Raw genomic sequence first — 49939 nt, forward strand, 5'->3', positions numbered from 1 at the left:
GCGCCAACGACCCCCCCCCCCCCCGGCGCGCCGCGCCGGCCGGCCCCCCGCCCCCGGAGGGCCCCTGTGCTGTCCGGGGACCCGATGGGGTTGCGCGCGGCCGGTTCCCGTGCTCTCGCGGGTACTCTGCCGACATGCAGTCCTTCGAGGGTGTCATCTACCTGGCCCTGTACTACGGGGCCCTGGCGCTGACCGCGTACGCCCTCGTGGACGCGCTGATCCGGCCCGCCACCGGCTTCGTGGCGGCCGGCAAGCTCACCAAGCCGGCGTGGGCGGCGATCACCGCCCTGGCGACCCTCGTCGTCTTCTGGCAGGGCCCGATGAGCTTCCTCGGGCTGCCGGCGATCATCGCCGCCGTCGTCTACCTCGTCGACGTCCGCCCCGCGGTGCGGGGCCTGCGCCGGGGTGGCACCAGCTGGTGACCGGTCGTCAGTAGCCGCGGTCCGCGGGCATGACGACCCACAGCACCAGGTAGGCCACGAACTGCGGCCCGGGCAGGATGCAGGACAGCACGAACGCCAGGCGCAGGCCGCTGGTCGACAGGCCGTAGCGACGGGCGATCCCCGAGCAGACCCCGGCGACCACCTTGTGCTGGGTGTCGCGGCGGAGCGGGGGACGGACAGGCGAGGTCATGTCCCCGACCCTACGGTCGGACGGCGCCGCGGCGCACGGTCCGGACGGCGGCGCCTCAGCGGCTGAACACCCCCTCCGGCGGCTCGGGTGACGCGACGGCGTCGACGTCGTGGACCGGCTGCGCCCGGCCGGCGAACCGGTCGAGCTCGGCGCCCTCGACCACCCGGCCGGGCATCGGGTCGGCGGCACACCGGCGCACCAGGCCGGCGATCGGCAGCTCGGCGTCGGAGGCGACCGCGACCAGGTTGCCGAAGCGCCGTCCCTTGAGCGTCCCGGGCTCGGCGAGCAGGCAGACGTGCGTGAAGACGGCGCGCAGGGTGGCCACCTGGGCGCGGGCGAAGCGCAGCGGCGGGCCGTCGGCGACGTTGGCGGCGTACGTCCCGCCGGGACGCAGCACCCGGGCCGCCTCCTGCGCGTACTCGACGCTGGTCAGGTGGGCGGGGGTCCGCGCTCCGGCGAAGACGTCGCTGAGGACGACGTCCGCACTCCGCGGGGGCAGCGCCGCCAGGCCGGCGCGGGCGTCGGCGGCCCGCACGCGGACCCGGGCGCCGCGCGGCAGCGGCAGGTGCGCCCGGACCAGCGCCGTCAGCCGCTCGTCGACCTCCACGACCCGCTGACGGGAGCCGGGGCGGGTCACCGCCACGTAGCGCGGCAGGGTGAGCGCCCCGCCGCCCAGGTGGACGACGTCCAGCGCCCGGCCCTCCTCGGCGGCCAGGTCCAGCACGTGACCCATCCGGCGCACGTACTCGAACTCCAGGTGGGCGGGGTCGTCGAGGTCGACGTGCGACTGCGGCGTCCCCTCGACCAGGAGCACCCAGGAGCCGTCCCGGTCGGCGTCGCCGAGCAGCTCCGCCGTGCCGCCGTCCACCGGCGTCGGGCCCGGCGGGACGACCGGCTCGGATCGGGAGGAGCGGGGCACGCCGGTCATCGTGCCCGTCGCGCGCGTACCTCCCGCCGTCGCCCTGCCGGCGCCCCTCCGTGAGCGGTCGACTCCGCAGGATCACACCGCGCTGCTCGGGGCGTCGCGAGGGTGACCGGTACGTCACGGCAGGTCAGCACGGCGACCCGGGGAACGGCTCCCGGGCTGCGGTCCGTCTCCGGCGAGCGGACCGGGCGGCGGCACTGGGCGAGCCCGGGGCGGCAGGGCCAGTGTCTGCGGGGCCAGGACGTTCCCGGCGGCCACCGACGTCCGCCGGACCGGAACCGAGGAGGACGCGCATGACCGGTGGGGGGACACGGAGGAGGACGGCGTCGCGAGCGGTCGCCGTGGGCACGGGCGGCCTGCTCGTCGCGCTCGCACTGCCCGCCCAGGCCGCCGTCGCCGACTCGGGACGGCCGTGCGAGGAGCGGGACAACGCCACGTACCAGCAGCTGCTCGACTGCGTGACGCTCGAGGGCGTCCGGGCGCACCAGGAGCGCTTCCAGGAGATCGCCGACCAGGAGCAGAAGTCCGACTACCCCGGCAGCCGGGCGGCCGGCACCCCCGGCTACGCGGCGAGCGTCGAGTACGTCGCCGAGCGGCTGGAGGAGGCTGGGTACGAGGTCTCGTTCTCCCCGGTCGAGTTCGACTACAACTTCCCCGCCGTCCTCCGCCAGCTCACCCCCGTGGCCGGGGAGTATGAGACCGGCGTCTTCACCGGCAGCGGCTCGGGGACCGTGCAGGGCACGGTGGTCCCGGTCGACGTCAGCCTCGCGCCACCGCGGGCCTCGACCAGCGGCTGCGAGGCCACGGACTTCGCCGGCACCGACTGGAGCGGCGGCGCCGACATCGCCCTGGTCCAGCGCGGCACCTGCACCTTCGGCCTCAAGGCGCGCAACGCCCAGGACGCGGGCGCCGAGGCGGTCGTGGTGTTCAACCAGGGGGACGCCCCGGACCGCGAGGCCCTCCTCGTCGCCACCGCGGCCTTCCTGGACCTGGAGTCCACCCAGCCGTCGGAGCTGACCATCCCCGTGGTGGGCGCGAGCTTCGCCCAGGGGGAGGCGCTGGCGCAGGCCGGGGCCACCGCGTTCGTCGAGGTGCTGCCCTCGGAGCGCCGGACCGACCAGAGCGTCATCGCCGAGCTGCCGGGCAGGAACCGGGACAACGTGGTCATGGCCGGCGCCCACCTCGACAGCGTCACCGACGGGCCGGGCATCAACGACAACGGCTCCGGGTCGGCCGCGCTGCTCGAGACGGCGTTGATGATGGCCAACACCGAGCACGAGAACACCCTGCGCTTCGGCTGGTGGGCCGCCGAGGAGCTCGGGCTGCTCGGGTCGGCCGCCTACGTCGCGAGCCTGTCCCCGGAGGAGCGGGACCGCATCGCCCTCTACACGAACTACGACATGGTCGGGTCGCCCAACCACGTGCAGATGGTCTACGACGCCGACCAGTCGACGTTCCAGGCGCCGGTGCCGGTGCCCGCCGGATCGGCCGCCGTCGAGGACGTCTACGAGCGCTACTACACGCTCATCGGGGAGCCCTACGACGACACCGAGTTCTCCGGGCGCAGCGACTACGAGGCGTTCATCCTCAACGACATCCCGTCCAGCGGTCTGTTCACCGGGGCCGAGGTCGTCAAGACCGAGGCGCAGGCGGCCATCTGGGGCGGGACGGCGGGGGAGGCGTTCGACCCCTGCTACCACGCCGACTGCGACACCTACGGCAACGTCAACGAGCACGCGCTCGACGTGAACAGCGACCTCATCGCCTTCGCGATGCTGACGTTCGCCGCCTCCACCGAGTCGGTGAACGGCGTTCCCGGCCGGCCGGTGCCGGGTGAGTTCCCGGCACTGCCGGAGCCCGCCGGCCCGCGCGGGACCTTCGCCACCGCGGCCGGCGGCGGCGCGGAGCACGCCGCGGCGTGAGGGGCTGACCCGCCGGGGGCGTTCCCGCGGGAACGCCCCTGACCAGCCGGGGGCGTTCCCGCCGGGGACGCCCCCGGCGCACGTCCGGGGTCAGCCGGGCGCCACCGCCGACCAGCGCACCGTCAGCTCGCCGAGCCGCCAGCGGCGCGAGGAGCCGACGAACGGCCACCCGTCGTCGGCGAGGGCCGAGACGGCCGCGGTCCACCGCTGCCGCGGCCCGAACGTGGACAGCCCGGCGGCCGCGGCCCAGGCGGCGTCGAAGGCGCGCAGGAAGCCGTGCACCGGCCGGCCGGGGACGTTGTGGTGGATCAGCGCCTTCGGCAGCCGCTCGGCGAGGTCCGAGGGCCGGTCCAGGTCCGCGACCCGCGCCGACAGCGTGAGCGTGAGCGGGCCGTCGGCGTCGAGGGCCACCCAGGCCGCGCGGCGTCCCCACTCGTCGCAGGTGCCCTCGACGAGCAGCCCGCCCGGGCCCAGCGCGGCGCACATCGTCTCCCAGGCCCGGGCCGCCGACGCCTCGTCGTACTGGCGCAGCACGTTGAACGCCCGCACCAGCACCGGCCGCAGCCCGGCCAGCTCGAAGCCGCCCACCCGGAAGTCGACCCGCGGCGGGTCCCGGTCGGCGGCGACCGCGGCGACCCGGGCCGGGTCGATCTCCAGCCCCACCACCTCGAGCCCGGGCACCTCCGGCCCCAGCCGGTCGGCCAGCTCCAGCGTGGTGACCGCCGAGGCGCCGTAGCCCAGGTCCACGACCAGCGGCCGGGCGGCGTCGCGCAGCCGCGGCACCTGGGTGGCCAGCAGCCAGCGGTCGGCGCGGCGCAGCCGGTTGGCGTTCGTGGTGCCGCGGGTCGGCAGCCCCAGGGCCCGCGCGCGGCCCGCCGCCAGCCGCGGGCCGGCCTTCCTCGGGGCGAGGGACGCGCGGCGTTTGTGGTCGCTGCCTCCTGCCTCGCTCACCGACGCCGAGCCTAGTCGCGGTTAGCGTGGGGCCGTGCACGTCCGACGGAACGCCCGCCTCGCGGAGCTGACGACGCTGGCGGTGGGCGGTCCCGCGGACCGGCTGGTCGAGGTCACCGACGCCGGGGAGCTGGTGGCCGCCGTCCGGGAGGCCGACGAGGCCGGCCGTCCGCTGCTGCTGCTCGGCGGCGGCTCGAACATCGTGGCCCCCGACGAGGGCTGGCCCGGCGACGTGGTCGCCGTCCGCAGCCGCGGGGTGCGGCGCGACGGCGGGCAGCTGGTCGTGCAGGCCGGCGAGCCGTGGGACGACCTGGTGGCCTACACCGTGGAGCAGGGGCTGGCCGGCATGGAGGCCATGTCGGGCATCCCGGGGTCGACCGGCGCGACGCCGGTGCAGAACGTCGGCGCCTACGGCCAGGAGGTCGCCCAGGTCGTCACCGACGTCCGCGTGTACGACCGGGCGGAGAAGGCCGAGCGCACGCTGACCCCGGCCGAGTGCGGCTTCGCCTACCGCGACAGCCGGCTCAAGCGCGAGCCCGGGCGCTTCGTCGTCCTCGAGGTCGGGTTCCGGCTGACGCCGGGGGAGCTGTCCCGGCCGGTCGGCTACGCGGAGCTGGCCCGCACGCTCGGCGTCGAGCTGGGGACGCCGGCCCCGCTGGCCGACGTCCGCGCCGCGGTGCTGCAGCTGCGCCGGGGGAAGGGCATGGTCTGGGACCCGGCCGACCCCGACAGCCGCAGTGCCGGGTCGTTCTTCACCAACCCGATCGTCCCGGCCACCGGGGCCGTCGAGGGCTGCCCGAGCTGGCCGGCCGGCGACGGGGCGGTCAAGCTCAGCGCCGCCTGGCTGGTCCAGCACGCCGGCTTCGGCCGCGGCTTCCGCGAGGGCCGGGTCGGGACGTCGTCCCGGCACAGCCTGGCCCTGACCACGGCCGACGGCGCGACCGCCGCCGAGCTGCTGGCCTTCGCCGACCGGGTGGTCGCGACCGTGCGCGAGCGCTTCGGCGTGGTGCTGGAGCGCGAGCCCACCGCCGTCCGCCCGTAGCTCCGCCACCCGTGCGAGATCGGCGATCTCGCACGGATGAGGCACCGCAGCCGTGCGAGATCGCCGATCTCGGCGGGGAGGTGAGGGGTCCCCCTACTCCCGGTGGACCTTGTGCTGGGCGGCCTGGGCGCGGGGGCGGACGACGAGCAGGTCGACGTTCACGTGGTGCGGGCGGGTGAGCGCCCAGGCGATGCAGTCGGCGACGTCCTCGGCGACCAGCGGCTCGCGCACCCCGCGGTACACGGCGTCGGCCGCGTCCGCCGAGCCCAGCCGGTTGAGCGAGAACTCGTCGGTGCGGACCATCCCCGGCGCGATCTCCACGACCCGCACCGGCTGGTCGTAGAGCTCCAGCCGCAGCGTCCCGGCCAGCGTGTGCACCGCGTGCTTGGCCGCCGTGTAGGACGCCCCGCCCTCGTAGGAGACCAGCCCCGCGGTCGAGCCCACGAACAGCAGGTCGCCGGCGCCGGAGGCCACCAGCTTCGGCAGCAGCGCCTTGGTCAGGCGCACGGTGCCGAGCACGTTGACCTCGTAGGTCCGCTCCCACGAGTCGAGGTCGGCGTCGGCCACCGGTCGGGCGTCGAAGGCGCCGCCGGCGTTGTTGACCAGCACGTCCACGCGGTCCAGCGCACCGGCGAACGCCTCGACCGACGACGGGTCGGTGAGGTCCAGCGGCAGCGCCCGGCCGCCGATCGTGGCCGCCAGCTCGGTCAGCCGGTCCATCCGTCGCGCGCCCAGGACGACGTCGAAGCCCTCAGCCGCCAGTCGCCGCGCGGTCGCCGCCCCGATGCCGCTGGAGGCGCCGGTGACGACGGCGGTGCGGCCCGCACCGGGCGGACCGGCAGGCCCGGAGGGAGACTGTGAGGGGACTGACATGGGGACCATCCTCGCGCTGTTGCAGGATGGAGAGTCGAGCGGGTGCACTCGGGCGCCCGGAGCCGAGGCGGGAGGTCCGACGTGGCCGCTCGCCGACGTCCCTGGTCGGCCGTGCCCCGGCGGGTGGCGACGCTGTCGGTGCACACCAGCCCGCTGGACCAGCCCGGCGCCGGTGACGCCGGGGGCATGAACGTCTACGTCGTCGAGGTGTCCCGCCGCCTGGCCGCCCGCGGCATCGAGGTCGACGTCTTCACCCGGGCCACCTCGAGCGACCTGCCGCCGGTGGTGGAGATGAGCCCCGGCGTCACGGTCCGGCACGTGAGCGCCGGCCCGTTCGAGGGGCTGGGCAAGGAGGACCTGCCCGGGCAGCTGTGCGCGTTCACCGCCGCCGTCCTGCGGGAGGAGGCACAGCACGAGCCGGGCCACTACGACGTCGTCCACTCGCACTACTGGCTGTCGGGCCAGGTCGGCTGGCTGGCCCGGGACCGCTGGAGCGTGCCGCTCATCCACACCGCGCACACCCTCGCCAAGGTGAAGAACGCCGCGCTGGCCGCCGGTGACCGCCCCGAGCCCCAGGGCCGGGTGATCGGCGAGGAGCAGGTCGTGGCCGAGGCCGACCGGCTGGTCGCCAACACCGAGGACGAGGCGCTGCAGCTGGTCGACCACTACGGGGCCGACCCGTGCCGCACGCTCGTGATCCCGCCGGGCGTCGACCTGGACCGGTTCACCCCCGGCGACCGGACGGCGGCCCGCCGCGCGCTCGGCATCGACGAGGACGCCGTCGTCCTGCTGTTCGTCGGGCGGATCCAACCGCTGAAGGCCCCCGACCTGCTGCTGCGGGCCGCGGCCCGGATGCTGGCCGACGACCCCGCGTTGCGCGACCGCCTCCAGGTGCACGTCATCGGCGCGCCCAGCGGCTCGGGCCTGGAGGCGCCGCGGCAGCTGGAGCAGCTGGCCGCCGAGCTCGGCATCCCCGACCTGGTCCGTTTCCTGCCGCCGCAGCACTCGCAGCGGCTGGCCGAGCACTACCGGGCCGCCGACGTCGCCGTCGTCCCCAGCCACAACGAGTCCTTCGGCCTGGTGGCGCTCGAGGCCCAGGCCTGCGGCACCCCGGTCGTCGCCGCCGCGGTGGGCGGCCTGCGCACCGCGGTCCGCGACGGGGTCTCCGGCGTGCTGGTGCCCGGCCGCGACCCGGCCGACTACGCCGCCGCCATCCGCGCCGTCCTGGCCCGCCGGCCGCTGCTGTCGGCCGGTGCCCGGCGGCACGCCGGCCTGTTCAGTTGGGACCGCACGGTCGACTCCCTGGTGACCGCCTACGCCTCCGCCGCGCGGGAGATGGCGGTCGCGGCCCGCCGCGCGTCCGCCGGCGCCGTGCTGCGCCCGGCCCGCGCCCTCGGGGCGGTGCGGCCGCTGCCGAGCGCGCAGGTGGCGCGGTGAGCCGACGGGCGGGGCGGTGAGCCGCGTCGCCGAGCTCGACGCGGTCATCGAGCAGACCCTGCGCGAGGCCGAGCTGGTGCACGAGCACCCCGCCCCGGGCCGCTGGCTGGTCGACCTGCCGGGCACCAAGAAGCTCAAGACGGTCTGCGGGCTGATCGTCGGCGAGCACGCGCTGCGGGTCGAGGCGTTCGTCTGCCGCCAGCCCGACGAGAACCGCGAGCAGCTGTGGACCTTCCTGCTGCAGCACAACGCCCGCACGTACGGCGTCTCCTACTCGATCGACAGCGTCGGTGACATCTACCTGACCGGCCGGCTGCCGCACGCCGCCGTCACCCCCGAGGAGCTCGACCGCATCCTCGGCGCCGTCCTCACCTACGCCGACGACCACTTCAACACCATGCTGGAGATCGGCTTCGGCACCTCGATCCGCCGCGAGTGGGCCTGGCGGGTCAAGCGGGGCGAGTCGCTGCGCAACCTCGAGGCGTTCGCCGCCTTCGCCGACCCCGCGCGCCGGGGGCGGCCCGGGGACGCGCCGGACGGCGGGGAGTGACCTCGACCGACCGCACGCCGGCCGCGGCCGCCGAGGAGCGGCCCGGGCACCCCCGCCGCTGGTGGGTCCTGGCCACGCTCGTCGTCTGCATCCTCGTGGTGATCATGGGCAACACGACGCTCAACGTCGCCCTCCCCACGCTGCACCGGGAGATGGGCGCCACGCAGGCCGAGCTGCAGTGGGCCATCGACGCCTACATCCTCGTCTTCGCCGGTCTGCTGTTCTCCTGGGGCGTGCTCGGCGACCGGATCGGCCGGCGGCGGGTGCTGCTCATCGGGCTGGCGATCTACGCCGTCGCGTCGCTCTTCGGCGCCTTCGCCGGGAGTCCGCTGGAGCTGATCGTGTGGCGCGCGGTCATGGGCGTGGGCGGCGCCGCCGTGCAGCCGGCCACCCTGGCCGTGATCACCGACGTGTTCCCCGCCCGGGAGCGCGGGCGGGCCATCGGCATCTGGGCCGCCACCGGTGGGCTGGCCGTCGCCGGCGGCCCGCTGGCCAGCGGCGCGGTCCTCGAGCAGTTCTGGTGGGGCGCGATCCTGCTCCTGGCCGTGCCGGTCGCCGTCCTGGGTGCCGTCGGCACGGTGCTCGTCGTCCCGGAGTCCCGGGACCCCTCGCCCGGGCGGCTGGACGTGCCCGGGGTGCTGCTGTCCATCGTGGCGCTGGCCTCGCTGGTGTACGGGATCATCCACGGCGGCTCCGGCGCGGGGTGGACGTCGGCCGGGGTGCTGGTCCCGGCGCTGGGCGGGCTGCTCCTGCTCGCCCTGTTCGTCTGGCTGCAGCTGCGCTCGGCGCACCCGGCCCTGGACGTCACGCTCTTCCGCAACCCGGCCTTCTCGGCCGCCGCGGCCGCCCTGGGGCTGAACTTCTTCGCCCTCATGGGCTCGACCTTCTACCTCGTCTACTACCTGCAGGGCGTCCGCGGCCTGGGCCCGATGGCCAGCGGAGCGGCGCTCATCCCCATGGCGCTGGGCCTGGCCGTCATGGCGCCGGTCAGCTCGCGGCTGGCCGAGCGGTTCGGCGCCAAGGCCGTCGTGGGCAGCGGGTTCCTGCTGATCACCGGGGCGGTGGCGGGGTTCCAGCTGCTCGACGGCGGGTCACCCATGGCGCTGATGGTCGTCATCCTGTCCGTGCAGGGCCTGGGCATGGGCGCGGTGATGGCGCCGGCGACCGAGTCGATCATGTCCGTGGTCCCGCGGTCCAAGGCGGGGGCGGGCGCCGCCGTGAACAACTCGGTCCGCCAGGTGGGGGGCGCCCTCGGGGTCGCCATCCTCGGCTCGCTGCTGGCGGCCGCGTACGCCGGCAGGCTGGGGGACGCCGTCGACGCGCTGCCGGCCGGCGTCCGGGCGGAGGCCCGCTCCTCGCTGCCCGCGACGCTCGAGGCGGTGGCGCGGGCCCGGTCGGGAGGGGACGACGAGGCGGCCGCCGCGGTCGTCGGCCTGGTCGACCCGGCCCGGGACGCCTTCGTCGCGGCCATGCACACCACCGCCGTGGGCACGGCCGTGGCGACGGCCCTCGCGGGCCTGGTCGTCCTGCTCTGGCTGCCGGGGCGCCGCCGCGCGACGCCGTCCGCAGCCGGCGGGTAGGCCCCGCCGCCGTCGCCGCGGGGGCCGGTTGACGGCGGCGGTTAGCGTGGGCGCCGATGCAGGAGGATCCCGCCCAGGCGCGGTTCGTCCGGGCGCTGGTCGGCGTGGTCGCGGCCTCCGCGCTGGCCTACCCGCTGCTGCTGTCCGCCGTGGAGCTCGGCTTCGCCCAGCTCGGCGTCGTCGACGTGGCCGCGGTGGTGTTCTGGCTGAGCGTCGCGGTGGTCTGCAGCGTCGCCGCGGTCGCCGCCCTCCGATGGGGTGTGGCCCGCCCGGTGCGCAGCCCGTGGCTGCTCACCGGGCTGGCGCCGCCGGCCGCCTTCGAGCTGTGGGTGTTCTGGCCGCTGCTCACCGGGTGACCGACCCCTCCTCGTTCCTCGCCTGCTCCGGACCGGCCTCGGGACGGGGCCGGCGCGGGGTGGGCGGCCGTCGGGCAGGATGACGTCGTGACGACCGGAACGCTCGTGCTGCTCCGCCACGGCGAGAGCGAGTGGAACAAGGCCAACCTGTTCACCGGCTGGGTGGACGTGCCGCTGTCGGAGAAGGGTCGCACCGAGGCCGCCCGCGGGGGGCAGCTGCTCGCCGAGCAGGGCCTGCTGCCCGACGTCTGCCACACCTCCGTGCTCAAGCGGGCCATCGCCACCGCGGAGCTGGCCCTGGCCGCCGCCGACCGGCAGTGGATCCCGGTCAAGCGCTCCTGGCGGCTCAACGAGCGGCACTACGGCGCCCTGCAGGGCAAGGACAAGGCGGCCACGCTCGCCGAGTACGGCGAGGAGCAGTTCACGGTCTGGCGGCGGTCGTACAGCACGCCGCCGCCGCCCATCGAGCCCGGCAGCGAGTACGCCCAGGACGGCGACCCGCGCTACCTCGTGCTGCCGCCCGAGGTGCGGCCGGCGACCGAGTGCCTGGCCGACGTCGTCGTCCGGATGTTGCCCTACTGGTACGACGCGATCGTCCCGGACCTGCGGGCCGGGCTCACCGTGCTCGTCGCCGCGCACGGCAACAGCCTGCGGGCGCTGGTGAAGCACCTCGACGGCATGGGCGAGGACGAGGTCGTCGGGCTGAACATCCCGACGGGGGTGCCGCTGCGCTACGACCTCGACGAGGACCTGCGGCCGGTGAAGCCGGGTGGGGAGTACCTCGACCCCGAGGCCGCGGCCGCCGCCATCGAGGCCGTCAAGAACCAGGGCAAGAAGTAGCGCGAGGGCCCGGACGCGGCTGCGTCCGGGCCCTCGTCGCCGTCGTTCACTGTGCGGCGGCGTGCATCTCCCGCTCGCCGGTGACCAGGAAGACCACCCGGCGGGCCACGCTGACCGCGTGGTCGGCGAAGCGCTCGTAGTACCGGCCCAGCAGCGTGATGTCGATGGCCGCCTCCATGCCGTGCGGCCAGTCCTTGGACAGCAGCTCGCTGAACAGCTGCCGGTGCAGCTGGTCCATCAGGTCGTCGTCGGCCTCCAGGGCCGCGGCCGCGTCGACGTCGAGTTTGGCGATGACGGTCGCGGTCTGGCTGACCAGGCTCTCGGCCACGTGCCCGGCCTCGAGGAAGATCGGGCGCAGCTCCTGCGGGACGGCGTGCTCGGGGAACCGCATCCGGGCCAGCTTGGCCACGTGCACGGCGAGGTCGCCCATCCGCTCCAGGTCGGCGATGATCCGCATCGCGGCGGTCAGCGTGCGCAGATCGGTGGCCACCGGCGCCTGGCGGGCCAGCAGGGTGAAGCACCGCTGCTCGATGCTCTCCCGGGTGGCGTCGACGCTCGCGTCGCCCTCGATGACCAGGTTCGCCAGGGAGATGTCGGCGTCCAGGAGGGCGGTGGTGGCCTTGCTCATGGCGGAGCCGACGGTGTTCGCCATCTCCACCAGGCAGTTGTTGATGTCCTCGAGTTCCTCGTGGTAGTGCTGGCGCACCGTCGTCCTCCTCGTCGACCGGTCGGAGCGCGACCGGGGCAGCGGCGCCGGGCCACGGGCTTCCAGCCGCGGCGCTGTCCCTGTCGAGCGTAGGTGTCGGGCTCCACGGTTTCCGGCCCGCTCGGTGAACGGGTGGGCACGGGGACGTGAACAGTCCCCCTACCGGGGGCGGTCGCCACCCCGATGGGGGATGCCCCCCTGTTCCGGCCGCCTAGCATCGGGTCCGTGAGCCCCACGGTCGCCCTCGTGGTCGGCCTGGTCGTCGGTGGCGTCCTGGTCGCCACGGTCCTGCTGCGCTACCACCGCCCGGAGTTCGACCGCGCGGCCCCGCCGCCCGCGCTCCCGCTGTCCGAGGCCGTCCTGTCCCGCCGGCTGGTCGACCTCATGGACCCGGCGATGGTCATCCTGGACGCCGACGACGTGGTGGTGCTCGCCAACCCGGCCGCCCGGGCACTCGGCATCGTCCGCGACACCCGGCTGCTGGTCCCCGAGCTGCTCGAGCTGGCGCGTGCGGTGCGGGCGGGCACACGGCGACGCCAGGACGTCGACCTGCCCGGCGCCCTCGTCGGCGGCGGACCGCGCCAGGTCGGGGTGCACGGCATCCGCCTGGAGACCGGGCCGCCGTCGGGGCCGGTGGCGCTCGTGCTCCAGGACGTCACCGAGGCCCGCCGGGTCGAGGCGGTCCGGCGGGACTTCGTCGCCAACGTCGGGCACGAGCTGAAGACCCCCGTCGGCGCGCTGAAGCTGCTGGCCGAGGCGGTGGAGGACGCCGCCGACGACCCGGAGACCGTGCGCCGCTTCGCCTCCCGCATGTCCCACGAGGCCGACCGGCTGACCCGGCTGGTCCGCGAGCTCATCGACCTGTCCCGGCTGCAGGGCGGGGAGCCGCTGCCCGAGCTCGCGCCCGTCGCGGTGGACCGCGTCGTGGCCGAGGCCGTCGACCGCACCGGGCTGGCCGCCTCGGCCAAGCGGATCACCGTCGCCTCGGGCGGGCAGTCCGGCCTCGTCGTGCGCGGCGTCGAGTCGCAGCTGGCGACCGCGGTGACCAACCTGCTCGCCAACGCCGTCGCCTACAGCCCGGAGGGCACCCGCATCGCGGTCGGCGCCCGGGCGCGGTCCGGCTTCGCGGAGATCGCGGTGACCGACAGCGGGATCGGCATCCCGCGCGAGGACCGGTCCCGCATCTTCGAGCGCTTCTACCGGGTCGACCAGTCGCGGGCGTCCCGCACCGGCGGCACCGGCCTGGGGCTGGCGATCGTCAAGCACGTGGCCAGCAACCACGGCGGGTCGGTGAGCGTGTGGAGCGAGGAGGGCCTCGGCTCCACGTTCACCTTGCGCATCCCGCTGGCCACCCGTGGCGCTCCGGTCGCCCTCGACGAGGGCGGCCCCGAACCCCAGCCCACCGGCGACACCGTCGTCCGGTACCACCCGCCCGGCGGCAGGGTCGCCGAGCACGACACCGCCGGCGACCCGGTCGCCGGCGATGCCACGAAGGGACGGTCATGACCCGAGTGCTGGTGGTGGAGGACGAGGAGTCCTTCTCCGACGCGCTGTCCTACATGCTGCGCAAGGAGGGGTACGACGCCGTCGTCGCAGGCAGCGGGCCGGAGGCGCTGGCCGAGTTCGACCGCGGCGGTGCCGACATCGTGCTGCTGGACCTCATGCTCCCCGGCCTCCCGGGCACCGAGGTGTGCCGGTCGCTGCGGGCCCGCAGCAACGTGCCGATCATCATGCTGACGGCGAAGGACTCCGAGGTCGACAAGGTCGTCGGGCTCGAACTCGGGGCCGACGACTACGTGACCAAGCCCTACTCCGCGCGGGAGCTGGTCGCCCGGATCCGCGCGGTCCTGCGCCGGCGCGGCGAGGTCGAGGTGCCCGCCGACTCGGCGCTGGAGGCCGGCCCTGTCCGCATGGACGTCGAGCGCCACGTCGTCGCGGTCGACGGCGAGCCGGTCTCCCTCCCGCTCAAGGAGTTCGACCTCCTCGAGCTGCTGCTGCGCAACGCCGGCCGGGTGCTCACGCGGGGCCAGCTCATCGACCGGGTGTGGGGGTCGGACTACGTCGGCGACACCAAGACGCTCGACGTCCACGTCAAGCGGCTCCGGGCGAAGATCGAGCCCGACCCCGCCAACCCGAAGTACCTGCTGACCGTGCGGGGACTGGGCTACAAGCTGGAGGCCTGAAAGAAGACCCCCTGCCCCCCGTCGCTCGCGACGGGCCCTGCGGCGGGCCGAGGGCTGGTGGCGTTGCGCGGCCGGCGGCGGTCAGGATCCCCGGCCGGTCTCCTCCTGCAGTTCGTCGATCTTGCGGGAGGCGTCGGCCTTGGTGAGGTCGTCGGGGACCTCCTCGCCCGCCTCGCGGGCGAGCGTGTTCAGGTAGCTCTGCTGCGCGCCGGTGGCGGGCTCGTCGCCGGTCACCCAGTCGGACGGGTCCTTCTCCGTGGTGCGCTCGGTGTGCGGATCGGATTCGCTCATGTGTTCGATCCTAGGTCCGCGCGCGCCGGTCCGCAGCTCGGGACGTCAGGCCCCGACCAGCTCGCGCTCGACGCCGGCGCTCGCGCGCTGGGTGCGGACGGCGTCCCAGCGGCGGCCGGTCCGGTACACGTGCACCTGACCGCAGGGGCACTCGACGTGCAGCGCGATGTGGGTCGGGTGGTTGGTCACCGAGCGGATGCGCCGCTCGGCGACGAGCTCGTCGGTCCGGGTCACGGGGCAGGTGATCAGCAACATGCGATGAGCGTGCTCGTGTGCCGCGGCCCACACGAGTGGCAGGACTGACCGCAACCGCGTGTTTTCTGCCATAGTGGCGGCATGGCCCGAACCGCGCGCCCGCTCGTCGTCAGCTGCGTCGTCGCCGACGGTCTCGTCGGCAGCTTCGGCCTCGGGGTGGCCGCCGAGGTGTTCGGCTACGACCGCCGCGAGATGGGGATGCCCCGCTTCGACTTCGGGCTGGTCACCGAGCAGCCGGGCGTGGTCCACACCGACACGGGCATCCCGATCACCGTCGAGCACGGCCTCGACCGGCTCGCGGTCTCCGACATCGTCACGATCACCGCCTGGGAGCTGTTCAGCCGCGTCCCGACGCCGCAGCTGCTCGACGCGTTCCGCGCCGCCCACGCGAACGGGGCGCTGATCGTGAGCCAGTGCACCGGGGCCTTCGTGCTGGCCGCGGCCGGCCTGCTCGACGGCCAGCGGGCCACCACCCACTGGAAGTACGCCGGCGAGCTCGCGGCGCGGCACCCGGCGGTGCACGTCGACCCGATGGTGCTCTACGTCGACAACGGCTCGATCATCACCGGGGCGGGCACCGCGGCCGGGGTGGACACCCTGCTGCACGTCGTCCGCCGGGAGTGGGGCGCGGCCGCCGCGAACGCACTGGCCCGCGAGATGGTCGTCCCGCCGCACCGGGACGGCGGGCAGGCGCAGTTCATCGACGCCCCGGTCGCCGCGTGTGAGGACGACCTGCTCGGCGCGGTGCTGGAGTGGGCCTCGGCGCACCTGGCCGACGACATCAGCGTCGACGTCCTCGCCCGGCGGGCGCTGATGAGCCCGCGCAGCTTCGCCCGCCGCTTCAAGGCCACCACGGGCACGACGCCGCACGCCTGGCTGCTCGGACAGCGGCTGGCCGCGGCCGAGCAGCTCCTGGAGAACTCCGACGCGCCGGTGGAGGAGATCGCCCGGCTGGTCGGCTTCGGCACCGCCGCCGGGCTCCGCGAGCAGTTCACCCGCCGCCGCGGGGTCTCACCGCGCGCCTACCGGCAGACGTTCCGGGCCGCCGCCCTGGAGGGGGACGACGACCAGGCGGCGTAGCGGACGGGGTCCCTGCTCAGGTGTAGGGGATCGGGCGGGCCACCGCCACCAGCGAGTCCAGCCGCGCGAGGTTGGCCGGCGCGAGCGGGTTGCGGACGACGTCGGTCAGCGCCAGCCCGGCGCGGGCCAGCAGCAGCGCGTGCGTGCGCGGGGTGAAGTGCCAGATGTGCTCGCTGGGCTTGAGCGTCCACCAGCGGGTGCCCAGCAGGCGGGCCGGCAGCGACGAGTAGTACGGGGTGGAGAAGAGGACGACGCCGTCGTCGGCGACCAGCGAGCGCACCGTCCGCCAGAACGCGAGTGGATCGGGCACGTGCTCGACGGTGTCCCAGGCGCACACCACGTCGAACCCCGGCTTCAGCGGCGCGTCCTCGAGCTGGCCGCAGAAGACGTCCAGGCCCAGCTGCGACTGCGCGTGCGCGGCGCCGGTGCGGGAGAGCTCGACGCCGGACGTCGTCCAGCCCGCGTCCCGCGCGGCGGCGAGGAAGAGGCCGTAGCCGGCGCCGACCTCGAGCAGGCGCCCGCCGGCCGGCGCGCTCCCGCGGACCCGGTCGACCAGCCGCAGCCGGCCGGCCGTCCAGCTGCGCTGCAGCAGCATCGCGGGGGACAGCCGCCCCCCGGTGCCGGGCGCGCCGTCGTCCGCCCCGGAGCCGCCGCCGTAGACGCCGCCCTCGAAGTAGCCCACGTCGTCGTAGAGCCGCTGCAGCGCCTCCGGCCGCAGCCGGGGGCTGATGAAGACCAGCTCGCACTGCGGGCAGCGCACCACGCCGAAGGGCGCCAGGTCGTGCACCAGCGTGCCGGGGATGCCGCACAGGCAGCAGACGACGTCCTCGGTGTCCTCCGCCGTCCACGTCGCTGCCCCGCTCACCCCGTCAGCCTACGGAGCGGCCGCTCCGGGACGCGGTACCGGTGGGCGTCGCGCCCACCGGCGGGTCGGCGGCACCGGAGGCGCCCGCGCCGGCGTCGGCGGTCTTCGGGTAGCGCAGCGCGAGCAGCGTGGTGACCCGGCGGCGCACCACCGGGGAGACCAGACTGCCGTCCTGCCCCGGCTCGAGCAGCTCGCCGGGGACGACGACGTAGCGGTCGGGCGCGGCCTCGGCCTGGGCCAGGAAGGCCCGGCGCACCGCCCGGGCGTCGGCGTCGGCCGGCGCGGCCGTGACCGGGGAGTCGACCACCACGGTGAGGTCGGGCAGCAGGCCGCGGGTGGCCCACAGCGAGGTGCGGAAGATGCGGTCGGCATCCAGCCCCTGCCCGGCGCCGTGGAAGGCGATCGAGGTGTCCACGTAGTGGGTGTTGACCACCACCTGGTTGCGCTCCAGGGCCGGGCGGATCACGGTCGCGACGTGCTGGGCGCGGTCGGCGGCGGCCAGCAGCGCCGCGGTCTGCGCGCCCATGGCCGAGCTGTCGTCGTCCGTCCCCGCGGCGGTGGGGGAGGGGTACAGCAGGCCGCGGACCTTCCGGCCGAGCTCGGTGTCGCTGGGCTCGGAGGTGACCTCGACCGGGCACCCGGAGTCGCGCAGCACTCCCGCCAGGTCCTCGGTGTAGCGCCGGGTCAGCTCCCGGTCGGCGCCCTCGACGACGACGAACAGCCCGACCCCGCTGGAGGAGGCCGACAGCAGGTCCGACCGGCCCCACAGCAGTCGCAGGACGTCCCGGACGCGGGTCCGCGACGCCTTCCGGGCGACCTGCCGGGTCGCGTACGCGCTGACCAGCAGGGCCAGCAGCCCGCCGATGAGCAGCGTCAGCCCCGGGCCGGTGAGGGTGAGCACCAGGTCGCCCAGGCGCAGGTCGTGCGTGCCCAGCAGGCCGGCGAGGCCGGGGCCGATCGCCACGGCCAGCAGCAGCACGATGCGGACCGAGGAGACGACGAAGGAGAACACCCGGCCGCGCAGCCGGTCCTCGACCTCGAAGCCGATCAGCGTGTAGCCGATGATCCAGCTCATGCCGGCGAACAGCCCGACGAGGAAGGCCGCGCCGCTGGCCAGGACGAAGTCGCGCAGCAGGGACATGGCCAGCAGCGCCAGCCCGGCCAGGCCGATGGCGTGGGAGAAGACGCTGCGCCGCGGCACGGTCGGCAGGACCCGCGGGCCGGCCAGCATGCCGATGGCCAGGCCGGTGAAGACGACGCCGAAGACGACGCCGTAGCCGGCGGTGCCGGCCTGGAGGGTGGCCACGTACAGCTGGGCGACGCCGATGGTGAGCCCGCCGGCGCCGAACGCGCCGATGACGCCGACGTAGAGCGCCCGCATGAGCGGTTGTCCGCGCAGGAACGCCACGCCCTCCACGACCAGGGAGAACACGTTGCGCTGGCCGCCGTCGCGGTCGGCCGGCGTCCCCGGGATGAGCCGCCGCGACACCAGCACCGTGGTGGCGCTGATCAGGAACGTGACGGAGTTGAACAGGAGGGCGACGACGATCGCCGTCTGCGCCTCGTTGCCCTCGCCGCCGCCGAACACCCGGCTCACCGTCGACAGCAGCGCGAACACCACCGACGCCACCGGCACGGCGCCGTAGACGCTGAACAGCGAGACCTGGTTGGCCACCGCGAGCCGCTCGCGGGGCACGATCGCCACCCACATCGCCTGCTTGGCCGGGTTGGTGAACAGCCCGACCGCCTCGACGAGGAACTGGGCGATGTAGAGCCAGGTCAGCTCGTAGCTGACGGCGATCGACAGGTAGAGCGAGAAGGCCAGCAGCTCGCCCACGATCACCGTGGTGCGCCGGTCCAGCCGGTCGGCGAGCGCGCCGGCCAGCGGTCCGAGCAGGAGGTCGGGCAGCAGCCGGGTGAGGATCACGCCGGAGATCGCCGCGCCCTGGACGGCCAGCGACTCGCCCCGGGTGAGCTGCTGGGCCATCGCGGTGGTGGCCAGCAGGCCCAGCCAGTCGCCCAGGCTGGAGACGGTGATCGCCGCCCACAGCCGGCGGAACACCGGGATGCGGACGAGGGCGAGCAAGGCGTTGTCGGGGCGGCCGTCGGCGGAGCGCTTCCCGGCCCGGGGAACCCCCGCGCCCGCCCGCTGCTCGGTCACTGTCCCGCCGTCCGTCGTCCGTCCGTCCGTCCGTCCCCGCGAGGGTAGTGGCGCGGACCCGCGGTTCAGAGCCCCTGCACCCCGGACGGGGGGTGCGCGTCGGGCCGCCTGAGCTGGAGCCGGACCGGGACCGGAGCCGGGGAGGCCGGGTGCGGCGCCACCAGGCCCAGGTCCAGCCGGGCCTCGGTCAGGCGGCGCAGCTCGGCGTAGGCCGGCGCGCCCAGCAGCGCGGTGAGCTCCGCGGCGTAGGTGAGCACCAGCGGCTCGGGGGAGACGTGCGCGGCCGGCGCTCCGGTGCACCACCAGTGCAGGTCCGCGCCGCCGGGTCCCCAGCCCCGGCGGTCGAACTCGCCGATGCTGGAGACCAGCACCTTCGTGCCGTCGGGGCGCTCGACCTCCTCCTGTTCCCGGCGCACCGGCAGCTGCCAGCAGACGTCGGGCTTGGTGAGCAGCGGGTGCAGGTCCTCCCGCAGGGCCATGCGGTGCAGGGCGCAGCCGGCGCCCCCTGAGAACCCGGGCCGGTTGAGGAAGACGCAGGCGCCGTCGACCAGCCGGGTGCGCAGCGAGCGGACGCCGCCCTCGTCGTCGGCGGCGTCCTCCTCGGTCCAGGCGCCGCGCCCGACGGGGGCCAGCTGCCAGTCCTCGTCGGTGAGGTCGGCCACCGCCGCGGTCACCCGGGCCAGGTCGTCCTCGTCGGTGAAGAAGGCGCCGTGGCTGCAGCAGCCGTCGTCCGGCCGGCCCTCCACCACGCCGGCGCAGCCCCGGCCGAACACGCAGGTCCAGGCCGACGACAGCCAGGTCAGGTCGGCGCGGACGACGTGCGCGGGGTCGGCGGGGTCGGGGAACTCCACCCACTCGCGGGCGAAGTCCGGCGGCACCTCGGGCGGCACGTCCTGCACCGCACGAGCCTAGGCCGCCCACCTGACCGGCCCGCCGCAGACCGGACCGGCAGACTGGAGGCCATGCGGCTCGGGGTGCTGGACGTCGGATCGAACACCGTCCACCTGCTGGTGGTCGACGCCCACCGCGGAGGGCACCCCACACCGATGCACGACGACCGGTCGGTGCTGCGGCTCGCGGAGCACGTCGGCCGGGACGACGTCCTCTCGAAGGAGGGGGAGAAGGCGCTGGTCAAGGCCGTGCGGCGGGCGTGCGACGAGGCCGAGCGGCAGGGCTGTGAAGAGCTGCTGGCGCTGGTGACCTCCGCCATCCGCGAGGCCCGCAACGGCCTCGAGGTGCTCGACCGGGTCCGGGAGCGGACCGGCGTGGACCTGCAGGTGACCAGCGGCGAGGAGGAGGCCCGGCTGACGTTCCTCGCCGTCCGCCGCTGGTTCGGGTGGAGCGCCGGCCGGCTGCTCGTGCTCGACATCGGCGGCGGGTCGCTGGAGCTGGCCAGCGGGATGGACGAGGACCCGGACGTCGCCCTGTCCCTGCCGCTGGGCGCCGGGCGCATGACCCGCCGCTTCCTCCCCCAGGCGATCACGGGCGGCCGTCCCGACCTGCACGCCCTCACCGAGCTGGATGAGCACGCCGCCGACCTGCTCAAGCCGGCGGCCAAGAAGCTGCTGGCCGACGGCCCGCCCGACCTGGTCGTCGCGACGAGCAAGACCTTCCGAACCCTCGCCAGGCTGACCGGTGCCGCCCCCTACTCGGCCGGTCTGCGGGCTCCACGCCACCTCACCCTCGACGGGCTGGAGCAGTTGGCCGGCTTCGTCTCGCGCATCGAGTCCGCCGCGCTGGCCGAACTGCAGGGCGTGTCGCCCGACCGTGCGCACCAGGTCCCCGCCGGCGCCGTCGTGGCGCGGGCTGCGATGCGCGCCCTCCACGTACCGTCCGTCCGGATCTGCCCGTGGGCCCTGCGCGAGGGCGTCATCCTGCGGCGGCTGGACTCGTTGGAGGAAGAGCGATGACGGAGGGCCGGAGGGACCCCGAGACCGGCGGTCGTCCGCTCGCCGACATCCTGCGGGAGGCCGGGGTGGAGTCCCCGCGCGGACGGCGGCGCCGCGGGGACGAGGACTTCGACACCGGCGTCCGCCAGCGGGGGGCGGGCGGCGACCCGCCCGCACGCGCGCCGCGCAGCAGCGACACCGGCCGGGTCGGGGACCGTGGCGCGTTCGGCCGGCGGGCCACCGACCGCACCGGCGACCTCGCTCCACCCACCCCCGACCGTCGCCGGCCCCGGGCCGCCGACCCCTCGACCGCGGCCATCCCCGGGCTGCGCCCCTCCCGCAAACCCGGGGTCCCGGGCCCGTCGGCGGGGACCGGTGCCGTCCCGGCGCAGTCGAAGCCGACCGACGCGGGGCCCTCGACCGGGCCGATCCCCGTCGTCCGGGCCGACGCCGACGCACCCCTCCTCGACGACGAGGCGCTCGGGGGCCGGGAGGGTGCGCTGGCGTGGCTGCGCTTCGCCGGCGAGCTGGTGGTCGCCCTCGCTGCCGGTGTCGGCATCTACTTCCTGTTCACCGTGCTGTGGGAGCTGCTGCCCTACCTGGCCGTGGTGCTGGCGCCGCTGGCCATCGCCGGCCTGGTGGGCGGGGTGGCGGCGTGGCGGCAGCGGCAGGACAAGGAGGCGGCCGGCGTCCGGCTGATCGGCATCCTGGTCTTCGCCGGGACGCTGCTCACCATCGCGCCGGCGGCGGGCCTCCTCGCCGGCACCTGAGTGGTGACCCTCTGGAACGGCCCCGCGTCAGGGTCCCGTCCCGAGCGTGCGAGGGGCGGGGGGACGTGGGGTCCTCCTACTCGTCCTCCTCGTCCTCGTCCTGCGGGCCGGCGGCGAACTGCTCGACCATCGCGGCGGTGAAGGCGTCGAGGTCGTCGGGCTTGCGGCTGGTCGTGAGGTTGCCGTCGACGACGACCTCCTCGTCGGTCCACTTGGCACCGGCGTTGCGCAGGTCGGTCTGCAGCGACGGCCACGACGTCATCCGCCGGCCCCGGACGACGTCGGCCTCGGCGAGCACCCACGGAGCGTGGCAGATCGCGGCCACCGGCTTCCCGGCGTCGAAGAAGGCCTTCACGAAGGCGACCGCGTCGGCATCGGCCCGGATGAAGTCGCCGTTGATGACCCCGCCCGGCAGGACCAGGGCGGCGTACTCGTCGGGGTCGGCGGAGCTCACGGGGAGGTCGACCTTCTTGGTGTCGCCCTTGTCGATGTGGTCGTAGGCCGTGATCTCGCCGGCCTCCAGCGACACCAGCTCCGGCTCCGCCCCGGCCTCCTCCAGCGCCTGCCACGGCCGGTCCAGCTCCACCTGTTCCACGCCGTCGGTCGCGAGGACCGCCACCTTCATCCCGTCCAGTTCTCCTGCCATGCGGCGGCGGCTACCCCGGCCCCGCGGGCGGCACACGCCCCTCGCACTACGGTTCGCCTCGTGCCTGCGCAGACCTCCTCCCCGGTGCGCCGCCTGCTCGGCCGGCGTCCCGCGGCCCTCGCCGGAACCGGCTCGAGGGTGGACGACGCCGTCCGCGCGGCGGCCGGTCTGGCCGCCGACGGCCACCTCGTCGCGATCGAGCACCGCCCGGCCGCGACCGCGGCCGACCCCGCCGGTGAGCTGCGCGAGCTGGCCGAGCGCGTGGCCGCCGCCGGGCTGGCCGGTGCGTGCGAACTGACCGTGCCGGTGGACCGGGTGGGCCTCGCGGCGCTGCCGGTGGCCCGGGCGGCTCTGGACGCCGGGCTGTCGGTCGCGCTCGACGGGGAGCCGGCCCTGGTGGACGACGTCGCCGCCCGGGTCCCGGGGGCCGCCGTGGTGGTCGCCGCCGGCCGGCCCGGGGCCGAGGCGCGCTGCCTGCGGTGGGCCGGCGGTCGCGTCCGCCTCACCGGACGTCGCGGCGCGGCCACCGACCTGGCCTTCGTGCGCTGCCTGCACGTGCTGATGGCCGGGCCCGGGCACCCCGCCGTCGGCACCACCGACCCGCGGCTGGTCGCCATCGCCGGCGAGCGGGCCGCCTGGAACGAGCGAGCCCCCGACAGCTGGGAGTACGTCATGCCGCATCGAGTCCGCAGCGAGCTGCAGCGCCGGCTGGTCGCCGGCGGGTACCGGGTGCGGGTGACCGTGCCCTCCGGCGACGCCGGGCCGGCGGCGGCCCTCCGGCGGCTGGCGGGCCGGCCGTGACCGGGCCGGGAGCCGGGGGCGCGCCGCGGCGGGGGCTGGCGATCATCGGCGGCGGCAAGATCGGGGAGGCGCTGCTGTCCGGGCTGGTCCGGCGCGGGGGCGCGGACGGGATCGTGGTCTGCGAGCGCAGTCCCGACCGGGCGGCGGAGCTCACCTCGCGGTACGGCGTCCCCACGCTGGGCCTCGCCGAGGCCGCGGCGCGGTCCCGGGTGCTGCTGCTGGCCGTCAAGCCGCAGGACATCGGCACCCTGCTCGGGCTCCTGGACGGCGCGGTCGACCTCGGGCACCTGGTCGTCTCGGTGGCCGCCGGCGTCCCGACGTCGACCATCGAGGCGGCGCTGCCCGACGGCGTCCCGGTGGTGCGGGTCATGCCCAACACCCCGGCGCTGGTCGACGAGGGGATGAGCGTGCTGTCGGCCGGCGCGCACGCCGACGAGTCGCACCTGGACGAGGCGGAGGCGCTGCTGGCTGCGGTCGGCCGGGTGCGCCGGGTGCCGGAGGCGCAGCAGGACGCCGTGACGGCGCTGTCGGGCAGTGGTCCGGCCTACTTCTTCTTCCTCGTCGAGGCGATGATCGACGCCGGGATCCTGCTGGGCCTGCCGCGCGCCCTCGCGGCCGACCTCATCGTCCAGACGGCGCTGGGCTCGGCGGTCATGCTGCGCGATTCCGGCGAGCACCCGGTGCAGCTGCGCGAGGCGGTCACCAGCCCGGGCGGGACGACGATCGCCGCCATCCGGGAGCTGGAGCGCCACGGTGTGCGGGCGGCGCTGATCGCCGCGATCGAGGCCGCGCACGCCCGCTCGGTCGAGCTCGGGCGGGACGCGAGGGACCGGTGAGGTCACTCTCGCAGGCGGAACACAAGTCGACTCTCCGTGAGCGGATCGGGACGTGTCGTCGACGACGCGCCCGAACACATGTCGATCTGGCTACATAGGTGTAGTTCTGCCCAGGACGGACCGGTCCGCATGTTCGTTTCTTCCATCGCTTCTGCCCCACCCATCCCCCTACTCTCTGTATCAGCACGTGCGTGTCCCGTAGTCGGTGGGGAAGCCGGCGCCCGACGCGTGCTAGGTCCGGAGATGAAGTCATGACCATGCCCCAGCGCACCGCCACCGCCGCCGCCTACGCCCGCCCGGGCGTCCCCGGCCCGCGTCAGATGGCCCGCCCGATCTCGGCCGCCAGCATGGGCCGCCCCATCGCCCCGGCCCACCCGGCCGCCATGCCCGTCGGCCGCCCGGCCGTGCCCGCCCCCCGCTCCGCGGTCACCTTCCTGACCGTCGCCGAGGTCGCCAGCATGATGCGGGTCTCCAAGATGACCGTGTACCGCCTCGTGCACGCCGGCGAGCTCTCCGCCGTCCGCGTCGGCCGTTCGTTCCGCGTCCCGGAGCGCGCCGTCCAGGACTACCTGCGCGACGCCTACACCGACATCGCCTGAGAGGACCTCCCTGCCCCCCACCGCTCGCAGGCTCGCGGCGGGACCCTGCAGGGAGGCCGCCCGTCCTCCCCACCCTTCGCAGGCTCAGGGCGGGACCCGGACGGGCCGGGGGCGGTACGACCGCCCTCCCACTGCCCTTCCGGGGGAGCCCAGCGCCCGGACGGTTCCCCACGGCAGCGTCGCCACGGGGGCGCCGGGTAGGCTCGGGCGCCGAGCGACGCCGGGTGGTCCTGGTGTCGCACACGAGCTGATCACCTCAGCGCGGCGCCCGGCGTGACCTCCCGGTCATCGACGGCAGCGCCGCGCGGCAACGACGTCGGGAGCACGACCATGGGTTCGGTCATCAAGAAGCGCCGCAAGCGGATGGCGAAGAAGAAGCACCGCAAGCTGCTCAAGAAGACGCGCGTCCAGCGACGCAACAAGAAGTGAGCTGACGCTCGTGCCGCCCGCGGTCGTCCTGGTCACCGGTGTGAGCCGGTGGCTCGGCGGAGCGCTGGCGGCCGAGCTGGCTCGGGACCCCGCCATCGAGCGGGTCATCGGGGTGGACACGGTCCCCCCGTCACCGGAGGTCCTCCGCCGGCTCGGCCGTACCGAGTTCGTGCGGGCCGACATCCGCAGCCCGTTGATCAGCAAGGTCATCACGACGGCCTCGGTCGACACGGTCGTGCACATGAACATCAGCTCCACGCCCGCCGGCTCCGGCGGGCGGGGGCCGATGAAGGAGCTCAACGTCATCGGCACGATGCAGCTCCTGGCCGCCTGCCAGCGCGCGCCCTCGGTCCGCCGGTTCGTGCTCAAGTCGACCAGCGCCGTGTACGGCGCCTCCTCGCGCGACCCCGCCGTCTTCACCGAGGCGATGCAGGCCCGCCGCATCCCCGCCGGCGGCTTCGCCAAGGACAGCCTCGACATCGAGGGCTACGTCCGGTCCTTCTCCCGGCGCCGTCCCGACGTCGGCGTGGTCGGCCTGCGCTTCACCAACTTTATCGGCCCGCGCATCGACTCGCTGCTCACGCACTTCCTGCGCATGCCGCTGGTGCCCACGGCCCTGGGCTACGACGCCCGGGTGCAGCTGCTGCACGAGGACGATGCCCTCGCCGTGCTGACCCGCGCCACGACCGGGGACTTCACCGGGACCGTGAACGTCGGCGGGGAGGGCACCCTCCTGCTCTCCCAGGTCATCCGCCGGCTGGGGCGGCTGCAGGTGCCGTTGCCCTCCTCGACGCTCGGCTCGCTCGGCCGGCTGACCCGGCGGTTCGGCTTCGTCGACTACTCACCGGAACAGATGCGGTTCCTCAACTTCGGTCGGGTGGTGGACACGACGGTGCTCCGCGAGGAGTTCGGCTACACGCCGCGGTACACGACGGCAGATGCCCTGGCCGACTACGCGGCGACGATCTCGCCGGTCATCCCGCCGGACCTGGTCCGCGGCGCGACGGGCCGGGTGCAGGACCTCGTCGCGCGGGTCGGCTCGGCGGCGGGGTCGGTGGGGGAGCGGCTGCGGCCGGCTCCCGCCGCACCGGGGCTGCGGGCGGTGCGCGATGCCTGAGGCCCGCGTCATCCGGCTGCGCCCCGAGGACGAGGAGCCCCCGATCCCGCCGTCGTCGTCGGCGAGCTGGGAGGACCAGGTCGCCGGGGGGCTGGAGTTCCTCCGCCGCCGGCTGACCGGGGACTACGAGACCGACGAGTTCGGCTTCGACCCCGACCTCACCGACCACGTGCTGCTGCCGCTGCTGCGCCCGCTGTTCTCCCGCTGGTTCCGGGTGGAGACCCACGGCGTGGAGCACGTGCCCGACACCGGCGGCGGCCTCGTCGTCGCCAACCACTCGGGCACCCTGCCGATCGACGCGCTCATGACGACGGTGGCGCTGCACGACGACCACCCGGCGCGCCGGCGGCTGCGGCTGCTGGGTGCCGACCTCGTCTTCGAGCTGCCGTTCGTCGGCACCGTGTCCCGCAAGATGGGCACCACGCTGGCCTGCAACGAGGACGCCGAGCGCCTCCTCACCGGCGGCGAGCTGGTCGGCGTCTTCCCCGAGGGCTTCAAGGGCATCGGCAAGCCGTTCCGCGAGCGGTACACCCTGCAACGGTTCGGGCGGGGCGGTTTCGTCACAGCCGCTCTCCGGACCGGGGCGCCGATCATCCCGTGCGCGATCGTCGGGGCGGAGGAGACCTATCCGATGATCGGCAACGCCAAGACCATCGCCCGGCTCCTCGGCCTGCCCTACTTCCCGATCACGCCCACGTTCCCGGCGCTCGGGCCGCTCGGGCTGCTCCCGCTGCCGTCGAAGTGGCTGATCGCGTTCGGGGAGCCGATCGAGACGGCGTCCTACGGCCCGGCCGCGGCCGAGGACCCGATGCTGGTGTTCAACCTGACCGACCAGGTGCGCGAGACCATCCAGCAGTCGCTCTACCAGCTGCTGCTGCAGCGCAAGTCCGTCTTCGGCTAGCCGTCCCTCGAGGTGGTGGAAGCTGTTCCTGCGTCAGGCGGTCCTGGACGCAGGCACAGCGTCCGACACCGCGGAGGAGCGCGCGTCAGAAGGGCCAGCGGTTGCGGCGGCGCAGCGCGACCGCGCCGCCGACCAGGCCGCCGGAGAGCGCGGCGGCCGCCACCGTCGGGACGCCGATCTTCGCGGCCTTGCGCCCGGTGCGGAAGTCCCGGATCAGCCAGCCGCGGGAGCGGGCGACGGCGCGCAGCTCGGTGTCGGGGTTCACCGCGACCGCCGTCCCGGTGAGGGTCAGCATCGGCAGGTCGTTGGAGCTGTCGCTGTAGGCGGTGCACCGGGAGAGGTCCAGGCCCTCCCGCTCGGCCAGCGCGCGCACCGCCTCGGCCTTGGCCTCCCCGTGCATGAGCTCGCCGACCAGCCGGCCGGTGTAGTGCCCGTCGACCACCTCGGCGACGGTGCCCAGGGCGCCGGTCAGCCCCAGCCGGTGGGCGATGATGCGGGCGAGCTCCACCGGGGTCGCGGTGACCAGCCAGACCCGCTGACCCGCGTCGAGGTGCTGCTGGGCGAGCACGCGGGTGCCGGCCCAGATCCGGTCGGCCATCAGCTCGTCGTAGATCTCCTCGCTCACCGCGACGATCTCGTCGACCGGCCGGCCGGCGACGAAGGCCAGCGCGTTCTCCCGGATGGTGTGCATGTCGTCGGCGCTCTCGTTGCCGGCGACGCGGAACTTGGCCTGCTGCCACACGAACAGGGCCAGGTCGCGGGCCCGGAAGTACTTGCGCGCCGCCAGGCCCCGGGCGAACCAGAACAGCGAGGCGCCCATCATCATCGTGTTGTCGACGTCGAAGAACGCCGCGGCGGTGAGGTCCGGGACGATGGCCGGGGGCGGCTCGACCTCCGCGGCGGCGGCCGAGGCCGCACCGGCGACGTGGGCCCGGGTCTCCTCGTCCGGCAGTTCCGCCCGGCGGGCCCGGCGGCCGAGGAAGGGCACTCCCGGCACGACGACCTCCCCCTGTCGACCCGGCGCCGCCCCGGACCGAGGGACGGGAGGGCAGCGGCGACCTGCGCCCCGACCCTAGTGGCGCCTCGTCCGGGCGGTCGCCGTGGGGTTCAGCAGACCAGCAGCGGGATGCAGATCGGCAGCGGGGTGTCGATCAGCGGGGGAGCGGTCGGCCGCGGCAGCGACGGAACGCCCGGTGGCGGACCCGCCGGCGGCAGGGGAAGTGCCGGAGGGCGCTCGGCGGAAGGCGCCGGCGGCACCGGCGGCACCGGTGCAGCCGGCGTCCCGGCCCCGGCGGGCGGACCGGGGGTCCCGGCACCGGACGGCGGTGCGGCCGCGTCGGGAGCGGGAGCCGCCGGGGTACTCGGGGCCGCGGCGCTCCCCGGGGCGGGGGCCGGCGCAGCCGGCGTTCCCGGAGCGATGTCCTGACGGGGCGTGGGCGTCGCTTCGTCCCCTGGGCAGGGCACCGGCAGCGGGCCCAGCTCGTCCGCGCCGTCGACTGCCGAGCCCCCCGGACAGGCCAGCGCGGCCTGCAGCCCGCCGGCCCGCTCGGTCACCGCGGCCAGCAGCTCCAGCGACCCCGCCGTCGCGTCCACCGCGCCGTCCGGGACGTCGGCCTGCAGCGCCACCAGCCCGGCGCTCTGCTCTGCGGTCCAGGCGGCCAGCTCGTCGATCGGGGCGGCGCTCCCGCTGCGCACCGCCTCCCCGGTCAGCAGGGCGGTGCCCTCGGTGGTCTGCGCGTCCATCGTGTGCAGCAGGTCGACGACGGCGGCGGTGCGCCCGGTCCCGTTCAGCGCGTCCAGCTCGGTGAGCCGGGTCGCGGCGAACTGGAGGAGCGTCAGGCCGCGGTCGTCCCCGGCCAGCGCGAGCCGGGTCTGCTCCGTTCCGCGCTTGACGCCGTACAGGACCTCGCCGGGCCCCGCGTCGGCGGCGCCGGCCACCAGCCCCGCCGCCGCGACGACCGTGAGCGCCGCTCCGGCCAGTCCGGCGGTCAGCCGGCGACGCCGGGCCGGCGCCGGACCGACGTCGGCGGGGACGGCCAGCAGCCGCCGCAGCCGCGAGCGCGGTGCCGGTGCCGGTGCGGGTGCACGCACCGCGGCCATGGCCACGAGCCGGGCCCGGGTGGCGGCCCGGAAGGCGGGTTCGGGCGCGTCGTCCAGGCGGGCGGCCAGCGCGCAGAGCTCGGCGACGACGGCCGCCTCCCGGTCGCGCAGGCCCCGCGGCGCGGTGTCCGGCCCGCTCATCGCAGCCCCTCCGGGAGCAGGGCGGCCAGCCGGCGGACGGCCCGGTGGGTCAGGGCCTTGACCGCGCCGTCCTTCTTGCCCATGACCTCGGCGGTCTCCGCGACCGACAGGCCGTGCAGGAAGCGCAGCGAGATGCACTCCTGCTGCTCGCCGCCCAACTGGCGGACGCAGGACAGGAGTTGCTCGGCGACCAGTTGCGCGACGACGGCGTCCTCGGGACCGTCGGTGGCCCGGTCGGCGTCGCGCATGTCGGCGGTGCTGACCTCCAGCCGGTGGCGGCCGCTCTTCACGTGGTCGAGGACCAGGTTGCGGGCGATGGTGAGCAGCCAGGCGCCGACGTCGCGGCCCTGGTAGGTGAGGGTGTCCAGGCGCCGCAGCGCCCGGACGAAGGTCTCGCTGGTGAGGTCCTCGGCGAGGGCCCGGTTGGCCAGCCGGTGCAGCAGGTAGCGGTACACCGTCCCGACGTAGTGGTCGTAGAGCCGGCCGAACGCCTCCGCGTCCCCGTCCTGCGCGGCGCGCACCAGCGCCCAGACGTCCACCTCGACCGCCGCCACCTCGGCGACGGCGGCCTCGGCGAGGGCGCCGTCGACCGGCTGCGACAGGGGCATGCGGGCGTCGGACCTCCTCCTCTGCCCGCGAGAGCCGCCTCGGCTCCCCCCGGGCGCGCCGGCCCGTCGGGGCGGCGCGCGGTGCTGCGGGGCGCTGCCCATGGTGACAACATCGCGGCAGCCCGTCCACGATCCGGTGACCCAGTGTGTCGCGTCGGTTTCTGCGGGTGGCCAGAACCGCTCCACCCGAGGAGATGTGCGTGACCGAGGCCGGCACGTCCCTGCCCGCCCTCGTCCGGGCCGCGGCCCGCGACCGCGGCAGCGCGCCGGCGGTGGTCGCGGGGGACGAGCGGCTGACCTGGGCGGAGCTGGACGCGCAGGTCGACCGGGCCGCGGCCGGCTACGCCGCGCGCGGCCTGGCCGCCGGGGAGCGGGTGGCCGTGCAGCTGCCCAACGGGACCGACTGGCTGCGCGCCACGCTGGGCGCGCTGCGGGCGGGGCTGGTGGTCGTCCCGGTCAACACGGCCTACACCGATCCCGAGCTCGAGCACGTCCTCGGCGACAGCGGCGCGGCGCTGCTCGTCGCGGGCGGCGACCGGCCGCCGGTCGCCGGGGTGCCGGTCTCCCCCGGGCCGCCGGCGGACGACGCCACGCCGCCGGAGGTCCCCGAGGACCCCCACCGGCCGGCCTTCCTCGCCTACACCAGCGGCACCACCGGCCGGCCGCGCGGCGCCATCCTGTCCACGGCCGCCCTGCGGGCCAACCAGGAGCAGTGCCTGGCGCTGACCCCGCCGCCGGTCCGCCCCGACGACCGGGTGCTGCTCGCGCTCCCGCTCTTCCACGTCTACGGGCTCAACGCCGGGTTCGGGCTGGTCGCGGCCACCGGGGCCTGCGCCGTCCTCGTGGACTCCTTCGACCCGGCCGGGTCGCTGGCGCTCATGGCGAGCGAGGAGGTCACCGCCGTCCCCGGGGCGCCGCCGATGTACCAGGCCTGGCTGGCCGCCGCCGACGCCGCGGGCTCCGACGTCGCCCTGCGCCGCGCCTTCGCCGCCGTCCGGATCGCCACCTCCGGTGCCGCGCCGCTGCCCGCGGAGGTCTGGACGGCGATGCGCGAGCGGGCCGCGGTCACCGTCTGGGAGGGCTACGGGCTCACCGAGGCCTGCCCGGTGGTGGCCAGCACCCTGGCCGGCGGCCGGGCCAAGCCGGCCTGCATCGGCCGCCCGCTCCCCGGCGTGGAGCTGCAGCTGCGCGACACCGCGCAGCGCGAGCCGCGCGAGGACGACGGAGCCTCCGACGGTGACGGCGCCGAGGACGGCCCCGGTGAGATCTGGGTGCGCGGGCCCAACCTCTTCTCCGGCTACTGGCCCAACGGCGCAGGGGGCCCCGACCGCGACGGCTGGCTGGCCACCGGCGACCTCGCCTACCCCGACGAGGACGGCGACCTGCACCTGGTGGACCGGCGCAGCGACCTGATCCTGGTGAGCGGCTTCAACGTCTACCCGGCCGAGGTCGAGCGGGTGCTCGACCTGCACCCCGCGGTCGCCGAGAGCGCGGTCATCGCGGTGCCCGACCCGCGTACCGGCTCGGCCGTGCGGGCCGTGGTCGCGCTGCAGCCGGGCCGCTCGGTCACCCTCGAGGAGCTGCGCGCGCACGCGGCGGCGTCCCTGGCCCGGTACAAGGTGCCGACGTCGGTACACGTGCTGGACACCCTCCCGCACTCGCTCACCGGCAAGGTGAGCCGCGCCCGGCTGCGCGAGCTGGGCCTGACCCGCCCCGACGAGGAGGCGTCGTGACCCCGCCCCGGCTGCAACTGCTCACCCGGCAGGACTGCCACCTCTGCGTCACCGCGGCGACCACCCTCGCGGAGATCGCCGCGGAGGCCGGCCTGACTCCCGCGACGGTGGACGTCGACGCCGACCCCGACCTGCAGGCGGAGTACGGCGACCGGGTGCCGGTCGTGCTGCTCGACGGCCAGGAGCACTCCTACTTCACCGTGGACGTGCCGCGCCTGCGCCGTGACCTGGGACTGACCGGCGGACGTCGGCGGACCGGCCCGGGCTGAGGCCCTCGGGGCCGGATCGGGGCGGTGCGCTATGGTCTCCACCACAGGAGCCCCCGTATGGGCTGGTCGTCGCGCCAGCGACTTTGTTCCTGCGTTCACAAGCGGTTACCGTGGCTGACGCCGGGCGGTCACCCGCCCGGGTTCCCGATGTCGTCCGACCCTCGCCGGCACCCGCCGGACGTACGGGCGCGACCGCTGTGGAGTAGAGCCCGTGTCGCAGCCCCGGCCCCGGATCCCGGAGGCCACCGTCGCCCGCCTGGCCGTGTACCTCCGGGTGCTCACCGGCCTCGCCGACGGCGGCCGCAGCAACGTCTCCTCCGGTGAGCTCGCCGCCGCCGCGGGCGTCAACCCCGCCGGCCTGCGCAAGGACCTCTCCCACCTCGGCCCCTGCGGCGTGCGCGGGGTCGGCTACGACGTGGGCACCCTGCGCGACCGCATCGCCCGGGTCCTCGGCGTCGAGCGGTCCCGCGCCTGCGTGCTGGTCGGGATCGGCAACCTCGGCACCGCGCTGGCCGACTACGCCGGGTTCGGCAGCCGCGGCTTCCGCTTCGTCGGCCTGTTCGACGCCGCGCCCGCCCGGGTGGGGCAGCGGATCGGCGGGCAGCCGGTGCGCCCCATGGACGAGCTCGACGAGGTGGTCGCCACGACGGCGGCCACGATCGGGGTCATCGCGACACCGGCCGAGGTCGCCCAGTCGGTCTGCGACCGGCTGACCGCGGCCGGGGTGAGGAGCATCTTGAACTTCGCACCCGTGGCGCTCACGGCGCCCGCGGACGTCGACGTCCGCCAGGTGGACCTCTCCGTGGAGCTGCAGGTCCTCGCCTTCCTGGGCCAGCAGCGCGGCGGCGCCGAGTCCGTGGAGGTGCTCGCATGACCCTCCTGGCCGTCGGTGTGAGCCACCAGACCGCGCCCGTGGCCCTGCTCGAGCAGTTCGCCATGGGCCATGACGACACCGTCAAGGCCCTGCACGAGCTGGTCGGCACCGACCACGTGACCGAGGCCATCGTGCTGGCCACCTGCAACCGGGTCGAGGTCTTCGCCGAGGTCGACCGGTTCCACGGCGGCGTGACGGAGGTCAGCCGGGTGCTGGCCCGCCAGGCCGGCGCGACGGTGGAGGAGCTCTCGCCCTACGTCACCGTCCACTACGAGGACCAGGCCGTCACCCACCTGTTCACCGTGGCCGCCGGGCTGGACTCGATGGTCGTCGGCGAGACCCAGGTGCTGGGCCAGCTGCGCGCCGCCTACGCCCTGGCCCGCGAGCAGGGCACCGTCGGGCGCGGGCTGCACCCGGTCGCCCAGCGCGCGCTGCGGGTGGGCAAGCGGGTGCACACCGAGACCGGCATCGACCGGGCCGGTGCCTCGCTGGTGTCGGTCTCCCTCGACCACGCCGAGGACCGCATCGGCCCGCTGTCCGGCCGCCCGGTGCTCGTCGTCGGCGCCGGCTCGATGGGCGCGCTGGCGGCCACGACGCTGGCCCGCCGCGGCGCCGCGGTCACCGTCAGCAGCCGGACGCCGGCGCACGCGCAGCGCCTGGCCACGTCGGTGGAGGGCCGCGCCGCCGACCTCGTCCGGCTGCCCGAGGAACTCGCGGCCGCCGAGGTGCTGGTGACCTGCACCGGCGCGCGCGGCATCGTGGTGGGCACCGAGGTGGTCACCCGCGCCGTGGCCGGCCGCGACGGCCGCCCCCTGGTCGTGATCGACCTGGCCCTGCCCCGGGACGTCGACCCCGGCGTGGCGGCGCTGCCCGGCGTGCACGTGGTCGACCTGGCGCTGCTGCAGGGTGAGCGGACCGCGGCCGGGGAGCACCCGGCCGGTCCGGTCGCCGCCGACGACATCGCCGCGGCGCACGCCCTCATCGAGGCCGAGACGGCGCTGCTCCGCGCCGAGCGACAGGCCGCCGCGGTCGCCCCGACCGTCTCCGCGCTGCGCAGCCAGGCCGCCGAGGTCGTGGACGCCGAGCTGCTGCGGCTGTCGACCCGCGTGCCCGACCTCGACGCGCGCGCCCGCAACGAGGTCGCCCGCACGGTGCGGCGGGTCGTGGACAAGCTGCTGCACGAGCCGACGGTGCGGGTGAAGGAGCTGGCCAGCGCCCCGGGCGGGGTCGACTACGCCGACGCCCTGCGCGCGCTGTTCGGCCTGGGCATCGACGCCCCCGTCGTCGCCGAGCGGTCGAACCTGGCCGAGGCGGTCACCGTCGACCCCGACGAGCTCGGGAGCCAGGCGTGACGACGACCACCTCGACCCTGCGGCTCGGCACCCGCGCCAGCCAGCTGGCGACCACCCAGTCGCGCACCGTCGCCGACGCCATCACCGACGCCAGCGGCGTCCCCGTCGAGCTGGTGCCCATCAGCACCGAGGGGGACCGCTCCGCGGCCGCGATCGCCCAGCTCGGCGGCACCGGCGTCTTCGTGGCGGCGATCCGCCAGGCGCTGCTCGAGGGCACCGTCGACGTCGCCGTCCACAGTTACAAGGACCTGCCGACCCTGCCGGAGCCCGGCCTGACCATCGCCGCCGTGCCGCCCCGGGAGGACCCCCGCGACGCGCTGGTCGCCCGCGACGGGCTCACCCTCGGGGAGCTGCCCACCGGCGCGCGGATCGGCACCGGCGCACCCCGGCGGGTCGCCCAGCTGCGGGCCCTCGGCCTGGGCCTGGAGGTCGTGCCGATCCGCGGCAACGTCGACACCCGGATGGCGCGGGTGGTGCCGGGCGACCTCGACGCCGTCGTGCTGGCCCGGGCCGGGCTCAGCCGGCTCGGCCAGCTGGACGCCGTGACCGAGACCCTCGACCCGCTGCAGGTGCTGCCCGCTCCCGCGCAGGGCGCGCTGGCCGTGGAGTGCCGCGCCGACGACGTCCGCACCCGGGAGCTGCTCGCCGCCCTCGACGACGCCGCCACCCGGGCCTGCGTGGTCGCCGAACGCACCACGCTGGCCGCGCTCGAGGCCGGCTGCAGCGCGCCGGTCGCCGCCTACGCGGAGCTGGCCGAGGGCGACGACGGCCGCGAGCTGTTCCTCCGCGCCTCGGTGACCGCGCTCGACGGCAGCGACGGCGTCCGTGGCTCGGTCACCGGCCCCCCCGACGACGCCGAGCGGCTCGGCCGCGCGCTCGCCGTGGACCTGCTCGACCGCGGCGCGGCCGAGCTCATGGCGGCCGCCCGATGACGTGCCCTCCTGGACCGGGCAGCAGGCCCCGGTCCCACCGACCCCCGCACACCCAGGCCCCCAGGGCTCAGAACAGGAGCACGCGATGACGCGCTTCCGCAAGCAGAACGGGACGGCCGGCAAGGTCGTCTTCGTCGGCGCCGGCCCGGGCGACCCGGGCATGCTCACCGCCCGGGCGACCGCGGCGCTGGCCGAGGCCGACGTCGTCCACGTCGACCCCGACGTCTCGGCGGCCGTCGCCGACGCCGTCCGCGACCAGCGGCCCGAGCTCGAGCTGACCCCGGTCACCGGCGAGCCGGCGGAGGTGGCCAAGGCCGCCGTCGCCGCGGCCAAGGGCGGTGCCACGGTCGTCCGGCTGGTCGCCGGCGACCCGTTCACCTCCGACGGCGTGGTCAAGGAGGTGCTGGCCGTCGGCCGCACCTCGGTCGGCTTCGACGTCGTCCCCGGTGTCGCCCCGGCCACCGCCGTCCCGGCCTTCGCCGGTGTCGCCCTCGGCGGCACCTCGGTCACCGCCGACCTGCGCGGCGGGGACGTCGACCTCGCCGCCCTCGCCGGTGCGGCGTCCGGCCTCGGCGCGCCGCTGGTGCTCTCGGCGAACGCCGAGGAGCTGCCCGACGCCGCCGCGCGGCTGGTCGAGGGTGGCCTGTCCGGCAGCACGCCGGTGGTCGTGACCACCGGTGGCTCGGGTACCGGGCAGAAGAGCGTGACCGCCAAGCTGGCCGCCGTCGCGGAGAAGACCGCCGGGCTGGACGCCGTCACCGGCCCCGTCGTGGCCACCGTCGGCTCGGCCGTCGACAAGCGCGCCAAGCTCTCCTGGTGGGAGAGTCGGCCGCTGTTCGGTTGGCGGGTGCTGGTGCCGCGCACCAAGGACCAGGCCGGCGACATGAGCGACCGGCTGCGGGGCTACGGCGCCGTGCCGGTCGAGGTGCCGACGATCGCCGTCGAGCCGCCGCGCAGCCCCGCCCAGATGGACCGCGCCATCAAGGGCCTGGTCACCGGCCGCTACGGCTGGATCGTGTTCACCTCGGTGAACGCGGTGAAGGCCGTGCGCGAGAAGTTCGCCGAGCTGGGCCTCGACGCCCGCGCCTTCGCCGGGGTCAAGGTCGCCTGCGTGGGCGAGCAGACCGCCGCCGCGGTGCAGGCGTTCGGCATCGCGCCGGAGCTGGTGCCCACCGGGCAGCAGTCCAGCGAGGGCCTGCTGGCCGACTTCCCCGAGTACGACGACGTGCTCGACCCGATCAACCGGGTGCTCCTGCCGCGCGCCGACATCGCCACCGAGACCCTCGCCGCCGGCCTGGTCGAGCGTGGCTGGGAGATCGACGACGTCACCGCCTACCGGACCGTCCGCGCCGCTCCGCCGGCCGCCGCTGTCCGCGAGGCGATCAAGGGCGGCGGCTTCGACGCGGTGTGCTTCACCTCGTCGAGCACCGTGCGCAACCTGGTCGGCATCGCCGGCAAGCCGCACGCGAAGACCGTCGTCGCGGTGATCGGCCCGCAGACCGCGGCCAGTGCCCAGGAGTTCGGCCTGCGGGTCGACGTCCAGCCGGAGACCGCCGCGGTGGGCCCGCTGGTCGACGCGCTCGCCGAGTTCGCCGCGGCCCGCCGCGCCGAGGAGGAGGGCGAGGGCAAGTGAGCGAGCTCGCGAGCTCACCCAGGGACGCAGCAGTGCCGCGAACGCGGCCGACGAGCGCCAGCGAGGAGGCGAAGTGAGCGAGGGCTTCGCGCGCGGGCGCCGGCTGCGGTCGACGCCCGCGCTGCGGCGGCTGACCGCCCAGACGCGGCTGGCCCCCGCCGACTTCGTGCTGCCGGTCTTCGTCAAGCAGGACATCGCCGAGCCGCAGCCGATCAGCTCGATGCCCGGCGTCGTCCAGCACACGCTGGACTCGCTGCGCAAGGCCGCGCACGAGGCGGCCGAGGCCGGCATCTCCGGGCTCGTGCTGTTCGGCATCCCGTCGGACAAGGACCCGGTCGGCTCGCAGGCCGACGCCGCCGACGGGATCGTCAACGTCGCGCTGCAGCAGCTGCGCGCCGACCTGGGCGACGAGCTGGTGCTCATGGCCGACCTGTGCCTGTGCGAGTACACCGACCACGGGCACTGCGGCGTCGTGACCCCGGCCGGCGTCGTCGACAACGACCCGACGCTGGACCGCTACGCCGCCGTCGCGGTCGCCCAGGCCCAGGCCGGCGCCCACCTGGTGGCCCCCAGCGGGATGATGGACGGCCAGGTCGCCGCCATCCGCGCCGGCCTGGACTCCGCCGCCTTCACTGAGGTGCCGATCCTCGCCTACGCGGCCAAGTACGCCTCGGGCTTCTACGGCCCGTTCCGCGAGGCCGCCGAGGGAGCGCCGCAGTTCGGCGACCGCTCGAGCTACCAGATGGACCCGCCGAACGCCGACGAGGCGCTGCGCGAGGTCGCGCAGGACCTCGCCGAGGGCGCCGACGCCGTCATGGTCAAGCCCGCGCTGCCCTACCTGGACATCGTCGCCCGGGTCGCCGACGCCGTCGACGTCCCGGTCAGCGCGTACCAGGTCAGCGGCGAGTACGCGATGGTCGAGGCGGCCGCGGCCCACGGCTGGGTGGACCGGCAACGGGCCGTCCTGGAGACGCTGACCGCCATCCGGCGGGCCGGGGCCGGCACGGTCCTCACGTACTGGGCGGTGGAGGCCGCGCGCTGGCTCCGATGAGCCGCTACGTCGAGCCCGGGGGTTCCTGGCGGCCGTTCTGGCTGGCCGCCGGCGTCTTCGGGCTCCTCGTCGCCGGAGAGCTGCTGCTGCCCGGGCAGCGGGTCCCGGCCCTCCTCTTCACGCTGGCCGGGTGCGGGCTCGGTGGCGTCCTCGGCCACACGCTGATGGCCCGCCGGGCCTGGACGCTCCGGGTCGACGCCGAGGGCGCCGACGCCGGGCTCACCGTCGGCCGGGAGCGGGTGCCGCTGGCCGACGTGGACGCCGGGCACCTGCACGCCGTCTCGGCGGGGCGGGCCGGGGTGGACGCCGGCGCGCCCGTGCTCGGCGGCGGCTCGTCCGTGCCGCGCGGCCGGGCCGGGCTGCCGCTGCGGCTGACCGACGGCCGCACCGTGCTCGTCCCCACCCGCGACCCGGCCGCGCTGACCACCGCACTGCTCGACGCCGTCCCCGAGGACGGCACCACAGGGAGGAAGGGGACACTGGGCTCGTGACCTCGCTGGACAGCCCCCCGTACGCCTACGAGGCCCCGACGTCGGCCGACCTGTACGCCCGCGGCCGGCGGGTCACCCCGGGCGGGGTGAACAGCCCGGTGCGCGCCTTCCAGGCCGTCGGCGGCACCCCCCGCTTCATGGTCTCCGGGTCGGGCCCGTACCTCACCGACGCCGACGGACGCCGCTACGTGGACCTGGTGGCCTCCTGGGGGCCGCTGATCCTCGGGCACGCCCACCCCGCGGTCGTCGAGGCGGTCACCGCCGCGGCCCGCCGGGGCCTGACCTTCGGCGCCCCCACCGAGGGCGAGCTGGAGCTGGCGGAGGAGATCATCGACCGGATGCCCCCGGTGCAGCGGGTGCGGCTGGTCAACTCCGGCACCGAGGCGGTGCTCTCGGCGGTCCGCCTGGCCCGCGGCGTCACCGGCCGGCCGCTGCTGGTGAAGTTCGCCGGCTGCTACCACGGGCACGTCGACGCGCTGCTGGCCTCGGCCGGCTCCGGCGTGGCCACCCTCGGCCTGCCCGACACCCCGGGCGTCACCACCGGGGCGGCCGCCGACACCGTCGTCCTGCCCTACAACGACGTGGCCGCGGTGGAGGCCGTCTTCGCCGAGCGCGGCGCGCAGATCGCCGCGGTCATCAGCGAGGCCGCGGTCGGCAACATGGGCGTCGTCCCGCCGCTGGACGGGTTCAACGCCGAGCTGCGGCGGATCACCGCCCAGCACGGCGCGCTGCTCGTCCTCGACGAGGTCATGACCGGCTTCCGCGTCTCCCGCTCGGGCTGGTACGGCGTGGACCCGGTCGACGCCGACCTGTTCACCTTCGGGAAGGTCATGGGCGGTGGCCTGCCCGCCGCTGCGTTCGGCGGCCGCGCCGACCTCATGGACCACCTGGCCCCGGCCGGGCCGGTGTACCAGGCGGGCACGCTGTCGGGGAACCCGGTCGCCGTCGCCGCCGGCCTGGCGACGCTGCGCGCCTGCACCGACGAGGTCTACGCCCGCTGCGACCAGGTGGCCGGGATCCTGCGCGGGGCGGCCAGCGCGGCCCTGTTCTCCGCCGGGGTGCCGCACCGCGTGCAGCAGGCCGGCTCGATGTTCTCGGTGTTCTTCGTGCCCGACGGGCGGCAGGTGCGCGACTACGACGACGCCCGGTCGCAGGACGCCGCCCGCTACACCGCCTTCTTCCACGCCATGCTCGCCCGCGGGGTGTACCTGCCGCCCTCGGCGTTCGAGTCGTGGTTCGTCAGCGCCGCGCTGGACGACGCCGCCGTCGAGCGGGTGCTCGACGCGCTGCCGGCGGCCGCCCGCGCCGCCGCCGCGGTCGAACCGGCCGCGGCCCCGCCGGCCGAGGACCCGGCGGAGGCGAGCACCTGATGACCGAGCGGACCGTCGTCCACCTCCTGCGGCACGGGGAGGTCTTCAACCCGGACAAGGTGCTCTACGGCCGGCTGCCGGGCTACCGGCTGTCCGAGGCCGGCGAGGGGATGGCCCGCACGGCCGCGCGCTGGTTCGCGGACGGGGCCTCCCCCCACCCGCCCATCACGCACCTGGTCTCCAGCCCCCTCGAGCGGGCGCAGCAGACCGCCGCACCGATCGCCGAGGCGCTGTCCCTGCCGGTCGCGATCGACGACCGGCTGATCGAGGCCAGCAACCTCTTCGAGGGGCTGCGGGTCGGCGTCGGCGACGGCGCCCTGCGCATGCCGCAGCACTGGTGGAAGCTGCGCAACCCGCTGCGACCGTCGTGGGGCGAGCCCTACGTCGAGATCGCCGCCCGGATGCTGGCCGCGGTCGAGGCCGCCCGGGACGCCGCGCGCGGGTCCGCGGCGGTCTGCGTCAGCCACCAGCTGCCCATCTGGACGGTGCGACTGCACCTGGAGGGACGCCGCTACGTGCACGACCCGCGCCGCCGGCAGTGCGGGCTGGCCAGCGTCACCTCGCTGACCTACGAGGGCGACCGCTTCGTGAGCCTGACCTACGCCGAGCCCGCCGGCGCCACCGACCCCGACGCGGTCCCCGGGGCATGAGGTCCACCCGCCGACGACGCTCCGCCGGTGCGGCCGTGGCCGGGGCGCTGCTCCTCGCCGGCTGCTCCACCGGGTCGGGTGCCGTCGACGTCAACAACGGCGGCGAGTTCCGCTTCGTGGCCGGCACCCCCGACGGGGAGGTCATCCCGGAGCCGGAGCGCGCCGCGGCACCCGACTTCTCCGGCACCCTGCTGGGCGGGGGCGGGTTCGACTCCGCCGAGCTGGCCGGCGAGGTCGCCGTCCTCAACTTCTGGGGCTCGTGGTGCCCGCCCTGCCGGGTGGAGACGCCGCAGTTCCAGGAGGTCTACGCCGACGTCCGGGACCGGGGCGTGGCCTTCCTCGGGCTGAACGTCAAGGAGACCAGCGAGCAGTTCGCCCAGGCCTTCGTCGACAGCGAGGGCATCGAGTTCCCCTCGCTCTACGACCCGCGCGGCGAGGTCGCGCTGGCCTTCCGGGACTACCCGGCCAACGCGATCCCGTCCACGATCGTGCTGGACCGGGACGGCCGCGTCGCCGCCGTGTACACCGGTGAGGTGGCGCAGGAGGACCTGCGCGCGGTGCTCGACCGGCTGCTGGCGGAGGAGGGCTGATGGGGGAGACGTTCAGCGCCCTCGTCACCGACGGCCCGCTGCTGGTCGCCGCCGCGGTGGCCGCGCTGGTCGGGCTGGTCAGCTTCGCCTCGCCCTGCGTCCTGCCGCTGGTGCCCGGCTACCTGTCCTACGTCACCGGCCTCGCCGGCACCGGTGCCCGTTCCCGGGCCGCGGTGCCCGCCGGCGGCGGCGGGACCGCGACGCAGGTGCGCACGGACGTCGACGAGCGCTCCCCGCGCGGGCGGATGGTGCTCGGCGCGCTGCTGTTCGTCCTCGGCTTCACCGTCGTCTTCGTCGCCTTCGGGGCCGCGTTCGGCGGGCTGGGCCGGCTGCTCCTGCAGCACGCCGACGTCCTCACCCGCGTGTTCGGGGTCGTCACGATCGTCATGGGCCTGGCCTTCCTCGGCTGGCTGCCCGTCCTGCAGCGGACCGCCCGCCTGTCCACCCGCCCCGTCGCCGGGCTGGCCGGGGCGCCGCTGCTGGGCGTCGTCTTCGGCCTCGGGTGGACGCCGTGCCTCGGGCCGACGCTGGCCGCGGTCAACTCCCTGGCCTACGTCGAGGCGACCGCCGGCCGCGGCGCGCTCCTCGGCGTCGCCTACTGCCTCGGCCTCGGCGTGCCGTTCGTGCTGGTCGCCCTCGGCGCGCGGTGGGCCCTCGGGGCGACGTCGGTGCTGCGCCGGCACGCCCGCACCGTCACCCGCGCCGGCGGGGCGCTGCTGGTCGTCGTCGGCGTCCTGCTGGTCACCGGCGCGTGGACCGAGATGATGGGCTGGCTGCGGTCGTGGCTGGCGGCGACGGGGTTCGGGGAGTCGGCCCTGTGACCGAGCTCGCGAGGTCACCGATGGGCACAGCACGACTCGGCGCGGCTGCGACGAGCGCCAGCGGGGAGCTGTCGTGACGACCACCGCCCCACCGCGGCCGGCCGCGGCCCCGCAGCCCCCTGCCGGCCCCACCGCCGGCCGGCGGGCGCTGGACGTGTGGCTGCGCTGGTGGCGCCGGCTCACCGCCATGCGCACGGCGATCGTCCTGCTGCTCCTGCTGGCGCTGGCCGCGATCCCGGGCTCGCTGCTGCCGCAGCGGTCGCTCAACCAGAGCAACGTCACGCAGTACTTCGCCGACCACCCGACGCTCGCGCCGGTCCTCGACCGGCTCTACCTGTTCGACGTCTTCAGCTCGCCGTGGTTCGCGGCGGTCTACCTGCTGCTGTTCGTCTCGCTCATCGGCTGCGTCGTCCCGCGGCTGGTCGAGCACGCCCGCGCGCTGCGCGCCGCACCCCCGCCGGCGCCGCGCCGGTTGCTGCGGCTGCCCGACTCCGCCGAGCTGCCCTCCCCGCTGGACGGCGCCGCCACCCTCGACGTGGTCGAGGAGGAGCTGCGGGTCCGCCGGTACAAGGTGGTGCGGCGCTCCGGCGGTGCCGAGGCCGCCGGGTCCGGCGGGGCCGGCGCCGAGCTCTCCGCGGAGAAGGGCGCCTGGAAGGAGACCGGCAACCTGCTGTTCCACCTCTCCCTGGTGGCGCTGCTGCTCGGCCTGGCCGGCGGCAAGCTCTGGGGGTACGAGGGCAGCATCCTGGTCACCGAGGGACAGGGCTTCTGCAACTCCTTCCAGCAGTACGACACCTACTCCGCCGGGCCGCTGGTCGAGGGCAGTGACCTCACGCCGCTGTGCGTCGACCTCGAGGACTTCCGCGCCGAGTACGAGGAGGACCTGACCGCCGCCTCGTTCACCGCCGACATCCGCCACGGCGCACCCGGCGAGGAGGGCCGGCCGACGACGATCGGCGTCAACGACCCGCTGCGCATCGACGGCGACCGGGTCTACGTCACCGGTCACGGCTACAGCCCGCGCTTCACCGTCACCCTCCCCGACGGGCGCACCTTCGAAGGCGTCTCGGCGCCGTTCCTGCCGGCCGACCAGACGACCATGGCCAGCGAGGGCGCGCTCAAGCTGCCCGACCTCGGCGCCGGCGTCGAGGACCAGCTGGCCATCGAGGGCTTCTTCGCGCCGACCGGCGTGCTGCAGGGCGGCATCCTCACCTCGATCGACCCGCGGCCGCTCAGCCCGCAGGTCGCGATCATCGCCTACCGCGGCTACCTGGGCCTGGACTCCGGGCTGCCGCAGTCGGTGTACTCGCTGGACCAGAGCCAGATCGAGCGGGGACGGCTCACCGAGGCCGGCCGCGCCAACCTCGCCGTCGGGGAGACCCTGACCCTCGACGACGGCACGGCCATCACCCTCGACGGCTACGCGCAGTTCGCCGCGCTGCAGTTCTCCCACGACCCCGGGCAGGCCTGGGTGCTGGCGGCCGCGATCAGCCTGCTGCTGGGCCTGCTCGCGCTGCTGCTCCTGCGCCGCGAGCGGTTCTTCGCCCGCGTCGGACCGGCCGCCGACGGCGGCGGTACCGTGCTCACCGTCGGCTCGCTGACCCGGGGCGGCGGAGAGAGCGCCACCCGGTTCGCCGAGCTGACCGGCCACCTGCGGACGGCGCTGGACGCCCGCGCTCCCGCACTCCCCGCCCCGCTCCCGGGCGGGCCCGCACCGGAACCGGAGGTCCCCCCGCGTGACCGTTGACCAGTCGCTGGCCGACCTGTCGGACACCCTGTTCTCGATCGCCGTCGCGCTGTACTCGGTGGCCGTGGTCGCGTTCTCCGCGCAGCTGGCCTTCGGCCGCCGTCCGGCCGCCCGGGAGCTCGTCGCCGCCGGCGCCCCCGCGGACCGCCCGGCGCCCACCCCGGCCGAGCCGACGTCCGCGCGCTGGGGGCTGGTCGGTCTCGCCGTCACCGCCCTCGGTGCGCTGGTGCACGCCGCCGTCCTGGTGACCCGTGGGATGGCCGCCGACCGGCTGCCCTGGGGCAACATGTACGAGTTCGCCACCGCCGTCGTCCTCGTCGGTGTGGTGGCCTACCTCGTCCTGGCCGTGCGGACGCCGCAGGTCCGCACCATCGGCGCGTTCGTGCTCGCCCCCGTGGTGATCTCCCTGGTCGCGATCGGGCTGTTCCTCTACACCGAGACCGGGCCGCTGGTCGCGGCCCTGCGCTCGAGCTGGCTGGCCGTGCACGTCTCCAGCGCGATCCTCGGCTTCGGCATCTTCTTCGTCAGCGGCATCGCCAGCGTGCTGTACCTGCTCGAGGTGCGGCACGAGGCCCGCGGCGGCGACGCCGGCACCTCGGTGCTCTCCCGGCTGCCCGCCGCGGTCACGCTGGACCGGGTCGCCCACCGCACCGCCGTGTTCGGCTTCCCGATCTGGACCTTCGCCGTCATCGCGGGCGCGATCTGGGCCGAGAGCGCCTGGGGCCGGTTCTGGGGCTGGGACCCCAAGGAGACCTGGGCCTTCATCGCCTGGGTCGTCTACGCCGGTTACCTGCACGCCCGGACGACGGCCGGCTGGCGCGGCCGCCCCGCGGCGTGGGTCAACGTCATCGGCCTGGTCGTCATGGTGTTCAACCTGCTGTACGTGAACATGGTGTCCACCGGCCTGCACAGCTACGCCGGGGTCAACTGATCCGCCTGGGTCTGGTGTGCCGCGTGCACCCTCCCTCCGGGTGACACGCGCGTCGTCCCGGTGCGCGGCAGCGTGACGCGGCCCACCGCCGCGTGCTTCCATGCGCGCATGCAACAGAACCGGGGGGTTCTCCGTGGGTAGGCACTCCGCCGCCGACGGCGCCTCTGTGGACCCGGTCGTGGCCGCAGCGCTCGCCCGTCGGCCGGTGGACGTGCCGTCCGGGCGGCACGGGGACCTGCGTGCCGAGAGCACCCAGGGCAACGTCGGGTGGCCGGCGCCGGACGTCGAGCCGCCCTCGGGCGGCAGCACCGGCTGGCCGGGCGGCATGCCGGAGCCCGCCCGTCAGCAGACGCCGGGCGCGACCGCGGTGCCGGCCCGACCGCGCGGCTGGCGCCGGCTGTTCGGCGCACGGGCGGCCTGACGAAGGACCCCACTGCCCCCCGCCACTCGCAGGCTCGTGGCGGGACCCTGCAGTGGGGCCGTCGGACCGCTCGCGAGGTCGCGGCGGGCCCGGGAACGAGGCCTCAGGCGGGGGAGCCGTCGTCGCGCCGGGCGCGGCGCTCCAGCTCGCGCAGGAACTCCGGGTCGTCGTCGGGCGCGACGGGCCGGACGTCGCGCTGCGGCCGGGGCCGCGGACGCTGCGGCGCGCGCCCCCTCCCCGCTCCGGGACCGCCGGCCGCCGAGGCCGCGCGCATCACCAGGACGACCACCGCGATCGCCACCACCAGCACCACCAGGAAGGCCATGGCCGTCCACCCCCTCGCCGTCGAGCCGGTCGGGCCCGGATGCACTCCACAGTACGTCCGCGGCGATACTCGACGGCGGCAGTCCACCGGCCCGCGAGGGGAGAGCGCCATCGACGCCGTCGACCGGCGACTGATCGACCTGCTGCGGGCCAACGGGCGGGCGAGCTACGCCGAGCTGGCCCGGCAGGTCGGGCTCTCCTCGCCCGCGGTGCACGAGCGGGTCGGCAAGCTCGAGGCCGCGGGGGTCATCCTCGGCTACGAGGCGATCATCGACCCGCCGTCCGTGGGGCTCGACGTCACCGCCCTGGTCAGCGTGATCGAGAGCGACTCGGTGGACGACACGGGCCTCGAGGAGGCGCTGCGGGTCATGCCGGAGGTGGAGGACTGCTGGCGGGTGGCCGGCAGCGAGGGCTACGTGCTGAAGGTGCGCGTGACCGACATCCCGGCACTGGAGGCGGCCATCAGCGCGTTGAACAGGATCCGGGGCGTCGCCCGGACCAGGACGACCGTCGTCCTGAGCACGAAGTGGGAGGGCCGCCATGGCCGAGGAGGCTGAACCGACGGTGCCCGGCGCGCCGACCGGGGGACCCGCGGCGCCGCCGCGCATCGCGCCGTGGTTGCTCGTGTACACCGTGGGCCGCTTCGCCATCGCGGCGGCGCTGGTGCTGCTGCTGTGGTGGCTCGGCCTGGACTTCTGGTCCGGGGCGCTGTTCGGCCTGCTCCTGTCGATGCCGGTGTCCTACCTGCTGCTGCGGCCCTCACGGGAGCGGCTGACCGAGGGGCTGGCCGCCCGCAGCCTCGCCCGCCGGCAGGCCAAGGAACGGCTGAACGCCCGCCTCAGCGGCGACGAGACCGCCTGAGGGAGGACCCCTGCAGGGTCCTCTCTCAGCCGGGGATGTTCAGGTCGGCGATGGTCATCCGGCCGACCGACCCGTACCAGGCGCGCGCCGCCTCGATCGCCGCAGCGGCCGCCCCGACCACCCAGGCGGCGTCCCCGCTGGCGGTCAGCAGGTCCTCCCGGATGTCGTCGAACCGCCCGCCCCGCAGCCCGGCCACGCCGGCGATGACCGCGGCCGCGGCCAGCGACGGCGCCGACCCCGGGCCGGCCTCATCGAGCGCCGCCGAGACCGCCGCGCGCGACAGCGCCGGGTCCGCGGGGCGGTACCGGTCGCCGCGTCGCCACCAGTGCGGCCGCAGCGGCTCCCAGACGCCCTCGGCGACCAGCGCGCGCGCCACCTCGGCGAGGTCCGGCCGGCCCTCCTGGACGACCTGGTCCAGCGACCGGTCCGGCGGGCCGACCAGCTCGCGGGCGACGGCGTCGGCCAGCGGGTCCCCGGACGGCACCACGTCGACGGTGACGGCGTCCTCGGTCTCGGTGAGCCGGCCGGCCAGCGCCAGGTCGGCGAGCAGCCCCGCCCGCACGGCCGGCCCGGCCCACCGGGTCCCGGTCAGGCGGCCGTCCCGTTCCAGGCAGAGCAGCGCCAGGTGCCGGCCGACACCCTCCGCGGAGGTCATGCCGGGAGGGTAGGGCCTCAGCCGCTCAGTGCGAGGCCGGCGCCGAGCAGGACGCCGGTGACCAGCGTCAGGACCCCGGTGCCCTGCAGCGCGCCGATGAGTGCGGGGCCACACCCGCCGGTCAGCACCGTGCGCGCGGGAGGCACCGCCAGCGGGACGGCGAGCAGCGCGACGAGCACCGCCGGCCGCACCACCCCGATCGCCGCGACGACGGCGAACGCGACGACGAACAGTGCCGCGAACGCGACGCGGGTGCTGCGGTCGCCCATCACCACGGCCAGCGTGCGCTTGCCCACGGCGGCGTCCCCGTCGAGGTCGCGCAGGTTGTTCACCACCAGCAGGGCCACGATGAGCAGGCCGATCGGCACCGACGCCGCCACGGCCAGCCCGTCGACCGACCGGGTCTGCGCGAACGCCGTCCCGACCACGGCGACCAGGCCGAAGAACACGAAGACGAACACCTCGCCCAGCGCCCGGTAGCCGTAGGGCAGGGGACCGCCGGTGTAGGTCCAGGCCGCGAGGATGCAGACCGCGCCCACGGCCACCAGCCACCAGCTCGACAGGGCCGCCAGCGCGAGCCCGGCCACCCCGGCGACGGCGAAGGCCAGCACCGCCGCGACCAGCACCTGCCGAGCGGTGGCCGCGCCCGAGCCGACCAGCCGCATCGGCCCGACGCGCACGGTGTCGGTGCCGCGCTTGCCGTCGGAGTGGTCGTTGGCGTAGTTGACCGCCACCTGCAGCGCGAGCGCCACGACCAGCGCGAGCAGCGCCGGGACCGGGCGGAAGCCGTCGAGCGCCGCGGCCGCCCCGGTGCCGACGAGCACCGGTGCCACCGCGGCGGGCAGCGTGCGGGGCCGGGCGCCGGCCAGCCACTGGGCGGGGGTGGCCATGGTCATGCCTCCTGGAGGGTCGCGGCCACGCCCCGGCGGTCGGGCTTGCCGGTGTGCAGCGTGGGGACGGCGGGGATGCGGTGCAGCTCGCGCGGCGCGGCGGGGGCGCCCAGCCGCTCGGCGACCCACGGGCGCAGCGCGGCGAGCTCGGGCTCGGCGCCGGGCGCGGGGACGACGGCGGCCACCACCCGCTGCCCCCACTCGGCGTCGGGCCGGCCGAACACGACCGCGTCGGCGACGTCCGGGTGCTCGCGCAGCACGCCCTCCACCGCCTGCGGCGCGACGTTGACGCCGCCGGTCACCACGACGTCGTCCAGCCGGCCGTGCACGGTGAGCCGGCCGGTCGCGTCGAGCGAGCCGGCGTCGCGGGTCCGGAACCAGCCGCCGTCGAACGCGGCCGCGGTGCCCTCGGGGTCCAGCCGGTAGCCGAGCGCGAGGACCGGCCCGGCCAGCTGGACCCCGTCGCCGGTCACCCGGACCCGCACGCCGTCCAGCGGCTCCCCGTCGTAGACGCACCCGCCGGCGGTCTCCGTCATGCCGTAGGTGGTCACGACGCCGACGCCCGCCCCGCGGGCCCGCGCCAGCAGCGCGGGGTCGGTCGCGGCGCCGCCGACCAGCACCGCGTCGAGGGCGCGCAGCGCGTCCGGCTCGGCGTCCAGGTACCGGCGCAGCTGGGTCGGCACGAGCGAGGCGTAGCGCCGGCCGGCCGGCATGCGGCCGACCGCGGCGGCCAGCGGCTCGCCCCGGATCAGCACGGTCGGCTCGGTGCCGGCCAGCACCGACCGGCACAGCACCTGCAGCCCGGCGACCGCCGACACCGGCACGGCCAGCAGCCACGCCCCCGGCCCGCCCAGCCGGCGCAGCGTGGCCTCGCCGGAGGCGCGCACCGCCGCAGCGGGGAGCAGCACGCCCCGGCCGGCGCCGGTCGAGCCGGAGGTGACCACGACGAGGTCGGCGCCGGGCTCCAGTGGCTCCTGCGGGCGCAGCAGCGCCCGGGCCGCCTCGGCCGCGGCCGGCGGTCCGGCCGGGACCACGGCGAGCGGGACGGTGCCGTCGAGGGCCGCGCGCAGGTGGGGGACCAGCGCGAGCGGGTCGGCGGGCGCGGGCACGAGGGTCAGGTGCCGGGCCACGAGATCCCAGGGTAGGGACCCTCCTGCCGCTCTGGACTCCCAGCCTGGCGGCGGGGCCCTGCCGGAGGGCCGGATTAGGCTGCTCCCGTGGCGGACGCGGCGGGGATCGACGCCGTCCGCGTCTGGTCGGTGCCGATGCGCACCCGGTTCCGCGGCCTCGACGTCCGGGACGGCGTGCTGGTGCGCGGCCCGGCCGGCTGGGGCGAGTTCTCCCCGTTCTGGGACTACGACGTCGCCGAGAGCCGCCGCTGGTGGGCCGCGGCGGTCGAGTCGGCCGTGGCGGGCTGGCCGCCGCCCCTGCGGGCCACCGTGCCGGTCAACGTCACCGTGCCCGCGGTCGGGGCCGACCGCGCGCACGCGCTGGTCGCGGCCTCCGGCTGCCGCACCGCGAAGGTCAAGGTCGCCGAGCCCGGGCAGACCCCCGCCGACGACCTGGCCCGGGTCGAGGCGGTGCGCGACGCCCTCGGCCCGGACGGCGCGATCCGGGTGGACGCCAACGCCGCGTGGGACGTCGACACCGCGGTGGCCCGCGTCCGCGAGCTGGACCGCGTCGGCCTCGAGTACGTCGAGCAGCCCTGCGCCGGCCTCGACGAGCTCGCCGCGCTGCGCCGACGGGTCGACGTCCGGATCGCCGCGGACGAGGCCGTGCGCCGCTCTGCCGATCCGCTGCGGGTGGACCTGCGCGAGGCCTGCGACGTCGTCGTCCTCAAGGTGCAGCCGCTGGGCGGCGTGCGGGCCGCGCTGCGGGTCGCCGAGGCGCACGGCCTGCCCTGCGTCGTCTCCTCGGCGCTGGAGTCCTCGGTCGGCATCGCCGCCGGCCTGGCGCTGGCCGCCGCCCTGCCGGAGCTGCCGTTCGCCTGCGGGCTGGCCACCGTCGCGCTGTTCCGCGGCGACGTCACCAGCACCCCGCTGTTGCCGGTGGACGGCGCACTGCCGGTCCTCCGGGTGGCGCCCGACCGCCTCGGAGACGCCGCGGCCGACCCCGCCACCGAGGCCCGCTGGCGGGCCCGGCTCGCGGCCGTGACCGCCGCGTGAACCCGTCCACCGCGTGCGCGCGGGTGCTCGTCGACGAGCTGGTCCGCGGCGGCGTCACCGACGCCGTCCTCGCGCCCGGCTCCCGGTCCGCACCGGTCGCGCTGGCCCTGTTCGAGGCCGAGCGGGCCGGCCGGCTGACCCTGCACGTGCGCATCGACGAGCGGACGGCGTCCTTCCTCGCCCTCGGCCTGGCGAGGGCGTCCGGCCGCCCGGTGCCGGTGCTCACCACCTCGGGGACGGCGACCGCCCACCTGCACGCCGCCGTGCTCGAGGCCGACGCCGCCGGGGTGCCGCTGCTCGCGCTCACCGCCGACCGCCCGCCGGAGCTGCGCGACACCGGCGCCAACCAGACCATCCACCAGCCGGGCCTCTACGGCGGTGCGGTGCGGGCCGCGGTCGACGTGGGGGTCCCCGAGCCCGGGCGGGAGGCGGCGCAGAACCGCTACTGGCGCTCGCTCGTGGCCAAGGCGCTGCTCGGAGCCCGCGGCGTGCTCTCCGGCGACCCCGGGCCGGTGCACCTCAACCTGCCCTTCCGCGAGCCGCTGCTCCCCGACGACGCCGCCCCCGCCGAGCTCCCCGAGCCGTGGGCCGGCCGCCCCGGCGGCGCGCCGTGGACCAGCGGGACCGGCGGGCCGCCGCCGGTCGCGGAGCTCCCGGCCGGCCCGGCGCGCACGCTGGTCGTCGCCGGCGAC

The 49939-nt window shown here is 76.0% G+C and carries 56 protein-coding genes; 38 read left to right on the plus strand and 18 right to left on the minus strand.

Annotated elements, in window-relative coordinates:
• Positions 1-134 precede the first annotated feature (134 nt).
• Positions 135-422 carry a DUF2516 family protein gene (locus PGN05_RS17660; RefSeq protein ID WP_419753869.1) on the plus strand — a complete coding sequence of 96 codons (288 nt, stop codon included), beginning with the start codon at positions 135-137 and terminating at the stop codon, positions 420-422.
• A 7-nt stretch (positions 423-429) separates the two neighbouring features.
• Here PGN05_RS17660 and PGN05_RS17665 read toward each other — a convergent pair whose 3' ends face one another.
• Together PGN05_RS17665 and PGN05_RS17670 are read right to left on the minus strand one after the other, a co-directional pair.
• Positions 430-633 (minus strand): PspC domain-containing protein, encoded by a 204-nt coding sequence (locus tag PGN05_RS17665; protein WP_419753870.1) that lies wholly within the window; start codon positions 631-633, stop codon positions 430-432.
• Positions 634-688: 55 nt separating this feature from the next.
• The gene (locus PGN05_RS17670) at positions 689-1552 is read right to left on the minus strand and encodes a spermidine synthase (RefSeq protein WP_419753871.1); all 864 of its coding nucleotides are present in this window, start codon (positions 1550-1552) and stop codon (positions 689-691) included.
• Between the two features lie 299 nt (positions 1553-1851).
• On the opposite strand from PGN05_RS17670, the gene PGN05_RS17675 reads away from it, so the two are divergent.
• Complete coding sequence (locus PGN05_RS17675; protein ID WP_419753872.1) at positions 1852-3480, plus strand: M28 family peptidase; 1629 nt, start codon at positions 1852-1854, stop codon at positions 3478-3480.
• Between the two features lie 90 nt (positions 3481-3570).
• Here PGN05_RS17675 and PGN05_RS17680 read toward each other — a convergent pair whose 3' ends face one another.
• On the minus strand, positions 3571-4431 hold the full coding sequence (locus PGN05_RS17680) for a class I SAM-dependent methyltransferase (RefSeq protein ID WP_419753873.1): 861 nt from the start codon (positions 4429-4431) through the stop codon (positions 3571-3573).
• A gap of 34 nt (positions 4432-4465) precedes the next feature.
• Here PGN05_RS17680 and PGN05_RS17685 point away from each other — a divergent pair, with 34 nt between their 5' ends.
• Entirely contained in the window at positions 4466-5473 is a 1008-nt protein-coding gene (locus PGN05_RS17685) for a UDP-N-acetylmuramate dehydrogenase (protein ID WP_419753874.1), read from the plus strand.
• 93 nt (positions 5474-5566) lie between these two features.
• Here PGN05_RS17685 and PGN05_RS17690 read toward each other — a convergent pair whose 3' ends face one another.
• Entirely contained in the window at positions 5567-6346 is a 780-nt protein-coding gene (locus PGN05_RS17690) for an SDR family oxidoreductase (protein WP_419753875.1), read from the minus strand.
• An 81-nt stretch (positions 6347-6427) separates the two neighbouring features.
• On the opposite strand from PGN05_RS17690, the gene mshA reads away from it, so the two are divergent.
• From mshA to PGN05_RS17715, 5 genes are all read left to right on the plus strand, one after another.
• Positions 6428-7783, plus strand: coding sequence for a D-inositol-3-phosphate glycosyltransferase (mshA, locus tag PGN05_RS17695; RefSeq protein WP_419753876.1), 1356 nt, complete (start codon positions 6428-6430; stop codon positions 7781-7783).
• Between the two features lie 16 nt (positions 7784-7799).
• Positions 7800-8333: a YbjN domain-containing protein gene (locus PGN05_RS17700; RefSeq protein WP_419753877.1), complete on the plus strand. Its 534-nt coding sequence runs from the start codon at positions 7800-7802 to the stop codon at positions 8331-8333.
• On the plus strand, positions 8330-9913 hold the full coding sequence (locus PGN05_RS17705; RefSeq protein WP_419753878.1) for a DHA2 family efflux MFS transporter permease subunit: 1584 nt from the start codon (positions 8330-8332) through the stop codon (positions 9911-9913). The genes PGN05_RS17700 and PGN05_RS17705 overlap by 4 nt, the downstream gene beginning before the upstream one ends.
• Before the next feature lie 56 nt (positions 9914-9969).
• The gene (locus PGN05_RS17710) at positions 9970-10269 is read left to right on the plus strand and encodes a hypothetical protein (RefSeq protein ID WP_419753879.1); all 300 of its coding nucleotides are present in this window, start codon (positions 9970-9972) and stop codon (positions 10267-10269) included.
• Positions 10270-10356: 87 nt separating this feature from the next.
• Positions 10357-11109: a phosphoglyceromutase gene (locus tag PGN05_RS17715; protein ID WP_419753880.1), complete on the plus strand. Its 753-nt coding sequence runs from the start codon at positions 10357-10359 to the stop codon at positions 11107-11109.
• A 46-nt stretch (positions 11110-11155) separates the two neighbouring features.
• Here the strand turns inward: PGN05_RS17715 and phoU are convergent, their stop codons facing one another.
• Positions 11156-11815, minus strand: coding sequence for a phosphate signaling complex protein PhoU (gene phoU, locus PGN05_RS17720; RefSeq protein ID WP_419753881.1), 660 nt, complete (start codon positions 11813-11815; stop codon positions 11156-11158).
• 225 nt (positions 11816-12040) lie between these two features.
• Here phoU and PGN05_RS17725 point away from each other — a divergent pair, with 225 nt between their 5' ends.
• Together PGN05_RS17725 and PGN05_RS17730 are read left to right on the plus strand one after the other, a co-directional pair.
• Positions 12041-13321 (plus strand): sensor histidine kinase, encoded by a 1281-nt coding sequence (locus PGN05_RS17725; protein WP_419753882.1) that lies wholly within the window; start codon positions 12041-12043, stop codon positions 13319-13321.
• Complete coding sequence (locus tag PGN05_RS17730) at positions 13318-13998, plus strand: winged helix-turn-helix domain-containing protein (protein WP_419753883.1); 681 nt, start codon at positions 13318-13320, stop codon at positions 13996-13998. Before PGN05_RS17725 ends, PGN05_RS17730 begins: the two co-directional genes overlap by 4 nt.
• 81 nt (positions 13999-14079) lie before the next feature.
• Here PGN05_RS17730 and PGN05_RS17735 read toward each other — a convergent pair whose 3' ends face one another.
• Positions 14080-14289 (minus strand): DUF3072 domain-containing protein, encoded by a 210-nt coding sequence (locus tag PGN05_RS17735; RefSeq protein ID WP_419753884.1) that lies wholly within the window; start codon positions 14287-14289, stop codon positions 14080-14082.
• Between the two features lie 45 nt (positions 14290-14334).
• Positions 14335-14544 (minus strand): hypothetical protein, encoded by a 210-nt coding sequence (locus PGN05_RS17740; protein ID WP_419753885.1) that lies wholly within the window; start codon positions 14542-14544, stop codon positions 14335-14337.
• 81 nt (positions 14545-14625) lie between these two features.
• Here PGN05_RS17740 and PGN05_RS17745 point away from each other — a divergent pair, with 81 nt between their 5' ends.
• Positions 14626-15624 carry a helix-turn-helix domain-containing protein gene (locus PGN05_RS17745; protein WP_419753886.1) on the plus strand — a complete coding sequence of 333 codons (999 nt, stop codon included), beginning with the start codon at positions 14626-14628 and terminating at the stop codon, positions 15622-15624.
• A gap of 16 nt (positions 15625-15640) precedes the next feature.
• Here the strand turns inward: PGN05_RS17745 and PGN05_RS17750 are convergent, their stop codons facing one another.
• From PGN05_RS17750 to PGN05_RS17760, 3 genes are all read right to left on the minus strand, one after another.
• On the minus strand, positions 15641-16489 hold the full coding sequence (locus tag PGN05_RS17750; RefSeq protein WP_419753887.1) for a class I SAM-dependent methyltransferase: 849 nt from the start codon (positions 16487-16489) through the stop codon (positions 15641-15643).
• 4 nt (positions 16490-16493) lie between these two features.
• On the minus strand, positions 16494-18650 hold the full coding sequence (locus PGN05_RS17755) for a bifunctional MFS transporter/dTMP kinase (protein WP_419753888.1): 2157 nt from the start codon (positions 18648-18650) through the stop codon (positions 16494-16496).
• A gap of 65 nt (positions 18651-18715) precedes the next feature.
• Entirely contained in the window at positions 18716-19549 is an 834-nt protein-coding gene (locus PGN05_RS17760) for a hypothetical protein (protein WP_419753889.1), read from the minus strand.
• A gap of 63 nt (positions 19550-19612) precedes the next feature.
• On the opposite strand from PGN05_RS17760, the gene PGN05_RS17765 reads away from it, so the two are divergent.
• Entirely contained in the window at positions 19613-20560 is a 948-nt protein-coding gene (locus PGN05_RS17765) for a hypothetical protein (protein WP_419753890.1), read from the plus strand.
• Positions 20557-21309, plus strand: a complete 753-nt coding sequence (locus PGN05_RS17770; RefSeq protein WP_419753891.1) for a hypothetical protein — start codon at positions 20557-20559, stop codon at positions 21307-21309. The genes PGN05_RS17765 and PGN05_RS17770 overlap by 4 nt, the downstream gene beginning before the upstream one ends.
• Before the next feature lie 76 nt (positions 21310-21385).
• Here PGN05_RS17770 and PGN05_RS17775 read toward each other — a convergent pair whose 3' ends face one another.
• A complete protein-coding gene (locus PGN05_RS17775; protein WP_419753892.1) occupies positions 21386-21955 on the minus strand; it encodes a type 1 glutamine amidotransferase domain-containing protein in 570 nt (189 codons plus the stop codon).
• A gap of 60 nt (positions 21956-22015) precedes the next feature.
• Between PGN05_RS17775 and PGN05_RS17780 the strand changes: the two genes are divergently transcribed.
• The 6 genes from PGN05_RS17780 (at position 22016) to PGN05_RS17805 (ending at position 26638) form a co-directional block, all read left to right on the plus strand.
• Positions 22016-22756 (plus strand): hypothetical protein, encoded by a 741-nt coding sequence (locus PGN05_RS17780; RefSeq protein WP_419753893.1) that lies wholly within the window; start codon positions 22016-22018, stop codon positions 22754-22756.
• On the plus strand, positions 22753-23592 hold the full coding sequence (gene proC, locus PGN05_RS17785) for a pyrroline-5-carboxylate reductase (protein WP_419753894.1): 840 nt from the start codon (positions 22753-22755) through the stop codon (positions 23590-23592). The genes PGN05_RS17780 and proC overlap by 4 nt, the downstream gene beginning before the upstream one ends.
• Positions 23593-23975: 383 nt before the next feature.
• The gene (locus tag PGN05_RS17790) at positions 23976-24191 is read left to right on the plus strand and encodes a helix-turn-helix domain-containing protein (RefSeq protein ID WP_419753923.1); all 216 of its coding nucleotides are present in this window, start codon (positions 23976-23978) and stop codon (positions 24189-24191) included.
• 330 nt (positions 24192-24521) lie between these two features.
• Entirely contained in the window at positions 24522-24620 is a 99-nt protein-coding gene (locus PGN05_RS17795; RefSeq protein ID WP_012854759.1) for a 30S ribosomal protein bS22, read from the plus strand.
• A 10-nt stretch (positions 24621-24630) separates the two neighbouring features.
• The gene (locus tag PGN05_RS17800) at positions 24631-25737 is read left to right on the plus strand and encodes an NAD-dependent epimerase/dehydratase family protein (RefSeq protein ID WP_419753895.1); all 1107 of its coding nucleotides are present in this window, start codon (positions 24631-24633) and stop codon (positions 25735-25737) included.
• A complete protein-coding gene (locus PGN05_RS17805) occupies positions 25730-26638 on the plus strand; it encodes a lysophospholipid acyltransferase family protein (RefSeq protein WP_419753896.1) in 909 nt (302 codons plus the stop codon). Before PGN05_RS17800 ends, PGN05_RS17805 begins: the two co-directional genes overlap by 8 nt.
• Positions 26639-26723: 85 nt before the next feature.
• On the opposite strand, the gene PGN05_RS17810 is transcribed toward PGN05_RS17805, so the two are convergent.
• The 3 genes from PGN05_RS17810 to PGN05_RS17820 all read right to left on the minus strand — a co-directional run bounded on the left by PGN05_RS17810 (position 26724) and on the right by PGN05_RS17820 (position 29487).
• On the minus strand, positions 26724-27635 hold the full coding sequence (locus tag PGN05_RS17810; protein WP_419753897.1) for an HAD family hydrolase: 912 nt from the start codon (positions 27633-27635) through the stop codon (positions 26724-26726).
• Positions 27636-27745: 110 nt separating this feature from the next.
• A complete protein-coding gene (locus PGN05_RS17815; protein ID WP_419753898.1) occupies positions 27746-28879 on the minus strand; it encodes a DUF5667 domain-containing protein in 1134 nt (377 codons plus the stop codon).
• Complete coding sequence (locus PGN05_RS17820) at positions 28876-29487, minus strand: sigma-70 family RNA polymerase sigma factor (protein WP_419753899.1); 612 nt, start codon at positions 29485-29487, stop codon at positions 28876-28878. Before PGN05_RS17820 ends, PGN05_RS17815 begins: the two co-directional genes overlap by 4 nt.
• Positions 29488-29687: 200 nt before the next feature.
• Here PGN05_RS17820 and PGN05_RS17825 point away from each other — a divergent pair, with 200 nt between their 5' ends.
• The 15 genes from PGN05_RS17825 to PGN05_RS17895 all read left to right on the plus strand — a co-directional run bounded on the left by PGN05_RS17825 (position 29688) and on the right by PGN05_RS17895 (position 44352).
• Positions 29688-31220, plus strand: a complete 1533-nt coding sequence (locus tag PGN05_RS17825) for an AMP-binding protein (RefSeq protein ID WP_419753900.1) — start codon at positions 29688-29690, stop codon at positions 31218-31220.
• Positions 31217-31489, plus strand: coding sequence for a glutaredoxin family protein (locus PGN05_RS17830; RefSeq protein WP_419753901.1), 273 nt, complete (start codon positions 31217-31219; stop codon positions 31487-31489). The genes PGN05_RS17825 and PGN05_RS17830 overlap by 4 nt, the downstream gene beginning before the upstream one ends.
• 211 nt (positions 31490-31700) lie before the next feature.
• Entirely contained in the window at positions 31701-32363 is a 663-nt protein-coding gene (locus PGN05_RS17835; protein ID WP_419753902.1) for a redox-sensing transcriptional repressor Rex, read from the plus strand.
• Entirely contained in the window at positions 32360-33715 is a 1356-nt protein-coding gene (locus PGN05_RS17840) for a glutamyl-tRNA reductase (RefSeq protein WP_419753903.1), read from the plus strand. Before PGN05_RS17835 ends, PGN05_RS17840 begins: the two co-directional genes overlap by 4 nt.
• Entirely contained in the window at positions 33712-34647 is a 936-nt protein-coding gene (hemC, locus tag PGN05_RS17845; RefSeq protein WP_419753904.1) for a hydroxymethylbilane synthase, read from the plus strand. The genes PGN05_RS17840 and hemC overlap by 4 nt, the downstream gene beginning before the upstream one ends.
• Positions 34648-34732: 85 nt before the next feature.
• Complete coding sequence (locus PGN05_RS17850) at positions 34733-36280, plus strand: uroporphyrinogen-III synthase (protein ID WP_419753905.1); 1548 nt, start codon at positions 34733-34735, stop codon at positions 36278-36280.
• A 73-nt stretch (positions 36281-36353) separates the two neighbouring features.
• Positions 36354-37331, plus strand: a complete 978-nt coding sequence (gene hemB, locus PGN05_RS17855) for a porphobilinogen synthase (RefSeq protein WP_419753906.1) — start codon at positions 36354-36356, stop codon at positions 37329-37331.
• Positions 37328-37822, plus strand: coding sequence for a hypothetical protein (locus tag PGN05_RS17860; protein ID WP_419753907.1), 495 nt, complete (start codon positions 37328-37330; stop codon positions 37820-37822). Before hemB ends, PGN05_RS17860 begins: the two co-directional genes overlap by 4 nt.
• Positions 37819-39192, plus strand: coding sequence for a glutamate-1-semialdehyde 2,1-aminomutase (hemL, locus tag PGN05_RS17865; RefSeq protein WP_419753908.1), 1374 nt, complete (start codon positions 37819-37821; stop codon positions 39190-39192). The genes PGN05_RS17860 and hemL overlap by 4 nt, the downstream gene beginning before the upstream one ends.
• Positions 39192-39842, plus strand: a complete 651-nt coding sequence (locus PGN05_RS17870) for a histidine phosphatase family protein (RefSeq protein WP_419753909.1) — start codon at positions 39192-39194, stop codon at positions 39840-39842. The genes hemL and PGN05_RS17870 overlap by 1 nt, the downstream gene beginning before the upstream one ends.
• On the plus strand, positions 39839-40432 hold the full coding sequence (locus tag PGN05_RS17875) for a TlpA family protein disulfide reductase (protein ID WP_419753910.1): 594 nt from the start codon (positions 39839-39841) through the stop codon (positions 40430-40432). Before PGN05_RS17870 ends, PGN05_RS17875 begins: the two co-directional genes overlap by 4 nt.
• Positions 40432-41253, plus strand: coding sequence for a cytochrome c biogenesis CcdA family protein (locus tag PGN05_RS17880; RefSeq protein WP_419753911.1), 822 nt, complete (start codon positions 40432-40434; stop codon positions 41251-41253). The genes PGN05_RS17875 and PGN05_RS17880 overlap by 1 nt, the downstream gene beginning before the upstream one ends.
• 73 nt (positions 41254-41326) lie before the next feature.
• Positions 41327-43000: a cytochrome c biogenesis protein ResB gene (gene resB / locus PGN05_RS17885; protein WP_419753912.1), complete on the plus strand. Its 1674-nt coding sequence runs from the start codon at positions 41327-41329 to the stop codon at positions 42998-43000.
• The gene (gene ccsB, locus PGN05_RS17890) at positions 42990-43931 is read left to right on the plus strand and encodes a c-type cytochrome biogenesis protein CcsB (protein WP_419753913.1); all 942 of its coding nucleotides are present in this window, start codon (positions 42990-42992) and stop codon (positions 43929-43931) included. The genes resB and ccsB overlap by 11 nt, the downstream gene beginning before the upstream one ends.
• Before the next feature lie 178 nt (positions 43932-44109).
• A complete protein-coding gene (locus PGN05_RS17895) occupies positions 44110-44352 on the plus strand; it encodes a hypothetical protein (protein WP_419753914.1) in 243 nt (80 codons plus the stop codon).
• A 103-nt stretch (positions 44353-44455) separates the two neighbouring features.
• On the opposite strand, the gene PGN05_RS17900 is transcribed toward PGN05_RS17895, so the two are convergent.
• Positions 44456-44677: a hypothetical protein gene (locus tag PGN05_RS17900; RefSeq protein WP_419753915.1), complete on the minus strand. Its 222-nt coding sequence runs from the start codon at positions 44675-44677 to the stop codon at positions 44456-44458.
• Between PGN05_RS17900 and PGN05_RS17905 the strand changes: the two genes are divergently transcribed.
• The gene (locus PGN05_RS17905) at positions 44676-45233 is read left to right on the plus strand and encodes an Lrp/AsnC family transcriptional regulator (protein WP_419753916.1); all 558 of its coding nucleotides are present in this window, start codon (positions 44676-44678) and stop codon (positions 45231-45233) included. The genes PGN05_RS17900 and PGN05_RS17905 overlap by 2 nt on opposite strands.
• Complete coding sequence (locus tag PGN05_RS17910; protein WP_419753917.1) at positions 45217-45537, plus strand: DUF4229 domain-containing protein; 321 nt, start codon at positions 45217-45219, stop codon at positions 45535-45537. Before PGN05_RS17905 ends, PGN05_RS17910 begins: the two co-directional genes overlap by 17 nt.
• Positions 45538-45562: 25 nt before the next feature.
• Here PGN05_RS17910 and PGN05_RS17915 read toward each other — a convergent pair whose 3' ends face one another.
• The 3 genes from PGN05_RS17915 to menE are packed head-to-tail and all read right to left on the minus strand — an operon-like array spanning position 45563 to position 48212.
• Complete coding sequence (locus PGN05_RS17915; RefSeq protein ID WP_419753918.1) at positions 45563-46192, minus strand: GPP34 family phosphoprotein; 630 nt, start codon at positions 46190-46192, stop codon at positions 45563-45565.
• A gap of 17 nt (positions 46193-46209) precedes the next feature.
• Entirely contained in the window at positions 46210-47088 is an 879-nt protein-coding gene (locus PGN05_RS17920) for a 1,4-dihydroxy-2-naphthoate polyprenyltransferase (RefSeq protein WP_419753919.1), read from the minus strand.
• Positions 47085-48212 (minus strand): o-succinylbenzoate--CoA ligase, encoded by a 1128-nt coding sequence (gene menE, locus PGN05_RS17925; protein WP_419753920.1) that lies wholly within the window; start codon positions 48210-48212, stop codon positions 47085-47087. Before menE ends, PGN05_RS17920 begins: the two co-directional genes overlap by 4 nt.
• 87 nt (positions 48213-48299) lie before the next feature.
• On the opposite strand from menE, the gene PGN05_RS17930 reads away from it, so the two are divergent.
• Entirely contained in the window at positions 48300-49247 is a 948-nt protein-coding gene (locus tag PGN05_RS17930) for an o-succinylbenzoate synthase (RefSeq protein ID WP_419753921.1), read from the plus strand.
• The coding region (locus PGN05_RS17935) for a thiamine pyrophosphate-binding protein (protein ID WP_419753922.1) at positions 49244-49939 on the plus strand (696 nt) is incomplete at its 3' end. The genes PGN05_RS17930 and PGN05_RS17935, both read left to right, overlap by 4 nt.

The organism is Geodermatophilus sp. CPCC 206100 (assembly GCF_048569675.1).
GTDB lineage: Bacteria > Actinomycetota > Actinomycetes > Mycobacteriales > Geodermatophilaceae > Geodermatophilus.

What these genes read in the sequence shown, in the direction of transcription:
- PGN05_RS17660 (WP_419753869.1), top strand. Translation starts at nt 135, where the DNA reads ATGCAGTCCTTCGAGGGTGTCATCTACCTGGCCCTGTACTACGGGGCC.
- PGN05_RS17665 (WP_419753870.1), bottom strand. Translation starts at nt 633, where the DNA reads ATGACCTCGCCTGTCCGTCCCCCGCTCCGCCGCGACACCCAGCACAAG.
- PGN05_RS17675 (WP_419753872.1), top strand. Translation starts at nt 1,852, where the DNA reads ATGACCGGTGGGGGGACACGGAGGAGGACGGCGTCGCGAGCGGTCGCC.
- PGN05_RS17690 (WP_419753875.1), bottom strand. Translation starts at nt 6,346, where the DNA reads ATGTCAGTCCCCTCACAGTCTCCCTCCGGGCCTGCCGGTCCGCCCGGT.
- PGN05_RS17710 (WP_419753879.1), top strand. Translation starts at nt 9,970, where the DNA reads ATGCAGGAGGATCCCGCCCAGGCGCGGTTCGTCCGGGCGCTGGTCGGC.
- PGN05_RS17730 (WP_419753883.1), top strand. Translation starts at nt 13,318, where the DNA reads ATGACCCGAGTGCTGGTGGTGGAGGACGAGGAGTCCTTCTCCGACGCG.
- PGN05_RS17735 (WP_419753884.1), bottom strand. Translation starts at nt 14,289, where the DNA reads ATGAGCGAATCCGATCCGCACACCGAGCGCACCACGGAGAAGGACCCG.
- PGN05_RS17740 (WP_419753885.1), bottom strand. Translation starts at nt 14,544, where the DNA reads ATGTTGCTGATCACCTGCCCCGTGACCCGGACCGACGAGCTCGTCGCC.
- PGN05_RS17745 (WP_419753886.1), top strand. Translation starts at nt 14,626, where the DNA reads ATGGCCCGAACCGCGCGCCCGCTCGTCGTCAGCTGCGTCGTCGCCGAC.
- PGN05_RS17765 (WP_419753890.1), top strand. Translation starts at nt 19,613, where the DNA reads ATGCGGCTCGGGGTGCTGGACGTCGGATCGAACACCGTCCACCTGCTG.
- PGN05_RS17770 (WP_419753891.1), top strand. Translation starts at nt 20,557, where the DNA reads ATGACGGAGGGCCGGAGGGACCCCGAGACCGGCGGTCGTCCGCTCGCC.
- PGN05_RS17775 (WP_419753892.1), bottom strand. Translation starts at nt 21,955, where the DNA reads ATGGCAGGAGAACTGGACGGGATGAAGGTGGCGGTCCTCGCGACCGAC.
- PGN05_RS17790 (WP_419753923.1), top strand. Translation starts at nt 23,976, where the DNA reads ATGCCCGTCGGCCGCCCGGCCGTGCCCGCCCCCCGCTCCGCGGTCACC.
- PGN05_RS17795 (WP_012854759.1), top strand. Translation starts at nt 24,522, where the DNA reads ATGGGTTCGGTCATCAAGAAGCGCCGCAAGCGGATGGCGAAGAAGAAG.
- PGN05_RS17805 (WP_419753896.1), top strand. Translation starts at nt 25,730, where the DNA reads ATGCCTGAGGCCCGCGTCATCCGGCTGCGCCCCGAGGACGAGGAGCCC.
- PGN05_RS17815 (WP_419753898.1), bottom strand. Translation starts at nt 28,879, where the DNA reads ATGAGCGGGCCGGACACCGCGCCGCGGGGCCTGCGCGACCGGGAGGCG.
- PGN05_RS17820 (WP_419753899.1), bottom strand. Translation starts at nt 29,487, where the DNA reads ATGCCCCTGTCGCAGCCGGTCGACGGCGCCCTCGCCGAGGCCGCCGTC.
- PGN05_RS17840 (WP_419753903.1), top strand. Translation starts at nt 32,360, where the DNA reads ATGACCCTCCTGGCCGTCGGTGTGAGCCACCAGACCGCGCCCGTGGCC.
- PGN05_RS17850 (WP_419753905.1), top strand. Translation starts at nt 34,733, where the DNA reads ATGACGCGCTTCCGCAAGCAGAACGGGACGGCCGGCAAGGTCGTCTTC.
- PGN05_RS17860 (WP_419753907.1), top strand. Translation starts at nt 37,328, where the DNA reads ATGAGCCGCTACGTCGAGCCCGGGGGTTCCTGGCGGCCGTTCTGGCTG.
- PGN05_RS17870 (WP_419753909.1), top strand. Translation starts at nt 39,192, where the DNA reads ATGACCGAGCGGACCGTCGTCCACCTCCTGCGGCACGGGGAGGTCTTC.
- PGN05_RS17875 (WP_419753910.1), top strand. Translation starts at nt 39,839, where the DNA reads ATGAGGTCCACCCGCCGACGACGCTCCGCCGGTGCGGCCGTGGCCGGG.
- PGN05_RS17880 (WP_419753911.1), top strand. Translation starts at nt 40,432, where the DNA reads ATGGGGGAGACGTTCAGCGCCCTCGTCACCGACGGCCCGCTGCTGGTC.
- PGN05_RS17905 (WP_419753916.1), top strand. Translation starts at nt 44,676, where the DNA reads ATGGCCGTCCACCCCCTCGCCGTCGAGCCGGTCGGGCCCGGATGCACT.
- PGN05_RS17900 (WP_419753915.1), bottom strand. Translation starts at nt 44,677, where the DNA reads ATGGCCTTCCTGGTGGTGCTGGTGGTGGCGATCGCGGTGGTCGTCCTG.
- PGN05_RS17910 (WP_419753917.1), top strand. Translation starts at nt 45,217, where the DNA reads ATGGCCGAGGAGGCTGAACCGACGGTGCCCGGCGCGCCGACCGGGGGA.
- PGN05_RS17915 (WP_419753918.1), bottom strand. Translation starts at nt 46,192, where the DNA reads ATGACCTCCGCGGAGGGTGTCGGCCGGCACCTGGCGCTGCTCTGCCTG.
- PGN05_RS17920 (WP_419753919.1), bottom strand. Translation starts at nt 47,088, where the DNA reads ATGACCATGGCCACCCCCGCCCAGTGGCTGGCCGGCGCCCGGCCCCGC.